At 59.5% G+C, this 56,775-nt stretch carries 54 protein-coding genes and 1 pseudogene (1 of these 55 cut by a window edge); 11 read left to right on the plus strand and 44 right to left on the minus strand.

Features of this window, described 5'->3' with window-relative positions; all coding sequences use genetic code 11:
- Positions 1–8: 8 nt before the first annotated feature.
- The 5 genes from QMK51_RS23065 to treP all read right to left on the minus strand — a co-directional run bounded on the left by QMK51_RS23065 (position 9) and on the right by treP (position 7,515).
- The gene (locus QMK51_RS23065) at positions 9–299 is read right to left on the minus strand and encodes a PTS transporter subunit EIIB (protein WP_320392085.1); all 291 of its coding nucleotides are present in this window, start codon (positions 297–299) and stop codon (positions 9–11) included.
- 2 nt (positions 300–301) lie between these two features.
- Positions 302–2,836, minus strand: a complete 2,535-nt coding sequence (ptsP, locus tag QMK51_RS23070; RefSeq protein WP_320392087.1) for a phosphoenolpyruvate--protein phosphotransferase — start codon at positions 2,834–2,836, stop codon at positions 302–304.
- Positions 2,837–2,989: 153 nt separating this feature from the next.
- Positions 2,990–4,213, minus strand: a complete 1,224-nt coding sequence (locus QMK51_RS23075) for a carbohydrate porin (protein ID WP_320392089.1) — start codon at positions 4,211–4,213, stop codon at positions 2,990–2,992.
- Positions 4,214–4,307: 94 nt separating this feature from the next.
- On the minus strand, positions 4,308–5,957 hold the full coding sequence (treC, locus tag QMK51_RS23080) for an alpha,alpha-phosphotrehalase (RefSeq protein ID WP_320392091.1): 1,650 nt from the start codon (positions 5,955–5,957) through the stop codon (positions 4,308–4,310).
- A gap of 115 nt (positions 5,958–6,072) precedes the next feature.
- Positions 6,073–7,515 carry a PTS system trehalose-specific EIIBC component gene (treP, locus tag QMK51_RS23085; RefSeq protein ID WP_320392093.1) on the minus strand — a complete coding sequence of 481 codons (1,443 nt, stop codon included), beginning with the start codon at positions 7,513–7,515 and terminating at the stop codon, positions 6,073–6,075.
- A 236-nt stretch (positions 7,516–7,751) separates the two neighbouring features.
- On the opposite strand from treP, the gene treR reads away from it, so the two are divergent.
- Positions 7,752–8,456: a trehalose operon repressor gene (gene treR / locus QMK51_RS23090; RefSeq protein ID WP_320392094.1), complete on the plus strand. Its 705-nt coding sequence runs from the start codon at positions 7,752–7,754 to the stop codon at positions 8,454–8,456.
- 72 nt (positions 8,457–8,528) lie between these two features.
- Here the strand turns inward: treR and guaA are convergent, their stop codons facing one another.
- From guaA to QMK51_RS23110, 4 genes are all read right to left on the minus strand, one after another.
- A complete protein-coding gene (gene guaA / locus QMK51_RS23095) occupies positions 8,529–10,106 on the minus strand; it encodes a glutamine-hydrolyzing GMP synthase (RefSeq protein WP_320392096.1) in 1,578 nt (525 codons plus the stop codon).
- Positions 10,107–10,205: 99 nt separating this feature from the next.
- Positions 10,206–11,675, minus strand: a complete 1,470-nt coding sequence (guaB, locus tag QMK51_RS23100; RefSeq protein ID WP_008070940.1) for an IMP dehydrogenase — start codon at positions 11,673–11,675, stop codon at positions 10,206–10,208.
- Positions 11,676–11,888: 213 nt separating this feature from the next.
- Positions 11,889–12,437: a sugar ABC transporter ATPase gene (locus QMK51_RS23105; protein WP_258697398.1), complete on the minus strand. Its 549-nt coding sequence runs from the start codon at positions 12,435–12,437 to the stop codon at positions 11,889–11,891.
- 200 nt (positions 12,438–12,637) lie between these two features.
- The gene (locus QMK51_RS23110; protein ID WP_320392102.1) at positions 12,638–13,405 is read right to left on the minus strand and encodes a sulfite exporter TauE/SafE family protein; all 768 of its coding nucleotides are present in this window, start codon (positions 13,403–13,405) and stop codon (positions 12,638–12,640) included.
- A gap of 100 nt (positions 13,406–13,505) precedes the next feature.
- Here QMK51_RS23110 and QMK51_RS23115 point away from each other — a divergent pair, with 100 nt between their 5' ends.
- The 3 genes from QMK51_RS23115 to QMK51_RS23125 all read left to right on the plus strand — a co-directional run bounded on the left by QMK51_RS23115 (position 13,506) and on the right by QMK51_RS23125 (position 16,747).
- Positions 13,506–14,453 (plus strand): LysR family transcriptional regulator, encoded by a 948-nt coding sequence (locus QMK51_RS23115; RefSeq protein ID WP_320392104.1) that lies wholly within the window; start codon positions 13,506–13,508, stop codon positions 14,451–14,453.
- Positions 14,454–14,542: 89 nt separating this feature from the next.
- Positions 14,543–15,922: an exodeoxyribonuclease VII large subunit gene (xseA, locus tag QMK51_RS23120; protein WP_320392106.1), complete on the plus strand. Its 1,380-nt coding sequence runs from the start codon at positions 14,543–14,545 to the stop codon at positions 15,920–15,922.
- A 3-nt stretch (positions 15,923–15,925) separates the two neighbouring features.
- Entirely contained in the window at positions 15,926–16,747 is an 822-nt protein-coding gene (locus tag QMK51_RS23125; RefSeq protein ID WP_320392108.1) for a peptidoglycan DD-metalloendopeptidase family protein, read from the plus strand.
- Between the two features lie 136 nt (positions 16,748–16,883).
- Here QMK51_RS23125 and QMK51_RS23130 read toward each other — a convergent pair whose 3' ends face one another.
- The gene (locus tag QMK51_RS23130) at positions 16,884–17,240 is read right to left on the minus strand and encodes a hypothetical protein (RefSeq protein ID WP_320392110.1); all 357 of its coding nucleotides are present in this window, start codon (positions 17,238–17,240) and stop codon (positions 16,884–16,886) included.
- 396 nt (positions 17,241–17,636) lie between these two features.
- Between QMK51_RS23130 and leuA the strand changes: the two genes are divergently transcribed.
- Positions 17,637–19,316 carry a 2-isopropylmalate synthase gene (gene leuA / locus QMK51_RS23135; protein WP_258697403.1) on the plus strand — a complete coding sequence of 560 codons (1,680 nt, stop codon included), beginning with the start codon at positions 17,637–17,639 and terminating at the stop codon, positions 19,314–19,316.
- Between the two features lie 162 nt (positions 19,317–19,478).
- Here leuA and QMK51_RS23140 read toward each other — a convergent pair whose 3' ends face one another.
- The 21 genes from QMK51_RS23140 to trmJ form a co-directional block, all read right to left on the minus strand.
- Entirely contained in the window at positions 19,479–20,270 is a 792-nt protein-coding gene (locus QMK51_RS23140; RefSeq protein WP_320392112.1) for an amidohydrolase, read from the minus strand.
- Entirely contained in the window at positions 20,258–21,406 is a 1,149-nt protein-coding gene (locus QMK51_RS23145; protein WP_320392114.1) for a pyridoxal phosphate-dependent aminotransferase, read from the minus strand. The genes QMK51_RS23140 and QMK51_RS23145 overlap by 13 nt, the downstream gene beginning before the upstream one ends.
- A gap of 293 nt (positions 21,407–21,699) precedes the next feature.
- Positions 21,700–23,169, minus strand: coding sequence for a ribosome biogenesis GTPase Der (gene der / locus QMK51_RS23150; RefSeq protein ID WP_258697406.1), 1,470 nt, complete (start codon positions 23,167–23,169; stop codon positions 21,700–21,702).
- 135 nt (positions 23,170–23,304) lie between these two features.
- Positions 23,305–24,456 (minus strand): outer membrane protein assembly factor BamB, encoded by a 1,152-nt coding sequence (bamB, locus tag QMK51_RS23155; RefSeq protein ID WP_320392115.1) that lies wholly within the window; start codon positions 24,454–24,456, stop codon positions 23,305–23,307.
- Positions 24,449–25,093 carry a tetratricopeptide repeat protein gene (locus QMK51_RS23160; protein WP_320392116.1) on the minus strand — a complete coding sequence of 215 codons (645 nt, stop codon included), beginning with the start codon at positions 25,091–25,093 and terminating at the stop codon, positions 24,449–24,451. Before QMK51_RS23160 ends, bamB begins: the two co-directional genes overlap by 8 nt.
- Positions 25,094–25,133: 40 nt before the next feature.
- Positions 25,134–26,423, minus strand: coding sequence for a histidine--tRNA ligase (gene hisS / locus QMK51_RS23165; protein ID WP_258697409.1), 1,290 nt, complete (start codon positions 26,421–26,423; stop codon positions 25,134–25,136).
- 37 nt (positions 26,424–26,460) lie between these two features.
- The gene (gene ispG, locus QMK51_RS23170; protein WP_010457850.1) at positions 26,461–27,570 is read right to left on the minus strand and encodes a flavodoxin-dependent (E)-4-hydroxy-3-methylbut-2-enyl-diphosphate synthase; all 1,110 of its coding nucleotides are present in this window, start codon (positions 27,568–27,570) and stop codon (positions 26,461–26,463) included.
- Positions 27,571–27,573: 3 nt separating this feature from the next.
- On the minus strand, positions 27,574–28,623 hold the full coding sequence (locus QMK51_RS23175; protein ID WP_320392119.1) for a RodZ domain-containing protein: 1,050 nt from the start codon (positions 28,621–28,623) through the stop codon (positions 27,574–27,576).
- The gene (pilW, locus tag QMK51_RS23180; protein WP_258697411.1) at positions 28,623–29,381 is read right to left on the minus strand and encodes a type IV pilus biogenesis/stability protein PilW; all 759 of its coding nucleotides are present in this window, start codon (positions 29,379–29,381) and stop codon (positions 28,623–28,625) included. Before pilW ends, QMK51_RS23175 begins: the two co-directional genes overlap by 1 nt.
- 12 nt (positions 29,382–29,393) lie before the next feature.
- Positions 29,394–30,542 (minus strand): 23S rRNA (adenine(2503)-C(2))-methyltransferase RlmN, encoded by a 1,149-nt coding sequence (gene rlmN / locus QMK51_RS23185; RefSeq protein ID WP_258697412.1) that lies wholly within the window; start codon positions 30,540–30,542, stop codon positions 29,394–29,396.
- A gap of 28 nt (positions 30,543–30,570) precedes the next feature.
- Positions 30,571–30,996 carry a nucleoside-diphosphate kinase gene (ndk, locus tag QMK51_RS23190; RefSeq protein WP_007916882.1) on the minus strand — a complete coding sequence of 142 codons (426 nt, stop codon included), beginning with the start codon at positions 30,994–30,996 and terminating at the stop codon, positions 30,571–30,573.
- A 92-nt stretch (positions 30,997–31,088) separates the two neighbouring features.
- A complete protein-coding gene (iscX, locus tag QMK51_RS23195) occupies positions 31,089–31,289 on the minus strand; it encodes a Fe-S cluster assembly protein IscX (RefSeq protein ID WP_007941386.1) in 201 nt (66 codons plus the stop codon).
- A 14-nt stretch (positions 31,290–31,303) separates the two neighbouring features.
- Complete coding sequence (fdx, locus tag QMK51_RS23200; RefSeq protein ID WP_008070976.1) at positions 31,304–31,645, minus strand: ISC system 2Fe-2S type ferredoxin; 342 nt, start codon at positions 31,643–31,645, stop codon at positions 31,304–31,306.
- 3 nt (positions 31,646–31,648) lie between these two features.
- Positions 31,649–33,511: a Fe-S protein assembly chaperone HscA gene (gene hscA, locus QMK51_RS23205; protein ID WP_320392127.1), complete on the minus strand. Its 1,863-nt coding sequence runs from the start codon at positions 33,509–33,511 to the stop codon at positions 31,649–31,651.
- A gap of 51 nt (positions 33,512–33,562) precedes the next feature.
- Positions 33,563–34,084: a co-chaperone HscB gene (hscB, locus tag QMK51_RS23210; RefSeq protein WP_320394556.1), complete on the minus strand. Its 522-nt coding sequence runs from the start codon at positions 34,082–34,084 to the stop codon at positions 33,563–33,565.
- Positions 34,085–34,092: 8 nt separating this feature from the next.
- Positions 34,093–34,416: an iron-sulfur cluster assembly protein IscA gene (gene iscA / locus QMK51_RS23215; RefSeq protein WP_123425091.1), complete on the minus strand. Its 324-nt coding sequence runs from the start codon at positions 34,414–34,416 to the stop codon at positions 34,093–34,095.
- A gap of 34 nt (positions 34,417–34,450) precedes the next feature.
- The gene (gene iscU, locus QMK51_RS23220; RefSeq protein ID WP_003443374.1) at positions 34,451–34,837 is read right to left on the minus strand and encodes a Fe-S cluster assembly scaffold IscU; all 387 of its coding nucleotides are present in this window, start codon (positions 34,835–34,837) and stop codon (positions 34,451–34,453) included.
- An 84-nt stretch (positions 34,838–34,921) separates the two neighbouring features.
- Entirely contained in the window at positions 34,922–36,136 is a 1,215-nt protein-coding gene (locus QMK51_RS23225) for an IscS subfamily cysteine desulfurase (protein ID WP_258697415.1), read from the minus strand.
- A 49-nt stretch (positions 36,137–36,185) separates the two neighbouring features.
- Positions 36,186–36,677 (minus strand): Fe-S cluster assembly transcriptional regulator IscR, encoded by a 492-nt coding sequence (iscR, locus tag QMK51_RS23230; protein ID WP_003227911.1) that lies wholly within the window; start codon positions 36,675–36,677, stop codon positions 36,186–36,188.
- A gap of 262 nt (positions 36,678–36,939) precedes the next feature.
- The gene (gene cysE, locus QMK51_RS23235) at positions 36,940–37,716 is read right to left on the minus strand and encodes a serine O-acetyltransferase (RefSeq protein ID WP_320392134.1); all 777 of its coding nucleotides are present in this window, start codon (positions 37,714–37,716) and stop codon (positions 36,940–36,942) included.
- A gap of 2 nt (positions 37,717–37,718) precedes the next feature.
- A complete protein-coding gene (gene trmJ / locus QMK51_RS23240) occupies positions 37,719–38,489 on the minus strand; it encodes a tRNA (cytosine(32)/uridine(32)-2'-O)-methyltransferase TrmJ (protein ID WP_258697416.1) in 771 nt (256 codons plus the stop codon).
- Positions 38,490–38,635: 146 nt separating this feature from the next.
- Here trmJ and suhB point away from each other — a divergent pair, with 146 nt between their 5' ends.
- Complete coding sequence (gene suhB, locus QMK51_RS23245) at positions 38,636–39,454, plus strand: inositol-phosphate phosphatase (protein WP_085709393.1); 819 nt, start codon at positions 38,636–38,638, stop codon at positions 39,452–39,454.
- Positions 39,455–39,746: 292 nt separating this feature from the next.
- Here the strand turns inward: suhB and rplS are convergent, their stop codons facing one another.
- From rplS to ffh, 5 genes are all read right to left on the minus strand, one after another.
- Positions 39,747–40,097 carry a 50S ribosomal protein L19 gene (rplS, locus tag QMK51_RS23250; RefSeq protein WP_003175895.1) on the minus strand — a complete coding sequence of 117 codons (351 nt, stop codon included), beginning with the start codon at positions 40,095–40,097 and terminating at the stop codon, positions 39,747–39,749.
- A gap of 45 nt (positions 40,098–40,142) precedes the next feature.
- A complete protein-coding gene (gene trmD, locus QMK51_RS23255) occupies positions 40,143–40,916 on the minus strand; it encodes a tRNA (guanosine(37)-N1)-methyltransferase TrmD (RefSeq protein ID WP_172901170.1) in 774 nt (257 codons plus the stop codon).
- Entirely contained in the window at positions 40,898–41,434 is a 537-nt protein-coding gene (rimM, locus tag QMK51_RS23260) for a ribosome maturation factor RimM (protein WP_105340217.1), read from the minus strand. The genes trmD and rimM overlap by 19 nt, the downstream gene beginning before the upstream one ends.
- Positions 41,435–41,439: 5 nt before the next feature.
- The gene (gene rpsP / locus QMK51_RS23265; RefSeq protein ID WP_003198088.1) at positions 41,440–41,691 is read right to left on the minus strand and encodes a 30S ribosomal protein S16; all 252 of its coding nucleotides are present in this window, start codon (positions 41,689–41,691) and stop codon (positions 41,440–41,442) included.
- A gap of 249 nt (positions 41,692–41,940) precedes the next feature.
- Positions 41,941–43,317: a signal recognition particle protein gene (gene ffh, locus QMK51_RS23270; RefSeq protein WP_095051275.1), complete on the minus strand. Its 1,377-nt coding sequence runs from the start codon at positions 43,315–43,317 to the stop codon at positions 41,941–41,943.
- A 210-nt stretch (positions 43,318–43,527) separates the two neighbouring features.
- On the opposite strand from ffh, the gene QMK51_RS23275 reads away from it, so the two are divergent.
- From QMK51_RS23275 to QMK51_RS23285, 3 genes are all read left to right on the plus strand, one after another.
- Positions 43,528–44,340, plus strand: coding sequence for an inner membrane protein YpjD (locus tag QMK51_RS23275; protein WP_320392137.1), 813 nt, complete (start codon positions 43,528–43,530; stop codon positions 44,338–44,340).
- 12 nt (positions 44,341–44,352) lie between these two features.
- Positions 44,353–45,588, plus strand: coding sequence for a transporter associated domain-containing protein (locus QMK51_RS23280; RefSeq protein ID WP_258697419.1), 1,236 nt, complete (start codon positions 44,353–44,355; stop codon positions 45,586–45,588).
- A gap of 305 nt (positions 45,589–45,893) precedes the next feature.
- Positions 45,894–47,210, plus strand: coding sequence for an MFS transporter (locus tag QMK51_RS23285; protein ID WP_320392138.1), 1,317 nt, complete (start codon positions 45,894–45,896; stop codon positions 47,208–47,210).
- 106 nt (positions 47,211–47,316) lie between these two features.
- Here QMK51_RS23285 and purT read toward each other — a convergent pair whose 3' ends face one another.
- The 5 genes from purT to QMK51_RS23310 all read right to left on the minus strand — a co-directional run bounded on the left by purT (position 47,317) and on the right by QMK51_RS23310 (position 50,662).
- Positions 47,317–48,498 (minus strand): formate-dependent phosphoribosylglycinamide formyltransferase, encoded by a 1,182-nt coding sequence (purT, locus tag QMK51_RS23290; RefSeq protein ID WP_258697421.1) that lies wholly within the window; start codon positions 48,496–48,498, stop codon positions 47,317–47,319.
- Positions 48,499–48,588: 90 nt separating this feature from the next.
- Positions 48,589–49,056: a VUT family protein gene (locus QMK51_RS23295; protein ID WP_320392139.1), complete on the minus strand. Its 468-nt coding sequence runs from the start codon at positions 49,054–49,056 to the stop codon at positions 48,589–48,591.
- Positions 49,057–49,263: 207 nt separating this feature from the next.
- Positions 49,264–49,473: a DUF1289 domain-containing protein gene (locus QMK51_RS23300; protein WP_258697423.1), complete on the minus strand. Its 210-nt coding sequence runs from the start codon at positions 49,471–49,473 to the stop codon at positions 49,264–49,266.
- Positions 49,470–49,994, minus strand: coding sequence for a gamma carbonic anhydrase family protein (locus tag QMK51_RS23305; RefSeq protein WP_320392140.1), 525 nt, complete (start codon positions 49,992–49,994; stop codon positions 49,470–49,472). The genes QMK51_RS23300 and QMK51_RS23305 overlap by 4 nt, the downstream gene beginning before the upstream one ends.
- Before the next feature lie 68 nt (positions 49,995–50,062).
- Positions 50,063–50,662, minus strand: coding sequence for a CoA pyrophosphatase (locus QMK51_RS23310; protein ID WP_320392141.1), 600 nt, complete (start codon positions 50,660–50,662; stop codon positions 50,063–50,065).
- Between the two features lie 146 nt (positions 50,663–50,808).
- Here QMK51_RS23310 and QMK51_RS23315 point away from each other — a divergent pair, with 146 nt between their 5' ends.
- Both QMK51_RS23315 and QMK51_RS23320 read left to right on the plus strand, forming a co-directional pair.
- The gene (locus QMK51_RS23315) at positions 50,809–51,360 is read left to right on the plus strand and encodes an NUDIX hydrolase (RefSeq protein ID WP_258697425.1); all 552 of its coding nucleotides are present in this window, start codon (positions 50,809–50,811) and stop codon (positions 51,358–51,360) included.
- Positions 51,361–51,468: 108 nt separating this feature from the next.
- Entirely contained in the window at positions 51,469–51,972 is a 504-nt protein-coding gene (locus tag QMK51_RS23320) for a L,D-transpeptidase family protein (protein ID WP_258697426.1), read from the plus strand.
- A 167-nt stretch (positions 51,973–52,139) separates the two neighbouring features.
- Here the strand turns inward: QMK51_RS23320 and QMK51_RS23325 are convergent.
- The 3 genes and pseudogenes from QMK51_RS23325 to purL all read right to left on the minus strand — a co-directional run.
- Positions 52,140–52,538 (minus strand): annotated as a pseudogene (locus tag QMK51_RS23325) (DUF6124 family protein).
- A gap of 457 nt (positions 52,539–52,995) precedes the next feature.
- Positions 52,996–53,307: a YqfO family protein gene (locus tag QMK51_RS23330; protein ID WP_320392142.1), complete on the minus strand. Its 312-nt coding sequence runs from the start codon at positions 53,305–53,307 to the stop codon at positions 52,996–52,998.
- A gap of 20 nt (positions 53,308–53,327) precedes the next feature.
- On the minus strand, positions 53,328–56,775 hold the 3' portion of the coding sequence (purL, locus tag QMK51_RS23335) for a phosphoribosylformylglycinamidine synthase (protein WP_320392143.1). 449 nt of this gene lie beyond the right edge of the window; only the last 3,448 of its 3,897 coding nucleotides appear in the window; its start codon lies off the right edge, out of view; it ends in the stop codon at positions 53,328–53,330.

Consider the following 56,775-nt stretch of genomic DNA (forward strand, 5'->3'; position numbering starts at 1 on the left):
AGGTCCGGTTATGGCTGAAGACCGGTGATCAGATGAACCACTCCATCCTCCTGCATCATCACCCCCGGTACCCCCGCCGCCGTCAATGCCTGCCGATCCATCTGCGCCGCATCTCGCAGTTCAACTCGCATCCGGGTTAGCGCCACGGGCTGATGCGACTTGAGGTTATCCACACCGCCCAGTGCGGCCACGACATTCGGCGCCAGCCCGGAAACGGCTTGAGCCACCGCTTTCGGCTCATCCACCACCAGATCCGGGGTCAACGCCTTCCAGAACGCCCGTTGCATTTTCTCGAACATGCTCAGTTCTCCAGAACCAGTGAAGTATCGACCGTCGCCTCATGGTGCAGCCGCAATGCCTCGCGTACCTGCTCGGCACTTTCCAGCCCCAGTACTTGCTGGGCGATGGCCTCACAATCCAGCAGGTCCACTTCGCGGACCGCCGCTTTGATCGCCGGAATCAACGGCACACTCACCGACAGCTCATCCACGCCAAGCCCCAGCAACAGCGGCACCGCCAGATGTTCCGAAGCCAGGGCGCCACACACTCCGACCCATTTGCCATGGGCATGAGCGGCTTTCACCGTGTTGGCGATCAGGCGCAGCACCGACGGATGAAAACTGTCGGCCTGACTGGCCAGCCGTGGGTGATCGCGGTCCATGGCCAGGGTGTATTGGGTCAGGTCGTTGGTGCCGATGGAGAAAAAATCCACCTCGGGCGCAAACAGGTCAGCCATCAGCGCCGCCGCCGGCACTTCGATCATGATCCCCAGTTTCGGCAGTTCCGTGAGGCCCAATGCCAGCGCCTCTTCTTCAAGCAGCTGACGGGCCAGCCGCAGCTCCGACAGCTGCGTAACCATCGGCAGCATGATGTGCAGGCGAGCCAGCCCGGCGCTGCTCAAAATTGCCTTGAACTGATCGCGCAACAGCTGCGGACGCTCCAGGCACAGACGAATTCCGCGCATGCCCAGGAACGGGTTGGTTTCGCGGTCCATCGGCACGTAGGCCAATGGTTTGTCACCGCCGACATCCAGGGTTCGCACCACCAGATTACGCGCTGGCCCTAATGCTCGGGCGATAGCGCTGTAGGTGGATGCCTGCTCGTCATGGCTTGGCGCGTGATTGCGATCCAGATAAAGAAACTCCGAACGCAGCAGACCGACGCCCTCGCCGCCTAGCGCCATGGCCTGTTTGGCTTCGGCCAGCGAAGCGATGTTGGCGGTGATTTCAACGTGATGCCCATCGCGGGTACAGGCAGCCAGCGCAGCATTTTCCAGCTCGTATTGCTGGCGTTTCTTTTGTCGCTGACGATTGGCTTGCAACTGCTCAATGGCAACCTGCTCGGGATCCAGCTGCAACTCGCCCTTGTCGGCATCGAGCAAAACCCGGGTGCCATTGGCCAGTGCCAGCACCTGAACCGGCAACCCGCAGATCGCCGGCAAGCCGAAGGCCCGCGCGAGGATCGCCACGTGGCTGGTGGCGCCACCGCCGACCGTCGCGAAACCCAGCACCTTGCGCGTGTCCAGGCCAGCCGTCTGGGAGGGTGTCAGTTGCTCGGCAATCAGAATCACCCCTTCCGGCAACTCCATCGCCTGATCCTCTACGCCGAGAATCAGCTTGAGCACCCGTTGACCGACGTCGGCCAAATCCGCTGCCCGTTCGGCCAGCAAGGCATTGCCCAGTTTTTTGAACAAGTCAGCCGTGGACTCCGTGGCTGTGCGCCAGGCAAAACCGGCGCTTTTGCCGGCGTCGATCAGTGCCAGGGCCTGATCCAGCAGGCTTGGGTCTTCGAGCAGTTCCTGATGCGCCTTGAAGATATCTGCCTGGGCGTCACCCGTGGCCTGGTCACGCAACTGCTGCAGACCTAGAACCGCCGCCGCCAACGCCCGTGACAGGCGCTCGCGCTCAACTTGCGCGCCCCGACCGGATTCAATGACTTCAAGGGTCTGCTGCGCAATCTGCACCACCTGGCCAAACGCCGACCCCGCCGATGCACAGACGCCGCGCAGCACCTTCAGCGATGAGGCCTCAGCGGCAACCGGTTCAACCTCTGCCATCACCGTCACGGCTTCCCCGCAACCGGCAGCCAGCAACTCGGCCAGGGTCTTGATCGCCACTTCAGCATCTGCGCCCGCCGCGCTGACTTGCACAATGTCGCCATGAGCGGTCTGCAACGCCATGATCGCCACCAGGGATTTGGCGTTCGCGCTGTCCTGCTGTTTATGCAGACAAATACTCGCCGAAAAACCTTTCGCCGCCTGGGCAAACACCGCCGCAGGGCGAGCGTGCAAGCCATTGAGATTGGGCAGCATCAGCGGTTTGGAGAACAGCGCCTCGCCCTCCTCCGGCATCTGCTCATCGGCCGCCACTTCGGATGGATTCAGACTCAGCAGTGGCTGACCGCTTTGCACCACGCCCGTTTCAGGTGTCAGCCAGGTGAACGGCTCACCGCTGACCACCAGCATCAAGGTCAACAAACTACGGGCGTTCAAGGCAATGTAATCGGCATCGAACCCGATCAGCGCCTGCCCCACCTCAACCCGCTGACCTTCCTCCACCAACCGGGTGAAGCCCTTGCCGGCCAGGTTCACGGTGTCTAGGCCGATGTGCATCAACACCTGCACGCCGTTCTCGTCGGTGATGCTGACGGCATGCCCGCTGACCTGCACATTGCTGATCACTCCAGCCAGCGGTGCGCACAAGGTGGATGAGGTCGGGTCGATACACAGACCGTCACCGATCACGCGACTGGAAAACACCTGATCGGGCACCTGGTCCAGCGGCATCAGCACGCCGGACAAAGGTGCCAGCAGTTGCAATTGTTGGGGTGTGGCCATGACGTCACCTGCTGTTTTGTTCTGTATAAAAGACGCTTGCGATCTCGTGGTACCCGGTAGGAGCTGCCGAAGGCTGTGATCTGTTGGCGCCCGCAAGGACGTCAAGATCAAAAGATCGCAGCCTTCGGCAGCTCCTACCGGGTCATGCGGCGTTTATTTCCACCAATACTCGACCTGCAACCCGACGTTCGAACCGTGTCGCGCCGTGCCGAAAGCGCCGGTGTCGGACAATGCCGAGCCCGCCGCCAGTTCATTGGCCGCCCGTTTGGCCGCCTCGTTCCAGCTGGCATAGGTGTAATACAGGCGCACCTCGGGGCGCGCCCAGAACTCCGGGCCCTTGGGCGACCAGGTCGGGGCGAAGGTGAACTTGCTCAGTTTGCGCGTGCCGCCTGTGGCCTCGACCTGATCGTGGCCCAGTTCGGTCACCAGTTTGATTTGCTCGGTGATCGCATAGGCCGGGCGAATCCCGAGGGAAATCCAGTTCTGGTCGGCGCCGTCCAGGCGAATGTCTTTCTGATAGACCGCTTCGACTTGCCCGCCGAAACGCGGCGTCACTTGCCAGTCGAAGAACTCGACCACGCGGTAGCTCTTGTTGCTGTCATCCAGCTTCACGTTACCGGTATAACCCAACCCGGTGCCGGGGCCTTCGCCGTACTGAAAGGCCAGTTTGTTCTTGCCGCCCAGAAAGCCCTTCTGCACATGCTGGGTGGTGATCGCCCAACCGCGATGGGCGTCGCGGCTGTCGGGTTTGTCGATGTAGCTCAGACCGAACTCCAGCTCACCGCCAGGGTTGGTGTTGAAGCCGGCGACGTTGAAATCGTGACGGTTGATGTAGTCCTTCTGGTACAGGTTGTCCTTGCGCGAGAAGGCGTAGCTGTACTTCAGATCGCCGATCAACACATCTTCGATCCCGCCGCCGGTGGCGCTCTGGTTCCAGTAGTAGAAGTCGGAAATATGGATGTCGTTGCGCTTGTAGTAACGTCGACCGGCCCACAGCGAGCCGCCGTTCAAGCCGGGCATGTTCGACCATTGCGCATACAGCTGCGGCATGCGCACCGAGCCGTTGTCGCCCTTGAACGTCAGGCTGCGGTCGTATTGGTTATACAGCGAGGCCATGCCGTCGACACTGAGCACCGAACCATCGTCCAGCGTGAACAGATCCTGACGCAATTCCAGCTCCGCATACTGTTCGCATTCGTTGCCTAGCCGGTATTTCGACTGTGCGCCCGGCAATTGAAAGCACGACTGGGAACTGCTGTTGACCGAGGTGCCGACACCGCTACGCAAATAGCCGGCGAATTCCAGCGCCTGGGCCGACAACGGTAATCCCAGGCACACACCCACGACTGCAAGGCTACGATTTATTGTTGTTTTCAAGAACCACCTCGTTATTTTTATTGTGCGATGCAGCAAAACCGGCGCGCAAAACTCCCCCGCGCAGCGTTCTGCGTGTTTGTTTTGAAACAGTGTTTTAGTCGTTGCTCAAGTGCAGAACGAACGACTCATAAGGCCGTAGAAACACTTGCCGGTTTCGTGGCGGACAGTCCGGGTAGTTACTGATCACCAGACTTTGAACCATCGATTCATTGATCACTTCACACGGCAGCTCGACTTCGCACGGCAAGCCATAGAAGTTGTTCAGCACCAGCAAACGCTCGCCAAGGCCCTCACGCACGTACGCCCAAATTTGTGTGTGCTCAGGCAACAACTGCCGATACACGCCGTCAGACATCAGCGTTTCACTGTGGCGCAGGGCAATCAGCTGACGGTAGTGATGCAGCACCGAATCCGGATCGTCGAGTTGGTGGGCGACGTTGATTTGCGTGGCATTGGCCGGCACCCCGATCCAGGGCTCGACCGCACTGAAACCAGCGTTCGGCTCGGCGTTCCAGTGCATCGGCGTGCGGCCGTTGTCCCGGGACTTCTGCATGATCGCCGCCATGTTGTCGGCGTCGCTGCTACCTGCCTCACGCTTGAGCCGGAAGATGTTCAGGGTCTCGACATCGCGGTACTGATCGATGTGATCGAACCCCGGATTGGTCATGCCCAGCTCTTCGCCTTGATACACAAACGGCGTGCCCTGGAGAAAATGCAGCGCGGTGCCGAGCATCTTCGCCGACACCACCCGGTGCTCGCCATCATCACCAAAGCGCGAAACCACACGCGGCTGATCATGGTTACACCAGAACAACGCGTTCCAGCCCCCGCCAGCCTGCATGCCGGTCTGCCAGTCGGAGAGGATGCGCTTGAGTTCGAGGAAATCGAAATCGGCGCGAATCCACTTTTGCAGGTTCGGGTAATCAACCTTCAAGTGATGAAAGTTGAAAGTCATCGACAGCTCTTTCGACTCCGGTCGTGAGTAGCGAATGCAGTGTTCCAGGCTGGTGGAGGACATCTCGCCGACGTTGATCAGGTCGTGACCTTCGAACACTTCACGGTACATCTGCTGCAAGTACTCGTGGACGTTCGGGCCGTCGGTGTAGAAACGCCGACCGTCGGTGTTGTCCTCAGGGAAGTTCGCCGGTTTGGAAATCAGGTTGATCACGTCCAGACGGAAACCGCCCACGCCCTTGTCGCGCCAGAAACGCATCATCTTGAAGACTTCGGCGCGTACCGTGGGGTTGTCCCAGTTCAGGTCGGCCTGAGTGTGGTCGAACAAGTGCAGGTAATACTGACCGGTCTGGGCTTCGTACTCCCAGGCTGAACCGCCGAACTTGGATTCCCAGTTGTTCGGCTGGTCGCGCCAGATATAAAAATCGCGGTAAGGGTTATCGAGGCTGCTGCGGGCCTGCTGGAACCAGGTGTGTTCGATCGATGTGTGGTTGACCACGATGTCGAGCATCAGTTTGATCCCGCGCTTGGCGGCTTCGGCGATCAGCAGTTCGCAGTCGGCCATGGTCCCGTAGCTCGGGTCGATGGCGTAGTAATCGCTGATGTCGTATCCGTTGTCGCGCTGGGGCGAACGCAGGAACGGCGTAATCCACAGGCAATCGACACCCAGCCAGTGCAGGTAATCGAGCTTGGCCACGACGCCGAGCAAATCCCCCGTGGGGTTGCCGGCGTGGCTGTGAAAACTCTTCGGGTAGATCTGGTAGATCACCGAACGTTGCCAGTCTTGCATGGCGCTATTCCTTCAATAGGTTTGTATCGGCCTGAGGGCCCCTTCGCGAGCAGGCTCGCTTCCACAGTTGATTGCGTTCCAATGTGGGAGCGAGCCTGCTCGCGATAGCAATCTGTCAGGCAACGCGATACCCAGGCCGGACAATCTTCATGCTCAACCCGCAGGTCAGAACAAAAGGCACGACCATGGCAATCACCATCCCGACCACAAACATCGGGATGAACTGCGGAATGATCGAGATGAAACCGGGCAAACCGCCGACGCCGATCGCCGAGGCCTGGACCTTGTTCAGCGACAGGAAAATGCTGCCCAGTGCCGAGCCGATCAGGGCCGCATAGAACGGAAACTTGTAGCGCAGGTTGACCCCGAACATGGCCGGTTCGGTGATGCCGAAGTAGGCAGAAATCGCCGAGGTCGAGGCCATGCTTTTGTCCCGCACGCTGCGGGTCATGTAGAACACCGCCAGTGCCGCGCTGCCCTGAGCGAGGTTGGACATGACGATCATCGGCCAGATGAAAGTGCCACCCTGGGTGGAGATCAATTGCAGGTCGACCGCGAGAAACATGTGGTGCATGCCGGTGATCACCAGCGGTGCGTAGAGCAGCCCGAAAATCGCGCCGCCGACCATGGGCGCCAGGTCGAACAGGGTGACCACGCCTTCGGTGATGAGAATCCCCAGATGGCGGGTTACCGGGCCAATCACCGCCAGCGCCAGCACACCGGTGACGACGATGGTCGTGATCGGCACCACCAGCAATTGCACCGCGTTAGGCACTCGCGCCCGCAGCCACTTTTCGATGACGCTCATCACATAGGCCGCCATCAGGATCGGCAGGATTTGCCCCTGATAACCGACCTTCTCGATCTGAAACAGGCCGAGGATGTCGAAGTACGGCAGGCTCTGCCCCTCCAGCCCCGCCACCGCTTTGCCGTAGTTCCAGGCGTTGAGCAGATCCGGGTGCACCAGCATCAGGCCGAGCACGATGCCAAGGATTTCGCTGCCGCCAAAGCGCTTGGCCGCCGACCAGCCCACCAGTGCCGGGAGAAACACAAACGAGGTATTGGCCATCAGGTTGATCAGGCTCCAGAGGCCATCAAGCGTCGGGTAGGCCTCCAGGAGGGTCTTGCCCTCGATGAACATGCCCTTGGCGCCGATCAGGTTGTTGATGCCCATCAGCAGGCCGGCAATGATCAGCGCCGGGAGGATTGGCATGAACACGTCGGAAAACACCCGCACCAATCGCTGAATCGGGTGGATCTTGTCGACGCTTTTTTGTTTAACGTCGGCGATGGTCGAGGCGGCGAGACCGGTTTGCCGGCGCAGCTCGGCGTAGACCTTTTCCACTTCACCGGGGCCAATCACCACTTGGAACAGGCCGCCAGTAAAGAATGAACCTTTGACCAGATCGATTTGGTTCAGCGTGGCGCTGTTGACCAGGCTCGGGTCCTTGAGGGCCAGGCGCAGACGTGTGACACAGTGCGCGGCCTGCTCGAGGTTGTCGCTGCCACCGAGGCTGTGCAGCAGCTCGGTGACGATGTTCGGATAGTCATGGCTCATGCTTGTTCTTCCGCTGTAGTTTTTTGTTATTGGCAGCACGCCGAAGCGAAAATACTCGTCTGTACGAGTTAAAGCAACAACTCGTACAGACGAGTTAAGTTTTGTTTATCCTGAACCCGACAGGCGGCGATATTTCCTACCTCCTAAGTCAAAGAAACCCAAAGCCGCATGGACAAACCCCTACCCTGCCCTTAAGGTTCAAAACCTTGAGCACAACGCGGCACAGAGCCATCCCCATGAGTAAATACAACCAGATCTACAGCGATCTGCTTGCCAGCATCACCACCGAACGTCTGGAACGCGGCGCCCGATTGCCTTCCGAAACCGAACTGATGGACAGCTATCAGGCCAGTCGCGGCACCGTGCGCAAGGCCATCGAGCAATTGCAGGAGCGCGGTTTCGCCCAGAAAGTCCACGGCAAAGGCACCTTCGTGCTGTCGACCAACCCGATCGAATTTCAGCTCGGCGGTATCGTCAGCTTCCAGGAAACCTACCCACGACTGGGCAACGACGTCAGCACCGAGGTGGTCGAATTCACCCAGATCCCCCTCGAAGGCCCGCTGCTCGAACACATCAAGGCTGAAGCAGGCAGCCTGATCACGCGGATCAAGCGGGTGCGGCGGATCGACGGCAAACGGGTGATTCTGGACATCAACAATTTCGTCAGCGACGTGATTCCCGGCCTGTCCCGCGACATCGCCGAACAATCGATCTACGCCTTTATCGAGCAGACCCTGCAACTGCAAATCGCCTACGCCCAGCGCACCATCGAAGCGGTGCCCCGCAGCAAGGACGACCAGCAACACCTGGATCTCGACGACCAGAGCCATGTGATCGTGGTCAGTAACCAGACGTTTTTGCAGGATGGCAGGCAGTTCGAGTACACCGAGTCACGGCATACGCTGGATAAATTCTACTTTTCGGATGTGGCCCGGCGCTGAAATGCAAAAGGCCCCGTGAACTCGCGTTCACGGGGCCTTTTAAGCGATCAAACCATCAAGGCTTGCGCAGGATCACTCCCACTCAATCGTCGCCGGCGGCTTGCTCGACACGTCGTAAGTAACGCGGGAGATGCCTTCGATTTCATTGATGATACGGCCGCTGACGGTTTCCAGCAGTTCGTAAGGCAGGTGTGCCCAACGCGCGGTCATGAAGTCGATGGTTTCCACGGCACGCAGGGCAACGACCCAGGCGTAACGACGGCCATCGCCAACCACGCCAACCGATTTCACTGGCTGGAATACCACGAACGCCTGGCTGACCTTGTGGTACCAGTCGGCCTTGCGCAGTTCTTCGATGAAGATGTGGTCGGCGCGACGCAGCAGGTCGGCGTATTCCTTCTTCACTTCACCGAGGATCCGCACACCCAGGCCCGGGCCCGGGAACGGGTGACGGTAGACCATGTCGTACGGCAGGCCGAGTTCCAGGCCCAGACGACGGACTTCGTCCTTGAACAGCTCGCGCAGCGGTTCAACCAGCTTGAGGTTCATTTCTTCCGGCAGGCCGCCCACGTTGTGGTGGGACTTGATCACGTGCGCCTTGCCGCTTTTGGCGCCAGCCGACTCGATCACGTCCGGGTAGATGGTGCCCTGGGCCAGGTACTTGATGTTGTCCAGCTTGCAGGATTCGGCATCGAACACGTCGATGAAGGTACGGCCGATGATCTTGCGTTTCTTCTCCGGGTCCGACTCGCCCGCCAGGTTACCGAGGAACTGCTCTTCGGCGTTGGCGCGGATCACTTTGACGCCCATGTTCTCGGCGAACATGGCCATCACTTGCTCGCCTTCGTGCAGACGCAACAGGCCGTTGTCGACGAACACGCAGGTCAACTGGTCACCGATGGCCTTGTGCAGCAACGCGGCAACCACCGAGGAGTCAACGCCGCCGGACAGGCCGAGCAATACGTTGTCGGTGCCAACCTGGGCGCGGACCTGAGCGATGGCGTCTTCCGCAATCTTCGAAGGTGTCCACAGGGCTTCGCAGCCGCAGATGTCGAGGATGAAGCGCGAGAGGATGCGACCGCCCTGCTTGGTGTGGGTCACTTCCGGGTGGAACTGCACGCCGTAGTAGCCGCGAGCATCGTTGAACATGCCGGCAATCGGGCAGCTCGGGGTGCTGGCCAGGATGTGGAAGTCTTCCGGCATCTTGGTGACCTTGTCACCGTGGCTCATCCACACGTCGAGGCCGAACAGGCCATCGGCGTCGATATGGTCTTCGATGCCATCGAGCAGGCGGCTCTTGCCAACCACGTCAACGCGGGCATAACCGAACTCACGCAGCTCGGAACCTTCGACCTTGCCACCCAGCTGTTCAGCCATGGTTTGCATGCCGTAGCAGATACCGAAAACCGGTACGCCCAGGTCAAACACCGCTTGCGGGCAGCGCGGGCTGTCGGCTACATGCACGGACTCGGGGCCGCCGGCGAGAATGACGCCTTTTGGAGCGAATTCGCGAATCGCTTCGTCGTCCATGTCGAACGGATGCAGTTCGCAGTACACGCCGATTTCACGCACGCGGCGGGCGATCAGCTGGGTGTACTGGGAACCGAAATCGAGGATCAGGATGCGGTGAGCGTGAATGTCGAGGGCCATGATTCAGTCTCGTCTAAGTAATTCAGAAACAGTCGTGATTCAGAAACAACTCGGGGCTGAATAGAACAGCCCCGGTTGCTTAACGATTTGCTTGAAGCCTCAACCTACGCGGTAGTTTGGCGCTTCTTTGGTGATCTGCACGTCGTGGACGTGGGACTCGGCCATGCCAGCGCCGGTGATCCGCACGAACTCAGGCTTGGTGCGCATTTCTTCGATATCGGCGCTACCGGTGTAGCCCATGGAAGAGCGCAGGCCGCCCATCAGTTGATGGATGATGGCGCTCAGGGTGCCCTTGTACGGAACACGCCCTTCGATGCCTTCCGGAACCAGTTTCTCGGCGCCTGCCGAGGAGTCCTGGAAGTAACGGTCGGAGGAACCTTGAGCCTGGGACATGGCGCCCAGCGAACCCATGCCGCGGTAAGCCTTGTACGAACGGCCCTGGAACAGTTCGATCTCGCCTGGCGCCTCTTCAGTACCGGCGAACATCGAGCCCATCATCACGCAGGAAGCACCGGCAACGATGGCCTTGGACAGGTCACCGGAGAAACGGATGCCGCCGTCGGCGATCAACGGAACGCCTGTGCCTTCGAGGGCAGCGGCGACGTTGGCGATGGCACTGATTTGCGGGACGCCGACACCGGCGACGATACGCGTGGTGCAGATCGAGCCAGGGCCGATACCGACCTTGACTGCGTCAGCGCCAGCTTCGGCCAGGGCCTTGGCGGCAGCGCCGGTGGCGATGTTGCCGCCGATGACCTGCACTTCAGGGAAGTTCTGCTTGACCCAGCGAACGCGGTCGATCACGCCTTTGGAGTGACCGTGAGCAGTGTCGACCACTACCACGTCAACGCCAGCGTGGACCAGGGCAGCTACGCGGTCACCGGTGTCTTTACCGGTACCGACTGCAGCGCCAACGCGCAGACGACCTTGATCGTCCTTGCTGGCCAGCGGGTAAGCCTTGGCTTTTTCGATGTCGTTGACGGTCATCATGCCTTTGAGGGCGAATTTGTCGTCGACGATCAGAACGCGCTCGATGCGGTGCTTGTGCAGCAGTTCACGCACATCGTTCTTGTTGGCGCCTTCCTTGACCGTGACCAGACGCTCTTTAGGCGTCATCACTTCACGGACGGAGGCGTCCATGCGGTTCTCGAAACGCACGTCACGGGAAGTGACGATGCCGACCAGGTCGCCATCGTGCAGTACCGGAACGCCGGAGATGTTGTGCAGGCGAGTCAGTTCGAACAGTTCACGAACCGTGGCGTCAGCCTCGATGGTGATCGGGTCCTTGACCACGCCGGCTTCGTAACGCTTGACCTTACGCACTTCGGCAGCTTGCTGCTCGATGGTCATGTTCTTGTGGATGATACCGATGCCACCTTCCTGAGCCATGGCAATTGCCAGTCGGGCTTCAGTAACGGTGTCCATGGCAGCAGAAACCAGTGGAATATTCAGCTCGATGCCACGGGTAAGGCGGGTCTTGAGACTGACTTCGTTAGGAAGAACCTCGGAATAACCGGGCACTAAAAGAATGTCGTCGAAGGTCAGAGCTTCTTGGCTGATACGCAGCATCGCGGGGGCTCCCGAGCGGGAAAATGGAAGCGCGCCATTATAGTCAGACACCCCTTCGGGTTCAATGTAAAACTCTGTCTATTATTGGCATTACTGACATACGGAAAAACGACGCCTCTGTAGGAGCTGCCGAAGGCTGCGATCTTTTGACTTTGATTTTCAAAAACAAGATCAAAAGATCGCAGCCTTCGGCAGCTCCAAAGGCGTCGGCGTTCAGAGTTCGACCTTGACCCAACTCACCGGCTGATCCAGCCAATCGGCAAATTCGTCGATAAAGCTCTGCTTGAACCCGGCCTCAAGCCAGTTGTTGAAGATGAAACCCAGGTTGGAAAAGCCGCACTCCTGCAAGAACAGAAACCCGTTGATGTCGTCTTCATGTCCGCATTCAGGACAGGTGAAGTTATCGGTGCGCCCTGGCATCCAGTCTTCCAGGCTTTCGAACAGCGCTTCGCCGATTTCCTTGCGGCATTCAGCGCAGCCGGCTTCTTCGAGGAAGCCCTTGGCCGGTGTATAGATGCAGCGTTTGGTGATGATCTCCAGGCCATTGATCGGCTCGCCGAACGGCAGCGCGTCAGGGTGCAGGACCACGGCGCGGGCGCCGTCGGCGATGGCGTGGGCCATGCGATTGCCGGTGCGGCCACAGGTGGTCAGTTCTTCTTTAATGATGTTCTTGCGCACCAGCCACCGCACGACCGCCCGGGCCCGGGGTTCGTGTACCGGCAGTGTGGAGATTTTCGGGACGATGATGCTTTGCGAATTCATGGTGCAAGCCTACTGCGTCAAATAGATGTTTCTGCGATGTGTCGATTGGCGCCTTCGCGGGCAAGCCCGCTCCCACATTTTATCTTTGGTGGTCACAAACGATGTGGTCACAGGAGATCCATGTGGGAGATCCATGTGGGAGCGGGCTTGCCCGCGAAGGCGTCAGGGCGGCCGGCAGCTTAATCCCTGACGAAATCCGGTCAAGTACTCAAATAACGCCCGATCAAGGCAATCCCGCTGGCCAGCACCAACCAGGTCACCAGCCGCACGAATGCCTCGCGGGACAATTTCATGGTCAATCGCCGACCGATCCACAACCCCAGCGCCATCGCCGGCAACAAACACAGCGCCAATACCAACAAGGGTAGCTCGGCATACACCCCGGCGACGGCAAACAAGCTCAAACGCACCACGGTGCTGCAACTGATCAGCGCACTCTGGGTTGCCCGGGCCGCGTCCTTGGGCAACCGACTGTTCAAATAGATCGCATATAAAAAGCCGCCACTACCAAACAGCGCCCCGAACATCCCGCCCACCGTGCCCATCGGCACCGCCCAGCCAGCGGACAATTGCGCCGGACGGGTTTTAATCCACAGGCTGTAAATCGCATAGGCGCTGATAAACAGCCCCATCAACAGCAGCAATATGTCGGATTTCAGGTTCAGCAGAAAAATCACCCCCAACGTGCAACCCACCGCCATGCACGGCAGCAGTCGCAGCAACTCGGGGCGAGCCACATTCCGTCGCGAGGGCAACAGATTGCCGAACGCCGCGACGAAATCCAGCAAGACCAGCAGCGGTACGATTTTCGACAGCGGCATGAACAGAATCAGAATCGGCCCCGCCACCAGCGCAGTGCCGAAACCGGCGATGCCGAACACGATGTAAGCCAGGGCAACGCCCAGCCCGATCACCAGCCAGTCCACCGCACCCCACGGCCATTGGTTCAACAACTCCAGCACATTCATCGACACGGTTTCCTTTTGTTCCTGCGATGACTTTAGCCAGCGCCAAGCGTTGCGACTAATATCTTCAAAGTCGACCAGCCATCTCGAAAAGGCATGCCTTGTGCTTTCAACCCGTCAATTGCGTTATTTCGTGGAAATCGCCGAGTGCGGCAGCTTCAGCGCTGCGGCCGAACGACTGTTTATTGCTCAATCAGCCTTGAGCCGGCAGATCAAGGACATGGAAACCCGCCTGCAAACACCGCTGTTCGAACGCACCGCACGTCAGCCCCGACTGACGGCGGCGGGTGAAGCCTTCTTGCCTCGGGCCAGAAACCTGCTGAACGAACTGACCAAAGCCAGCGAGATGGCCACTCAGGTGGGCACCGGTCAACTGGGTGTGTTGCGCCTGAGCCATTCCAGCACCGTGCCCATGAGCGGTCGGCTGCTGCGAGGCATCAGCGTCTATCTGGATCAACACGTTGGTGTGTCCATGGACATCGTCAAGCTGTCCTCCGAGGCGCAACTGGAAGAATTGGCCGAAGGTCGCCTCGATGTGGGCCTGTTACGCCTGCCAGTGCTGCGTCAGCGTGAAGGCGTGCAGATTGTTCCACTGTACAGCGAACGTCTGTTACTGGCGGTTCCACCGAATCATCGACTGGCGGTGGATAAGTCCGCGCAAGGCATCGATCTGGCGCAGTTGAAGAACGAAGCGTTCATTTCCATCCCTCATCCCCAGCGTGGTGGCCTGAGCTATCTATCCGCCGAGTTATGCATGCGCCATGGGTTCTTTCCCCGTGCGGCTCGGGTGGTGTCGCGTAAAACCACGCAACTGCAATTGATCCAGGCCGGGTTCGGCATTGCGCTGTTACCGGAATCGATGCAGGACATCGCGCCGCCGGATATCCACTTTCTCCCCTTGGCCGATCCGGATTGCCACAGCACCGTCGCCCTCGCCTGCCGGCAAGATCCCACCGCGCTGGTTCAGCAATTCATCAAAACCTGCACAGATCATTGTGGGAGCGAGCCTGCTCGCGATAGCGGTTCAACATTCAACATCAATGTCGACTGACACACTGCTATCGCGAGCAGGCTCGCTCCCACAGGGGATTTTCGCCGGATCATGGAGATTGATTGCCGAATGCCTTTAAACTGCGCCCCATGATTAAAGATCCCTTTGCAAGACTCGGCCTGGACCGGGAAGTCCTGACTGTCAGCCAGCTCAACGGCCGCGCGCGGGTGTTGCTCGAAGACGTGTTCAGTAACATCTGGGTCGAAGGCGAAATCTCCAACCTCGCCCGCCCGGCGTCCGGCCATGTGTATTTCACCCTCAAGGACAGCGGCGCCCAGGTGCGTTGCGCGCTATTCCGGCAGAACGCCGCACGGGTTCGTCAGGCGCTGAAGGATGGCCTGGCGGTCAAGGTTCGCGGCAAGGTTTCGCTGTTTGAAGGCCGTGGTGACTACCAACTGATTCTCGATACCGTGGAACCGGCCGGTGACGGTGCCCTGCGCCTGGCGTTCGAGGCGTTGAAAGAAAAGCTCAGCGCCGAAGGCCTGTTCAGCGCCGAGCGTAAAGTGCCGCTGCCGGCGCACCCGCAACGCATCGGCATCATCAGCTCGCCCACTGGCGCGGTGATCCGCGACATCATCAGTGTGTTCCGCCGCCGCGCGCCGCAGATCCAACTGACGCTGATCCCCACCGCCGTGCAAGGCCGCGAAGCCACCGCGCAGATTGTCCGTGCACTGAAACTGGCGGATGCCCGCGGTTTCGACGCGTTGATCCTGGCCCGTGGCGGCGGCTCGCTGGAAGACCTCTGGTGTTTCAACGAAGAAGCCGTGGCCCGCGCCGTGGATGCCTGCGTGACGCCGATTGTCAGCGCCGTCGGCCACGAAACCGACGTGTCGATCAGTGACTTCGTCGCCGACGTCCGCGCCCCGACACCGTCCGCCGCCGCCGAACTGCTCGCGCCGGATTCCAGCGATCTGGTGCGGCGGGTCGAAAGCCTGCACCGACGACTGGTGATGCGCATGCGTGACCGCTTGATGCGCGATCGTCTGCGTCTGGAAGGCATCTCTCGCCGCCTGCGCCATCCCGGTGAACGTCTGCGTCAGCAAGCACAACGTCTGGATGATCTGGACATGCGCATGCGCCGCGCTTTCGAACGCAATCTCAATACCCGCCGCGAACGTTTGATCCGCCTGGAAACCCGCCTCGCCGGGCAACATCCCGGGCGGCAACTGGCGATGCTTCGCCAGCGCCTCGACAGCCTTGCCGAACGCCTGCCCCGGGCCATGCGTGAAGGGCTTAAATCCCGCCGCCTGCAACTGCAAAGTCAGATGCAGACGCTGCACGTGGTCAGCCCGTTGGCGACCCTCGCTCGTGGTTACAGCATTCTGCTGGACGAGCGCGGCAACGCGATCCGCAGCGCCGCGCAAACCCACACCGGCCAGCGCCTGAAAGCCAAACTCGGCGACGGCGAACTGCAAGTGCGGGTCGAAGACAATCACCTGACGCCTGTCACCCTTTCTTTACTGGATTGATCCATGCCGCGTTTTTTCGCTCCGCTGCTGTTGCTGTGCCTGACCTTCAACGCCCACGCCGACAGTTACATCACCCGCCTGTTGAACAAACCGGTGCCGGGCGGCGTGGCGGTGGTGGATCTGGGCAGCTCCGCCCAGGCGCCGAAAGCCAGTTATCAAGGCAAACCGGTGTTGGTGGTCAAGGAACAGAACAACTGGCTGGCCATCGTCGGTGTGCCGCTGACCGTCAAACCGGGCAATCAGTCGCTGAGCAGCGGTGGTCGCAACCTGAGCTTCACCGTCGGCAGCAAGAAATACCCGGAACAGCACATCACCCTGAAGAATACGCAGCAGGTCAATCCGAACCCGGAAAATCTCAAGCGTATCGAAGGCGAGTTGGCCGAGCAGATCCAGGCCTACCGCAGCTTCAGCCCGAACACCCCGAGCAACCTGCTGCTGGACAAACCGGTCAACGGGCCGCTGTCGAGCAAGTTCGGCGTGCGCCGCTTCTTTAATGGCGAAGAACGCAACCCCCATGCCGGCCTCGACTTCGCGGTGCCCGCCGGGACGCCGATCAAGACCCCGGCCGCCGGCAAGGTGATCCTGATCGGGAATTACTTCTTCAACGGCAATACGGTGTTCGTCGATCACGGACAGGGCTTTATCAGCATGTTCTGTCACATGTCGAAGATCGACGTGACGGTGGGGCAACAGCTGGCTCGCGGCGGTGTGGTCGGGAAAGTTGGCGCCACCGGACGTGCGACCGGGCCGCATATGCACTGGAACGTCAGCCTGAACGATGCGCGGGTGGATCCGGCGATTTTTATTGGGGCGTTTCAGCCTTAAATAGTTGTTGGGGCTGATGGCCTTATCGCGAGCAGGCTCGCTCCCACAGTGGATTTCGTCGTACACAATATCTGTGTCTCATGAAGATCAAATGTGGGAGCGAGCCTGCTCGCGAAAGCGGCCTCATTGGCACCGCTTATTCCGCTTCAAGGTCCTCAATCCCGTGGACCTCCCTGTGCGCCAGACGTTCCTTGATCCAGGCCTGGGTTTCCTCCGAGAAACCAGCCAATTCTTCAGATGTGATCAGCTCATGAGTACACAGGCCCAGCAAGTGAGCAGGCGCCTCATTGCGTGAGTGACTGAAAACGCCAAACGCCCAATACAGTTCCTGCTGGCCGGCCTTCAGCCTTTCTTCACTGGCTTCAATACGCTCATAAGGCGCCAGGCTTTTATCCAGCACCGTACGCTCGACCGCCCCCATGATCCGGATACACATCCGCTCATGGGCTATCGGACGCAGTGCGCTATAGAGCTTCCAATCCGATTCGTTCATTGCCGACTCCTGCTTCCCAGTCGTCTGGTTGAGGCTTTAAGAATAGCTGCACCGGCCGAGACGACGTCGACAAGTTTCAATTGCGCATCGCTCAAACCTCGAGCAAGCATCAATACAATCGCCGTCATTCACCGCAATAAAATCTCAATAAACTCGGCTTTTCGAGTATTCCTCTCAATTTTTTTCGACTGCTTGCCATCCTTCCCCCCCGCGGTTAGGGTTGAAGGCATGAAAACCTCTCACACCCTCATTCAGCTCCGCCAGCACCGCAGCCTGTGCCTCGTCAGCGCACGACTGCCAGGCTGAATCGCGGTGCCTCGTCTTACGCTTTATCCCCAAAACATTTGATCCACCGGCAGGCCGCCTTTTTTCGGCCCACACAATAAGGATTTTCCGATGAGCATGCTCAAAGACCCGTCTTCGAAATACCGCGCGTTCCCGACCATCAACCTGCCGGACCGCACCTGGCCATCGAAGACCATCGACGTCGCGCCGATCTGGTGCAGCTCGGACCTTCGTGACGGCAACCAGTCGCTGATCGAGCCAATGGACGCGGTCAAGAAGCTGCGTTTCTGGAAAACCCTGGTGCAGGTCGGCGTGAAAGAAATCGAAGCCTCGTTCCCGGCCGCTTCGCAAACCGACTTCGACTTCGTGCGTACCCTGATCGAAGACGGCCACATCCCGGACGACACCACCATTCAGGTGCTGACCCAGGGCCGTGAAGATTTGATCGAGCGCACCTTCGAATCCCTGCGCGGGGCGAAGAAAGCCATCGTTCACCTGTACAACGCGACCTCCCCCTCTTTCCGCCGCATTGTCTTCAACCAGGACAAGGAAGGGGTCAAGGCCATCGCCGTGAACGCCGCCAAGCTGTTCGTCAAATATGCCGCCCAGCAGCCAAACACCGAGTGGACCTTCGAGTACTCGCCAGAAACCTTCAGCGCCACCGAGCTGGAGTTCGCCAAGGAAGTCTGCGACGCGGTGATCGACGTGTGGAACCCGACACCTGAGCACAAGGTGATCCTCAACCTGCCTGCCACCGTCGAATGCGCCACCCCGAACATCTATGCCGACCAGATCGAATGGTTCGGCCGTCACATCAACCGCCGTGACAGCGTGATCATCAGCCTGCACACCCACAACGACCGTGGCACTGGCGTGGCCGCCACCGAACTGGGCCTGATGGCCGGCGCCGACCGTGTCGAAGGCTGCCTGTTCGGCAACGGCGAGCGTACCGGTAACGTCGATCTGGTCACCGTGGCATTGAACCTCTACACCCAGGGCGTCGACCCTGAGCTGGACTTCTCCGACATCGACGGCGTGCGCAAAGTCGTCGAAGAGTGCAACCAGATTGCGGTGCATCCACGTCACCCGTACGTCGGTGACCTGGTTCACACCGCGTTCTCCGGCTCCCACCAGGATGCGATCCGCAAGGGCTTCGCCCAGCAGCAACCGGACGCCCTGTGGGAAGTGCCGTACCTGCCGATCGACCCGGCCGACATCGGCCGCAGCTACGAGGCAGTGATTCGCGTCAACAGCCAGTCGGGCAAGGGCGGTATCGCTTACCTGTTGGAACAGGAATACGGCATCAGCTTGCCGCGCCGCATGCAGATCGAGTTCAGCCAGGTCGTGCAGCGTGAAACCGATCGCCTGGGCCTGGAGATGACAGCCCAGCAGATCCACGCGCTGCTGCACAGCGAGTACTTGCAGGCCAACACCCCGTACGCGCTGGTCAGCCATCGCTTGCAGGAAGAAAACGGTCACAGCGCCGTGGAAGTCGAAGTTTCCAGCAAAGGCCAGGGCGAAACCAACCTGCACTGGCGTGGCAAGGGCAACGGTGCTCTGGAAGCACTGGTGGCCGGTCTGCCGATCCCGGTGGAAATCATGGACTACAACGAACACGCCATCGGCGCGGGCACCAATGCCAAGGCTGCGGCCTACATTGAACTGCGCGTGAACGGTGAGCGTGCGGTGCATGGTGTGGGCATCGATGAGAACTTCACCACCGCCAGCTTCAAGGCCCTGTTCAGCGCGCTGAACCGCTCCCTGAGCCAGCCGGAAGCAAAAGCGGCGTAAAGAGCCCTGCGCTGCAATGCAAAAGGCCCCGGGGTGTGAACCTCGGGGCCTTTTTGTTGATCGTTCCTACGCTCCGCGTGGGAATGCCTCAAGGGACGCTCCGCGTCCAGTGACGCGGAGCGTCACGGGCTGCATTCCCACGCAGAGCGTGGGAACGATCGGTTACGTGAACTCGAAGGTATCCGCATCCAGGTTCGCCGGGAATCGCGTGCGATAAGCCGCCAGATCCGCAGCACTCAGAACGACCTGAAACACGCCATCCGCTTCGCCCGCACTGAGTAGCGTCTCCCCCTGAAAATCCAGGACCTGACTGTCACCGGTATACGCAAAACCTTTGCCATCAGTACCGATGCGATTTACCGCCGCCACATAGCAGAGGTTTTCGATCCCCCGAGCGGGCAGCAAACGGTTCCAGTGCTGACGCCGTGCACCCGGCCAGTTGGCCGTGTACAACAACAAATCGGTGTCTTGAGGGTCGCGACTCCAGACCGGGAAGCGCAGGTCGTAGCAAATCAGCGGCCGCACTCGCCAGCCCTTCAATTCGAACTGCACCTGACGCTCGCCCGGGGTGTAGTGGTTGTTCTCGCCCGCCATGCGGAACAGGTGACGCTTGTCGTAATGCCACACCTCCCCGTCCGGCCGCGCCCACAACAGACGGTTGCGATGGCTGCCGTCAACCGCCTGGACGATGATGCTGCCGGTCACCACCGCGCCCAGCTTCGCGGCCTGAGTCCGCAACCATTTACTGGTGGGGCCATTTTCCGGCTCGGCGAGGGTTTCCGACTCCATGGAGAAACCGGTGGTGAACATCTCCGGCAGGATAATCAGATCAGCACCGCGCGCCTGTTCCAGCAATGGCTCGAAATGCTCCAGATTGGCCTGACGATCATGCCAGGCCAAGGTGGTCTGGATCAGCGCGATATTCAGATTGGGCAGATTACTCAGATCACGCATAGCTTTGCCGCTGCTTCGCGCAGGGTCTCCTCGCGTTTGGCAAAGCACAGACGCACCAGGCGCTGGCCTTCGGGTGGAGTCTGGTAGAACACCGAGATCGGGATGCTCGCCACGCCATGTTCGCGGGTCATCCACAGCGCCATCTCGACGTCATTGAGGTCAGGGCGGATCTGCGAATAATCGACCAATTGGAAGTAAGTACCGGCCACGCGAGTGAAACTGAAACGCGACGGCGTCAGCAGATCGCAGAACAGATCGCGCTTGGCCTGATAGAAGCCCGGTAACTCTTCGACGTGTTCCGGGTGCTCGGCCATGTAATCGGCCAACGCATACTGCAACGGCGTCACGCCACAGAAACTGACGTACTGGTGCACCTTGCGCAGTTCCGCGGTAAGGGCTGGCGGCGCCACGACATAACCGGTTTTCCAACCGGTGACGTGGTACGTCTTGCCGAACGAACTGACCACGAAAGCGCGCTGATACAGCTCTTCATGGGCCAATACGCTGGCGTGAGGCACGCCGTCGAACACCAGGTGTTCGTAGACCTCGTCGCTGATCACATAGATGTCGCGGTCGCGGATCAACGCCGCCAACTGATCCAGTTCGGCACGGCTGATCAGCGCACCGCTTGGGTTGTGTGGGGTATTGAGGATAATCATCCGCGTGCGTGGGCTCAGGGCTTCGGCGAGCTTCTGGAAGTCGATGGCGAAGTCGTTCAGGCCGAGTTGCACATGCACACAGCGACCACCGGCCAGCTCAACCGAGGGCTCGTAGCTGTCGTAGCACGGATCGAAAACGATCACTTCATCGCCGCTGTGGATCACCGCCTGAATGGCGCAGAAGATCGCCTGGGTCGCGCCAGGGGTGACCGTCACTTCGCTGTCGGCATCGACATGGGCGCCGTAGCTGCGAGCGATCTTCGCCGCAATCTGCTGACGCAACGCGGGCAGGCCGGTCATCGGCGAATACTGGTTGTGGCCACTGGCGATATGCCGCCCCACCGCATCGCGCAGAGCCTGCGGGCCGTCGAAATCGGGAAACCCCTGGGACAGATTGATCGCCCCGGTTTGCGCCGCGAGCTGAGACATCTGCGTGAAGATAGTGATGCCGACATTCGGCAGCTTACTGGTGATCATCGGTGATTCCCTGCTCTACACCCGGCTCTACGGCGGCACGGGGGAGTTCGAGGATAGCCCATCCGGCGCCCATAAAAAAAGGGCGCCAACCGGCGCCCTTCTTCTAATACATTCACCGTATAACCTGTGACGAGGGGGCTTGCCTCCGTTGGGTGGCATAGCCGCCCCAAAACCCTGCACTGCGGTCTGTCAGATAAACCGCTGTGCGGGTTTTACGACTGCTTCGCAGCCGAACGGGGGCAAGCCCCCTCGCCACAAATGCGCCCACGCCAGCGGCGTGGGCAAGTCGTGAATCAACGCTTATCGCGGCGCTTCTTGTCGGCTTTCTTGTGGTGACTCATCAAACGACGCTTCTTGTTGACCTGGCGGTCCGTCAGCGAGTTCTTGTTGCCTTCGTACGGGTTCTCGCCGCCCTTGAACTCGATGCGAATCGGCGTACCGACCAGCTTCAGCACACGGCGGTAAGTGTTTTCCAGGTAACGGACGTAAGACTTCGGCACCTTCTCAATCTGGTTACCGTGAATCACGATGATCGGCGGGTTCGCGCCACCCAAGTGGGCGTAACGCAGCTTGATCCGGCGGTTGTTGACCATCGGTGGCGCGTGCTCACCGACCGCATCTTCCAGAATCTGGGTCAGGCGGTTGGTCGGCCAGCGGGTGACCGCGGACTTGAACGAGTTCTGTACGGAAGCGTAGAGGTTGCCCACGCCAGTGCCGTGCAGGGCCGAGATGAAGTGGATATCGGCGAAGTCGACGAAGAACAGTCGACGTTGCAGCTCGACTTTCACGAAGTCGCGCTCGCTCGGCGTCATGCCATCCCACTTGTTGATCGCGATAACCAGCGCACGACCGGCTTCAAGGGCAAAACCCAGCAGGTTGAGGTCGTGATCCACCACGCCTTCGCGGGCGTCCATCACGAAGATCACCACGTTGGCGTCTTTGATCGCTTGCAGGGTTTTGACCACGGAGAACTTTTCGACTTCTTCGTGGATCTTGCCGCGCTTGCGCACACCGGCGGTGTCGATCAGCGTGTACTTCTCGTCGTTACGCTCGAACGGGATGTAGATACTGTCGCGGGTGGTGCCAGGCTGGTCATACACGATGACCCGGTCTTCACCGAGCATGCGGTTGACCAGGGTCGACTTGCCGACGTTCGGACGACCGATGATGGCGATCTTGATACCGTCTTTTTCGCTTGGGCCAGGAATGCGCTTGGCTTCCTCACCTTCGGCAACGATTTCTTCTTCGCCTTCTTCCGGTTCTTCGTCGTCTTTCGGGAAGTCGCTCAGGGCGATTTCCAGCATCTGGGTGATACCACGACCGTGGGCACCGGCGATCGGGATCGCGTGGCCCATGCCCAGCGGGGCGAATTCGGCGCGGGCCATTTCAGGGTCGATGTTGTCGACCTTGTTGGCGACCACATAGGAACGCTTGTTACGCTTGCGCAAGTGCTCGGCGATCATCTGGTCGGCCGCGGTGAAACCGGCCTTGGCATCTACCAGGAACAGAACGACATCCGCTTCTTCAATGGCCAGCAGCGACTGCTCGGCCATTTTTTCGTCCATACCGTGCTCGTCACCGGAGATACCGCCGGTGTCGACCAGAATGTAGGAACGCCCTTGCCACTTGGCCTCACCGTATTGGCGATCACGGGTCAGACCGGACAAGTCGCCGACGATAGCGTCGCGAGTCCTGGTCAGGCGGTTGAACAAGGTGGACTTGCCGACGTTCGGTCGGCCCACCAGGGCGATTACGGGAACCATGCGGCTCTCCACTTCGTTATTTCAGAAAATACAAAAGCCGCTGCGAGGCAGCGGCTGGTGCTCGGGGCAGCGCTTGGAAGCGCTGCGAGCCTTGCAGAACAAGGCCGCTTGGGGGTTAAACCCCAAGCATAGTCTTTACTTGATGGTCAGGGCTTCCAGTTTGCCGCTGTTGCCATACACATAAATCGTGTCACCCATCACCAGCGGACGGGCACGCAGGCCATCGCTGTCGATGCGCTCGCGGCCGACGAAACGACCGTCCACCTGACTCAGCAGGTGCAGGTAACCTTCCAGGTCACCGACTGCAACGTAGCTGGAGAACACTTCCGGAGCCGACAGTTGACGGCGGGCCAGCGAATCGTTGCTCCACAACGCAGTGGTGGAACGTTCGTCGACGCCTTCAACAGTGCCCGAAGACAGGCTCACGTAGACGCTGCCAAAACCCTGAGCGACGCCGGCATAGCTGGACGCATCACGCTGCCAGAGCTGACGACCGCTTTCCAGGTCCAGTGCCGCAACGCGACCCTGGTAGCTGGCGACATACAGCGTACCGCCGGACAGCAGCAAGCCACCGTCGATATCGACCACACGCTCCAATTCCGAACGACCTTGTGGAATCGCTACGCGCTGTTCCCACACCGGCACGCCGTTGGACACATCCAGAGCAACCACTTTACCGGTCGACAGACCAGCCACCGCGAGGCGGTTGGTGACGATCGGTGCGCTGGTGCCGCGCAGGGTCAGGACCGCTGGCGTGCTGTCATACAACCAGCGCTGGTTGCCGGTAGCGGCGTCCAGGCCGATCAGACGGTCATCCTGGGTCTGAACCACAACAACATCACCGTTGGTGGCCGGCGGCGCGAGAACTTCGCTGGTCACGCGAGCGCGCCATTTCTCTTCACCGCTACTGGCGTCCAGGGCAACGATTTCACCCTTGATCGTGCCGATCATGACCAGGCCATAACCCACGCCAACGGCGCCGGAGACAGGCAGTTCGAGATCTTTCTTCCATTTGACGTCGCCATTGCTGCGATCCATCGCCATCACCACACCGGTGACGTCGGCGGCATAGATGGTATCGCCATCGATCGCCGGAACCAGCATGTTGTAGGTTTCGCCCTGACCGTCACCGATCGAACGACTCCACTGCTTTTGCAGAACCACTTCTTCTTTGAAGTCGGTCAGCTCGGCCGGTGGCAGTTCTTTTTTGCTGTTGCTGCTGCAACCCGCGGCCAGAATGGCCAGAGCCAGCAATGCTGCATGTTTCCAACGGATCACGTCACGCATCCCCTTTGGCCAGGTCGTCCAGCTTGATTTGTAGGCCACCGACCGCCGCTTCATCCGACAGTGCCGCCTTGGCTTTTTGATACGCCGCGTTCGCTTCGTCGGTACGACCCAACTGCACCAGCAGGTCGCCTTTGAGCTCTTCGCGAGTGGCCAGGAAGGCCTTGTCGGCGGCATCGCCTTCGAGCAGTTTCAGGGCTTCATCGACCTTGTTCTGCGCGGCCAGCACCTGCGCCAGGCGCTGACGGGCGATTTCGCCCAACGCCGGGTTGGCCGGTTTGGCGACAATGGCTTTCAGCTCGCTGGCTGCGTCGTCCAGCTTGCCGCTGTCGACCGCGACTTTCGCCACGAACAGGCTGCCATATTGCGCGTATGCGGTGCCGCCGAATTCGCTATTGAGCTTGCCGGCCAGTTCCGAAACACGTGCAGCATCAGGCTTGCCGTCAGGCGTCAGCGTGGTTTCGAGCAATTGCTGATAGAGAATCGAGGCGCCTTGCGACTGATTGCTCTGATACTTCTGAAAGGCCTGCCAGCCGAACACGATGACCAGCGCCAACAGGCCGCCAGTGACCAGGGGCTTGCCGTTGCGTGTCCACCAGTCCTTCAACTCCGCCAGATGTTCGTCTTCGGTACTCGACACCCCAATACTCCTTAATCGCTAAATCGGCTGTTTGACAGCTTCAACCCTGCACGACGCAGGTGGCCAGGTGTGCAGCAAGCGCATCCCAGGCAATGCTTTGTTGTTCGCCCTGGCCACGCAGGGGTTTGAAACCTACCACTTGCTGGGCCATTTCGTCGTCACCGAGGATCAGCGCGTACAGCGCGCCGCTCTTGTCAGCTTTCTTGAACTGGCTTTTGAAGCTGCCGGCGCCGGCATTGACCTGCAGGCGCAGGTTGGGCAATTGATCACGAACACGCTCGCTCAGGGCCAGACCGGCCAGCTCGGCGGCTTCACCGAAGGCGCAGAGGTAGACATCGACCTGACGGGAGATCTCTTCGGGGATCTGCTCCAGGGTTTCAAGCAGCAGCACCAGACGCTCGATGCCCATGGCGAAGCCGACGCCCGTGGTCGGCTTGCCGCCCATCTGCTCCACCAGACCATCGTAACGACCACCGGCACACACGGTGCCCTGGGCGCCCAACTTGTCGGTGACCCATTCGAAAACGGTCTTGCTGTAGTAATCCAGCCCGCGAACCAGCTTCGGGTTGATCACATAAGGAATGCCCGCGGCGTCCAGACGAGCCTTGAGGCCCTCGAAGTGAACGCGAGACTCTTCGTCGAGGTAGTCGGCCATTTTCGGCGCGTCGACCAGCGCCGCTTGAGTGTCGGCGTTCTTGGTGTCCAGAACTCGCAGCGGGTTGGTCTTCAGTCGGCGCTGGCTGTCTTCGTCCAGTTGATCCAGGCGAGCGGACAGGTATTCGACCAGCGCTTCGCGATAACGAGCGCGAGATTCGGCAGTGCCCAGGCTGTTGAGCTCGAGCTTGACCGCATCGCGGATACCCAGCTCGCCCCACAGGCGCCAGGTCAGCACGATCAGCTCGGCGTCGATGTCCGGACCGTCAAGGTTGAAGACTTCGCAGCCGATCTGGTGGAACTGGCGATAACGACCTTTCTGCGGACGTTCGTGACGGAACATCGGGCCGATGTACCAGAGTTTCTGCACCTGACCGCCGCCGGTGATGCCGTGCTCGAGCACCGCACGCACGCACGCCGCCGTACCTTCTGGGCGCAGGGTCAGGGAATCGCCGTTGCGGTCGTCGAAGGTGTACATCTCTTTTTCGACGATGTCGGTCACTTCACCGATGGAGCGTTTGAACAGCTCGGTGAACTCGACGATCGGCATGCGAATCTGCTTGTAACCGTAGTTATCCAGCAGACGCGAGACGGTGCCCTCGAAATGACGCCAAAGGGGAGTCTGTTCGGGCAGGATGTCGTTCATGCCACGAATGGCTTGCAGAGACTTGCTCACTTTAAATCCTTAAATTCATTCGGCTCTTTAGTCAGAGTCAGCCGCGAGCGATTACAGCTGCGTCAGCTTCGACCTTTTCGGCCGCTTTCTGGCGGATCAAGCGTTCGAGCTCATCCACCAGATTGTCATTCGTCAGTTTCTGCGACGGCTTGCCGTCGATGTAAATCAGGTTTGGCGTGCCGCCAGTCAAGCCGATATGGGCTTCCTTGGCTTCGCCCGGCCCGTTGACCACGCAACCGATCACCGCAACATCCAGCGGCACCAGCAGGTCTTCGAGGCGCCCTTCCAGCTCATTCATGGTTTTGACCACATCGAAGTTCTGCCGCGAGCAGCTCGGGCAGGCGATGAAGTTGATGCCACGGGAACGCAGGTGCAGGGATTTGAGAATGTCGTAGCCGACTTTCACTTCCTCGACCGGGTCGGCCGCCAACGAGATGCGAATAGTATCGCCAATCCCTTCGGCGAGCAGCATACCGAGGCCCACGGCGGATTTCACTGTACCTGAACGCAAACCACCGGCTTCGGTGATACCCAGGTGCAACGGCTGGACGATTTCTTTGGCCAGCAAGCGGTAAGCGGCGACGGCCATGAACACGTCGGAGGCTTTCACGCTGACCTTGAAGTCCTGGAAGTTCAGACGCTCAAGGTGTTCGACGTGACGCAGGGCGGACTCGACCAGCGCAGCGGGGGTCGGCTCGCCGTATTTCTTTTGCAGGTCTTTTTCCAGGGAACCGGCGTTGACGCCGATGCGGATCGGAATCCCGCGATCACGGGCGGCATCGACCACCGCACGCACGCGGTCTTCACGACCGATGTTGCCCGGGTTGATCCGCAGGCAGTCAACGCCCAGTTCGGCTACCCGCAAAGCGATCTTGTAGTCGAAGTGGATGTCGGCCACCAACGGCACTTTGACCAGTTGCTTGATTTTGCCGAAGGCTTCGGCGGCGTCCATGTCCGGCACGGAAATGCGCACGATATCGACGCCAGCGGCTTCCAGACGATTGATCTGGGCCACGGTGGCGGCCACGTCATTGGTGTCGCTGTTGGTCATGCTCTGCACAGCGATAGGCGCATCGCCGCCCACGGGCACGTTACCCACCCAGATCTTGCGGGATTCGCGACGTTTGATTGGAGATTCGCCGTGCATGACTTATTGACCCAACTTCAGGCGAGCAGTCTCGCCACTGGTGAACGGAGCGACATCAACCACCTGTCCGTTGTAGCTGACCTGCGCGCCACGGGCGAAGCCCAGACGCACGGCAAAGGGCGGTTTGCCGCTGACGGAAACATTTTCGCCTTTACGCTTGAGACCACTCAACAACACCTTGCCGGTGCCGTCGGTCACTTGCGTCCAGCAATCGGCGGTGAATTGCAGTTGAACCTGGCCTTGACCCGCAACCGGAGCTGCTGGAGCTGCTGGAGCTGCTGGAGCAGAAGCTGGAACGGTCGGCGCAACCGGAGCAGTCGCAACCGCTGCCGGTACAGCAGGAACAGCCGGGGCTGGCGCTGCTGGTGTCGCGACAACCGGAGCAGTGTTGTGGGCCGGAGCCGCAGGTGTTGCTACCGGGGCTGCCGGAGCTGGAGCCGGTGCGCTCGCTACGGCGCTGGCTGGTTCCTCTGCCGATGTCTCGGCCTGCGGCAATGCTAGAGGCGTTTCACCTTCAGCCTCACCTTGCGCGACGGCCTGATCTTCCGGCTCGTCCAGCGGATGGATCTGAGTGGTGCCGTCGGCGCCTTCGACTTCAACGTGTTCCGGAGCCAGGCTGACCAGGTCCTTGGTACGCAATGAGGTTTGATCCTGCCACCAGACGAAACCACCGCCAATCACCGCGATCAGCAACAGCAGGCTGACAACTCGCAAAATGGTGTGGGAAACCCGAACCGGTTCTTCGATACGTCCCAGGCTGTGGACGTTGCTGCCCTGGGAGTCGGTGCCGGTGGATTGATCGAACTGTTGGACCAGAACGGTCTGGTCCATGCCCAGCAATTTGGCGTACGCGCGAATATAGCCACGAGCAAAGGTGTGCCCAGGCAGCTTGTCGAAAGCGCCGGCTTCCAGATTGCTCAGGGAATTGACGGTGAGGTTGAGCTTGAGGGCCACTTCGGCCAGCGACCAGCCATTGCTTTCGCGGGCCTGGCGCAAGGTCTCACCGGGGTTAACGCGATTCGCTGCTACAACTTCGGGATGCGCCGCTTTCATCATTGCTCCGACAGGTATTGCTGATATTCCGGCGTACCGGGATAGAGTCGTTTTAATTGCAGGCCAAAACTGGCGGCCTTGTCACGATCTTCGAACACTTTTGCCAGCCGAACGCCGAGCAATAGACTACGTGCATTTTGCTCGGTGAGCAGGCTAAAACGGTCGTAATAGTCACGCGCGGGCACATAATGCCTGTCTTCGTAAGACAACTCAGCCATTTCCAGCAATGCACGTGGCTGCTGGCGATTCAAACGCAGGGCTTTTTCCAGTTGCTGGCGAGCCAGGTCCCGCTGGCCAAGCTTTGACGCGGTCATGCCCAGGTTTTCGAAAACCCGTGAACGCTCAGGATACAGGGTATCGGCGGCGGCCTGTTCGAAGCGTTCGTACGCCTCTTTGTAACGTTTCTCTTCGAACAGAAAGCTGCCGTAGTTATTCAGGATTCGCGCATCGGCGGGACGGGAAGACAGCGCCTTGCGAAAATGCTGATCGGCCAGTTCCGGCTCCATCTCGGCCTGGAACACCAATCCCAGGGCCGCGTTGGCGTCAGGATCCGAGTCATCCAGCTCCAGAGCCTTCTTCAACGGGACTTTGGCGCGCTCGGTCATGCCCTGCTGCAAATACCCCAATCCCAGCTGCACGTAGGCGGCACGCGCTTCATCACGGCCCTTGCTGGTCTTCATCGGGTTGAAATCGCCCGACAGGACACAACCAGCACAAAGGCTGGCCAACAGCACAAGCAGCGCGAAGCGCAGGGACATAGAGATCCTCTCTTAATTATTGTTCACAGCGTTTTGCGGCATATCGTTCTCGGCGCTCAACTCACGCACGGCGATATAACGTTCGCTGCGACGGGTGCGATCCAGCACCTGCCCTACCAATTGGCCACACGCGGCATCGATGTCTTCACCGCGGGTGGTGCGAACAGTGACGTTGAAGCCTGCATGGTGAAGCTGATCCTGGAAACGGCGAATCGCGTTGTTGCTCGGACGCTCGTAACCGGAGTGCGGGAACGGGTTGAACGGAATCAGGTTGATCTTGCACGGAATGTTCTTGAGCAACTCGATCATTTCGACCGCGTGTTCGACCTTGTCGTTGATGTCCTTGAGCAAGGTGTACTCAATGGTCAATACGCGCTTTTCGCCCAGGGACGACATGTAGCGCTGGCACGACTCCAGAAGCATCTTAAGCGGATACTTCTTGTTGATCGGCACCAATTGGTTACGCAATGCGTCATTCGGCGCGTGCAGGGACAACGCCAAGGAGACGTCGATGTGCTTGGACAGCTCATCGATCATCGGCACCACACCCGAAGTAGACAAGGTTACGCGGCGCTTGGAGATGCCATAGCCCAGGTCATCCATCATCAGATGCATGGCGGCCACGACGTTGTCGAAGTTCAGCAGCGGCTCACCCATGCCCATCATCACCACGTTGGTGATGGCACGGTCGACGGTTGCCGGGACGCTGCCAAAGGATTTGTTGGCAATCCACACCTGGCCGATGACTTCGGCGGCAGTGAGGTTGCTATTGAAACCTTGCTTGCCGGTGGAGCAGAAACTGCAATCCAGGGCACAGCCTGCCTGGGACGAAACGCACAAGGTGCCGCGTTTGCCCTGGGGAATGTAAACGGTCTCGACGCAGCTGCCGGACGCCACGCGCACCACCCATTTACGGGTGCCGTCGCTGGAGATGTCCTCGCTGACCACTTCCGGACCACGAATTTCAGCAACAACCTTGAGCTTTTCGCGCAAGGCCTTGCTGACGTTCGTCATGGCGTCGAAATCATCGACGCCAAAGTGGTGAATCCATTTCATTACCTGACCGGCACGGAAACGCTTCTCCCCGATTGAGTCGAAGAATTTTTCCATTTCCAGCTGGGTCAGACCCAGCAGGTTGGTTTTTACAGTCGATGTAGTCATGGATTCACCTTCACTCTTAAGCCAATGCTTAGCGAGTGGTTACTTCAGTAGCTGCGAAGAAGTACGAGATTTCGCGAGCAGCAGCGGCTTCGGAGTCCGAACCGTGTACGGCGTTGGCGTCGATGGAATCAGCGAAGTCAGCGCGGATGGTGCCGGCAGCAGCTTCTTTAGGGTTGGTAGCGCCCATCAGCTCACGGTTCAGAGCGATAGCGTTTTCGCCTTCCAGAACCTGAACGACAACCGGACCGGAAATCATGAAAGCAACCAGGTCGCCGAAGAAACCACGAGCGCTGTGCTCAGCGTAGAAGCCTTCAGCTTCAGCTTTGGACAGTTGCTTCAGTTTCGAAGCTACAACGCGCAGGCCAGCTTTTTCGAAACGAGTGGTGATCTCGCCGATAACGTTTTTTGCAACAGCGTCAGGCTTGATGATGGAGAAAGTACGTTGAACAGCCATGGTGTAACTCCAGAAACGGTAATTTGTGAAAAATTAAACCCGCGAATTATACGCGGGTTCTTTGGTATTGCCTAACTGCGTACGGTGCAGACTCAGTCTGCTTCTTCGATCCAGGCGGCCTGAATGGCTTCAAGCACCTTCTCGCCACCGCGGGTTGGATCATCACTGAACTCCGGCAATGCCAGCACCCATTGGTGCAGATCGACGAAGTTCACGTAACGCGGGTCCACATCCGGCTTTGACTCAGCCAGCTGGATCGCGATTTCCAGCACATCAACCCATTTCAGGCTCATGAAAGCTCCTTGAATCAGTGCGGCGCTTCGGCTGCATGGTTGAGCGAGTATTTCGGAATTTCGATGGTCAGGTCTTCAGTCCCGACTTTTGCCTGACAGGCCAGGCGTGACTGAGCTTCCAGCCCCCAAGCCTTATCAAGATAGTCCTCCTCCAGCTCATCAGCCTCTTCCAGCGAATCGAAACCTTCGCGAACGATGCAGTGACAAGTGGTGCACGCACAGACGCCGCCACAGGCGCTTTCCATCTCGATATGGTGTTCATGGGCCAATTCGAGGATGGAGATGCCTGGCTCAGCCTCCACAACCATGCCTTCCGGGCAAAACTTCTCGTGTGGCAGAAAAATGACCTGCGGCATCAATTATTCCTCGATTTCATTCAGATTGCGCCCCGCCAGAGCGGCTTTCACCGTCGAGTCCAGGCGGCGGGCAGCAAAGGCATCGGTCACTTGCGACAGACGCTTGGTCTGCTGCTCGATGGCGTAACCATCGGTACCTTTCATCAATTCGGTCAGTTCCTGCATCTGCAATTCGATGACCATGCGCTCTTCGGCGTCGAGCAGGCGTTCGCCGTCGACATCCAGAGCGCCCTGCACTGCTTCGATCAGGCGCTGGGCATCGACCTGCTGCTCACGCAATACGCGGGCGACCTTGTCGTCATTGGCGTGCTGGAACGAATCCTTGAGCATTTTGGCGATTTCGCCGTCGGTCAGGCCGTAGGACGGTTTGACCTGGATGCTGGCTTCGACGCCCGAACCCAATTCCCGGGCCGAGACACTGAGCAGACCGTCGGCGTCGACCTGGAAGGTCACGCGAATTTTCGCCGCACCGGCCACCATCGCCGGAATACCGCGCAATTCGAAGCGCGCCAGGGAACGGCAGTCGCTGATCAACTCACGCTCGCCCTGCAATACGTGAATCGCCATGGCCGATTGGCCATCTTTATAAGTGGTGAAGTCCTGAGCCCGGGCGACAGGGATGGTGGTGTTGCGCGGAATCACCTTCTCCATCAAGCCGCCCATGGTTTCCAGCCCCAGGGACAACGGAATCACGTCGAGCAACAGCAGTTCGCCGCCGTCACGCTTGTTGCCGGCCAGGGTATCGGCCTGGATCGCGGCACCGATGGCCACCACTTGATCCGGATCGATTTCGGTCAGCGGTTCGCGACCGAAGGCTTGCGCAACGGCTTCGCGAACGCGCGGTACGCGAGTCGAGCCGCCGACCATGACCACCGCGTGAACGTCCTCCAGCTCAATACCGGAATCACGCACCGCGCGGCGACAGGCTTTCAGGCTGCGAGCAACCATCGGCTCGATCAGCGCATTGAACGCTTCACGGGTCAGCCCGGCCTTCCAGTCGCCATACGCGACTTCAACGGACGAGGAGTTGGTCAGGGCTTCTTTGGCTGCACACGCGATTTGCAACAGATTGCGTTGCGCACCCGGATCGAGGTCGGCCGACAGACCGGCACTCTCGATGATCCAGCCAGCAATGGCGTGATCGAAGTCATCGCCACCCAAAGCGCTGTCGCCGCCGGTAGCCAGCACTTCGAATACACCACCGGTCAGACGCAGAATCGAAATATCGAAGGTGCCACCGCCCAGGTCATAAATGGCAACCAGGCCTTCAGCCTGTTGATCCAGACCGTAAGCCACCGCAGCAGCGGTCGGCTCATTGAGCAAGCGCAGCACGTTCAGGCCGGCCAGTTTGGCCGCATCTTTGGTGGCTTGACGCTGAGCATCATCGAAATAGGCCGGAACGGTGATCACCGCGCCGACCAATTCGCCACCCAAGGTCGCCTCAGCACGCTGACGCAGCACCTTGAGGATATCGGCGGAGACTTCGACCGGGCTTTTCGGGCCTTGCACCGTATCGATGAACGGCATATGCGACTCGCCATCGACAAAACGATACGGCAGCTGATCGCCCAATTGCTTGACGTCGGACAAACCACGCCCCATCAAGCGCTTGACCGACAGCACAGTGTTCAAAGGATCGGTAGCGGCAGCCAGCTTGGCCGACTCGCCGACTTCGACGCGATCGGCGTGATAGCGCACGGCAGACGGCAGGATAACCCGCCCTTGCGCATCAGCCAGAGGCTCGGAAAGACCACTGCGCAATGCAGCGACCAGCGAATTGGTAGTGCCCAAGTCGATCCCCACAGCCAGACGACGCTGGTGCGGTTGAGGACTTTGGCCGGGTTCGGCGATCTGCAGTAGGGCCATCGTGATCAGGACTTATCTGTATATCAGGCGTGCGACCGGAGCGGCACTGGGTTAATCGTCGAGGCGCTCTTCTAACTGGCGCACTTCGTGGGTGAGCTTGTCGAGGAACTGCATGCGCCGCATCAGGCGTTCGGCCCGCTCACGTTGCGCTGCATCATCCCAACAGGCTGCGAAGCTTTCGTTCAGTTCATCCTGGGCTGTTTTCAGGCGGCGCTTGAACGCTGCAATACCGGCCATGTCGGCGCTGTCTTGCAGGTCTTCGAGCTCTTCACGCAGCTCCATTTGCTGCAGAAGAAACTCCGGATCATGCACCGTGACCTCCAGCGGCAGCTCGCGACCACCCAGGGCGAGCAGGTAACGCGCGCGCTTGGGGGGACTTTTGAGCGTCTGGTAGGCCTCGTTGAGGCTTGCGGATTGCTCTAGCGCCAGCCGCTGCTCACGCTCGGAAGCGTCTGCAAAGCGGTCCGGATGAACACCGCGCGCCAACTCACGATAGCGCGTGGCCAACTGATCGAGATCCAGACGGAAGCTCGGCTTCAGTTCAAATAAAGCGAAATGACAAGGAGTACCCACAAGCAGCCTCAGATGTTGAAGCTTTCGCCGCAGCCACATTCACCGCGTACGTTGGGATTGTTGAACTTGAAACCTTCGTTCAACCCTTCCTTGACGAAATCGAGCTCGGTGCCGTCCAGGTATGCCAGGCTTTTCGGATCGATGATCACTTTCTCGCCGTGACTTTCGAACACTTGATCGTCCGCGCCCACCTCATCGACAAACTCCAGCACATAGGCAAGGCCGGAACAGCCCGTGGTGCGAACACCCAGACGAATCCCATCACCCTTGCCGCGCCCGTCGAGGGAGCGTCGCACGTGTTGAGCAGCCGCTTCTGTCATGCTGATAGCCATCGGTGACTCCTTACTCGTCGCCAAACCTTGAAAGTCAGATCAAGCCTTTCTTCTGCTTGTAGTCGCGAACGGCCGCCTTGATAGCGTCTTCAGCGAGTACGGAACAGTGAATTTTCACTGGCGGCAGGGCCAGTTCTTCGGCCAACTGAGTGTTCTTGATGGTCTCTGCTTCATCCAGAGTCTTGCCTTTCATCCACTCGGTCGCCAGGGAGCTGGAGGCGATCGCCGAACCGCAACCGTAAGTCTTGAACTTGGCGTCTTCGATGATGCCTTGCTCGTTGACCTTGATCTGCAGACGCATCACGTCACCGCACGCCGGTGCGCCGACCATGCCGGTGCCGACATCAGGATCTTCCGCGTCCATCTTGCCGACGTTGCGCGGGTTCTCGTAGTGGTCGATGACCTTTTCGCTGTAAGCCATGATTCTTAATCCTCACTCATCAGGAGTCGCTCTTGAAACCCTGCAAATCGCCGATTCGCAGGGCCGGTTGCGGCGACTTGAATATCAGTGTGCCGCCCACTCGATTTTCGAAATGTCGACGCCATCTTTGTACATGTCCCACAGCGGCGACAAGGTGCGCAGCTTGGTAACGGCCTCGCAGACTTTCTGCGCGGCGTAGTCGATTTCTTCTTCGGTGGTGAAACGGCCGAAGGTGAAGCGAATCGAGCTGTGCGCCAGTTCGTCGTTGCGGCCCAGGGCGCGCAGGACGTACGAAGGCTCAAGCGATGCCGAGGTGCAGGCCGAACCGGACGAAACCGCCAGATCCTTGAGCGCCATGATCAGCGACTCGCCTTCAACGTAGTTGAAGCTCAAGTTCAGATTGTGCGGCACGCGAGCGGTCATGCTGCCGTTGACGTACAGCTCTTCCAGGCCTTCGACCTGCTTGAAGAAACGGTCGCTCAGGGCTTTGATGCGTGCATTCTCGGCAGCCATGTCTTCCTTGGCCACACGGAACGCTTCGCCCATGCCGACGATCTGGTGAGTCGCCAGGGTGCCGGAACGCATGCCACGTTCGTGACCGCCGCCATGCATGGTCGCTTCGATGCGAACACGCGGCTTGCGGCTGACGTACAGTGCGCCGATGCCTTTAGGGCCGTAGGTTTTGTGGGCGGAGAACGACATCATGTCGACTTTCAGTTTCGACAGGTCGATCTCGACCTTGCCGGTGGACTGAGCGGCGTCGACGTGGAACAGGATCCCCTTGGAGCGGGTCAGTTCGCCGATGGCTGCGATGTCGTTGATGGTGCCGATTTCGTTGTTCACGTGCATGATCGACACCAGGATCGTGTCATCGCGCAGGGCAGCTTCGACCATCTCTGGAGTTACCAGACCATCTTCGCGAGGATCGAGGTAAGTCACTTCGAAACCTTCACGCTCCAGTTGGCGCATGGTGTCGAGGACAGCCTTGTGCTCAATCTTGGTGGTGATCAGGTGTTTGCCTTTGGTGGAGTAGAAATGCGCCGCACCCTTGATTGCCAGGTTGTCGGATTCGGTGGCACCGGAGGTCCAGACGATTTCACGCGGGTCGGCGTTAACCAGGTCAGCGACCTGACGGCGAGCGTTCTCGACGGACTCTTCAGCTTTCCAGCCGAACACGTGGGAACGGGACGCCGGGTTACCGAAGTTTCCGTCGACCAGCAGGCATTCACTCATCTTTTGCGCGACACGCGGATCAACCGGGGTGGTCGCAGAGTAATCAAGGTAAATCGGCAATTTCATGGACTATCTCCTAATCAGGCTGGCTGGCGTGCCGCTAGCTCTTTGGCTGTCATTCGACGGCGGACGCTTCAATCTTGTCCAGGCGTGGCGCCTTGCTGTTGCAACGGCGCTGGTCCTGACGCTGGGCTACTTCTTGCACCTCACGGCGAGTTACAAGGTCAGCCAAGCTGATACCGCTCAGAAATTCGTGAATCTGCAGGCTCAGATCGCACCACAAGTGGTGGGTCAGACAGGTGTCGCCGGAATGGCAATCACCCTGGCCCTGGCATTTGGTTGCATCGACCGATTCGTTGACCGCATCGATCACTTGGGCGACCTGGATGCCCTGCATGTCGCGGGACAGTTGGTAGCCACCGCCCGGACCGCGAACACTGGACACCAGATTGCTACGGCGCAATTTGGCGAAAAGCTGCTCGAGGTAGGACAGGGAGATGCCTTGGCGCTCGGAGATATCGGCCAGGGACACCGGCCCGTGCTGCGCGTGTAACGCCAGGTCAAGCATGGCGGTCACGGCGTATCGGCCTTTTGTAGTCAGTCGCATGGACAATTACCACGGAGTTCGGAATGGGGCGAGTATGCAATTCCCGAGTATTTAAGTCAACTATAAGACCTAGCGCTTTACTCAGGTTTACCCGCAAAAGAGCGCGCGCATCATAGCAAAGGCTGGCCGCGAACAGCCAGCAATTGCGCGCTATCGCTCTTCGCGAGCAAGCCCCACACATTGGATCGTCTGTGGGTACAGATTTGTGCACGGCAGAAATCAAGTGTGGGAGCGGGCTTGCTCGCGAAGGGGCCAGCTCGATTTAACTGGCCTGACTCTGATCCTTGTCTTTCACACAGGCAAAATCTTCTTCGCGCAGCTCAGGCAGATCCTTCGCACAATAGTTGCTACCCAGATCCTTCAGCGCGCCGCACATCCCCTCCAGACGACCATCGACCGCCTGCAAGTGATCGAGCAGCTGACCGATCGCCCGCGCCACCGGGTCCGGCATGTCCTCGCCGACGCCGTACGCATCGAAGCCGATCTTCTCGGCCATGGCCTTGCGCTTGGCATCCTGCTCATCATCGGACTTGACGATGATCCGCCCCGGAATCCCCACCACTGTCGCCCCAGGCGGAACCGCCTTGGTGACCACGGCATTGGAACCGACCTTGGCCCCGGCACCGACCGTGAACGGGCCGAGCACCTTGGCACCCGCGCCGACCACCACGCCATCCTCCAGAGTCGGGTGACGCTTGCCCTTGTTCCAACTAGTGCCGCCGAGGGTCACGCCCTGGTAAAGGGTGACGTCGTTGCCGATCTCGGCGGTCTCACCAATAACGATGCCCATGCCATGGTCGATAAAGAAACGACGACCGACTTTGGCCCCCGGATGAATCTCGATCCCGGTCAACCAGCGACCGAAGTTCGACACCAGGCGCGCGAGCCATTTCCAACCCATGCCCCACAACGCCGACGACAGACGATGGATCCAGATGGCGTGCATGCCCGGGTAGCATGTCAGGACCTCGAAAGCATTACGCGCCGCCGGATCACGATGGAAAACACTCTGGATATCTTCACGCAAACGCTCGAACATCATTAATCCTTCCGCTGTAGAAGCTCGCCACGGGCCGCTTTCTGGGTTTCCGTGAGGATGCCACGCAATATATTCATTTCCGCTCGGCTGACCGAGCTGCGTCCGTACAACCGGCGCAGGCGCGCCATCAAGTGCCGTGGTTTTTCCGGATCAAGGAATTCGATGGCCACCAGGGTTTGCTCCAGGTGCTCATAGAATCGCTCCAGCTCATCCATGGTCGCCAGCTCACCACTTTTGGTGGAAGCCACTTCATCCTTCTCGACCTTGCTCGGCTGACCCAGGGCCGCGAGCCAGGACATACGCACTTCATAGCTCAACACCTGCACCGCCGCCCCAAGGTTCAACGAACTGAACTCGGGGTCTGATGGGATGTGCACGTGATAATGACATCGCTGCAGCTCTTCATTGGTCAAGCCGGAGTCTTCACGACCGAACACCAGCGCGATCTCGGCACCCTGCCCCGCCTCTTCGACCACCCTCACACCGCATTCGCGGGGATCGAGCAACGGCCAGGGAATGCGACGGTCACGAGCGCTGGTACCGAGCACCAGATTGCAGCCAACCAAGGCATCTTCCAGGGTGGCGACGACTTGCGCGTTTTCAAGGATGTCGCCAGCACCGGACGCACGCGCATCGGCCTCGTGGTGCGGGAACAACCGCGGTTCGACCAGCACCAGCCGCGACAGGCCCATGTTCTTCATGGCACGCGCAGCACCGCCGATATTTCCGGGGTGGCTGGTATTGACCAGGACGACACGAATGTTTTGCAGCAAGGGAGGCGCTCTCGAACACTTTAATAGGGAGCAGAATCTTACAGCGCCTCCTACCGTTAAGCTATGAAAGCGAACACCGACCTTCACCTGTAGAAACTTTCTGATAGAATGCCCGGCTTTCTTTAACAACCTTAGGTGACACATCCATGCAGCCCATGCTGAATATCGCGCTGCGCGCCGCCCGCAGCGCCAGTGAATTGATCTTCCGCTCCATCGAGCGCCTGGATACCATCAAGGTCGACGAAAAAGACGCCAAGGATTACGTATCCGAGGTGGATCGCGCCGCCGAACAGAAAATCATTGATGCGCTGCGCAAGGCCTACCCGAATCACTCGATCATGGGTGAAGAAACCGGCATGCACGCCGGCAGCGGTATCGAAGGCGAAGAATACCTTTGGATTATCGACCCACTGGACGGCACCACCAACTTCCTGCGTGGCATTCCTCACTTCGCGGTCAGCATCGCCTGCAAATACCGTGGCCGCCTGGAACACGCCGTTGTTCTGGACCCGGTTCGCCAGGAAGAATTCACCGCCAGCCGTGGTCGCGGCGCCCAGCTGAACGGTCGTCGCCTGCGCGTCAGCGGCCGCACCAGCCTGGACGGCGCCCTGCTGGGCACCGGCTTCCCGTTCCGCGATGACCAGATGGACAACCTCGACAACTACCTGGGCATGTTCCGCGCCCTGGTTGGCCAGACCGCTGGCATCCGCCGTGCCGGCTCGGCGAGCCTGGACCTGGCCTACGTGGCTGCCGGCCGTTTCGACGCTTTCTGGGAGTCGGGCCTGTCCGAATGGGACATGGCCGCAGGCGCCCTGCTGATTCAGGAAGCTGGCGGCCTGGTGAGCGACTTCACCGGTGGTCACGACTTCCTCGAGAAAGGCCACGTCGTCGCCGGCAACACCAAGTGCTTCAAGGCAGTACTGACGGCGATCCAGCCGCATCTGCCAGCTTCGCTGAAGCGCTAAGCGCTCAAGCACACCCCAAGAAAACGCCCCGACTTGTTCGGGGCGTTTTTTTTGCGCAAAAAAATCCCCATCCATATGGGAGCGGGCTTGCTCGCGAAGGCAGCGTGTCATTCAACACATGTATCGACTGGCAACCCGCCTTCGCGAGCAAGCCCGCCCCCACAGCTTCCGCGCTTTAAATGACCAGCATTAAATGCAGCCATAACGAAAAATGCCCCGTATCTTTCGATACGAGGCATTTTCTTGAAGAGCCAGCCTGAACAGGCTGACTCTTCTGCATCGGAAGCTGGACTTAAGCCAGTTTTTCCTTGATGCGAGCTGCTTTACCGGACAGGTCACGCAGGTAGTACAGCTTGGCTTTACGTACGTCACCGCGACGCTTAACGGCCATGCTGTCGATTTGCGGGCTGTAGGTCTGGAAAGTACGCTCTACGCCAACACCGTTGGAGATTTTACGAACGGTGAAAGCACTGTTTACGCCGCGGTTACGCTTGGCGATAACTACGCCTTCGAACGCTTGCAGACGCGAACGATCGCCTTCCTTCACTTTCACCTGAACGACAATGGTGTCGCCCGGGGCAAAGGTAGGGATCTCTTTGGTCATCTGCTCTGCTTCGAGTGCAAGGATGATTTTGTTAGTCATGCTGTGCTCCTAAGGTAAATCGTCGGATCTACCATCGATACGTTGTTAACTATCGTCCCGCTCGCGGATGTATTCCTCGAGCAGCTTCTTCTCTTCTCCAGAAAGCGAGCGGCTTTCCAGAAGATCGGCGCGTCGTTCATAGGTCCGACCAAGGGACTGCTGTAAACGCCAACGCCGGATGTGCGCGTGATTGCCACTTAGCAATACGTCGGGAACACGCTGATCCGCATACACCTCCGGTCGGGTGTAGTGCGGGCAATCCAGCAAACCATCCGTAAAGGAATCTTCCTCGGCGGAGTCCGCATGCCCTAAAGCTCCAGGCAGCAGTCGTGTAACCGCATCGATCAGGACCATCGCCGGCAGCTCGCCGCCAGACAGTACATAGTCGCCAATCGACCACTCTTCATCGACATGAGCATCAATAAAACGCTCGTCAATGCCTTCATAGCGGCCGGCAATCAGGATCAATGCATCCAGATTCGCCAACTCGCGCACCGCCGACTGAGTCAGTTGACGGCCTTGGGGGGACAGGTAAATTACCTTCGCCGCCTCCCCGGCTGCTGCCTTGGCCTGAACCAGAGCATCTTCCAGGGGCTTGATCTTCATCACCATGCCCGGACCACCGCCAAATGGGCGATCATCCACAGTGTGATGTCGATCCGTCGTGTAGTCTCGCGGATTCCAACAGGTGAGCTGCAACAGCCCCTGCTTCACCGCCCGACTGGTGATGCCGTACTCGCTGATGGCGGAGAACATCTCGGGAAACAAACTGATCACTTCTACGCGCAGGTTAGCCACGTTTAGAAGTCCGCATCCCATTCCACCTTCATCTCGCCCGCGGCAAGGTCGACAGCCAACACGCATTGCTCCGTATAGGGCAACAAGCGTTCGCGATCATCCAGGCTGCCAGCGCAAGGCTTGACCACCATTACATCATTGGCGCCGGTTTCCAGAAGATGATCGATTTTCCCGAACAATTGCCCGTGAGTATCGATGACCTTCAGACCTTCCAGCTGGTACCAGTAGTACTCGCCGTCGGTCAATTCAGGGAACAGGTTGCGCGGCACGCAGATCTCATAACCAGCCAGAAGACGCGCTTCTTCACGATCATCAAGACCCTTGAGCTTTGCGACCAGGAACTTGTCGTTCCCACGTCCGCTGACCAGCTCGACCTGTTTTACGTTGCCTTCGCGCTTGAGCGTCCAGGTTTTGTAGTCCAACAGGTTTTTAATCGGATCAGTAAAGGAATACACCTTCACTTCGCCGCGAACGCCATGAACAGAATAAATTTTGCCAATAACGATCAAATCATCGGCAACAGCCGGCGTCGCGTTCATATTGCTCAGGCCGCAGCCTTAGCAGATTCCTTCAACAACTGAGCAACGCGCTCAGAAGGTTGTGCACCAACGCTCAGCCAGTAGGCTACGCGCTCTTGGTTCACGGACAGACGAACTTCTTGACCACGAGCAACAGGGTTGAAGAAACCAACCTGTTCCTTGTGCGAACCGTCGCGCGGGTTGCGGCTGTCGGTTACGGTCAAGTGGTAAAACGGGCGCTTTTTGGAGCCGCCAAGGGCAAGACGGATTGTTAGCATGTGAACATCGTTCCTGTAGTCGGTGCTGCAAATCTAAAGGCACAGCGGGCATAGGTGCCCGAAAGGCCGCATATTCTAAGGAATATCCGGACTTTTGCAAATGTCTTTTTCCGGCGACCTATCGGTCGCCATCCAGATTTGCTATAGAGCCGTCGGTTAAAACGGCAAGTCAGCTCCCGCCAATGGCGGGTTTGCTGGAAAATCCACGTTGCCGTGGATAGCGCCGACATCACTGCCGGCGCGAATCTTTTACATCTTGGGCATGCCGCCGCCGGGCAACATACCGCCCATGCCGCGCATCATTTTGGCCATTCCGCCTTTCGCGGAGAACTTCTTCATCATCTTCTGCATCTGCTTGTGCTGCTTGATCAAGCGACCGATGTCCTGCACCTGAGTGCCGGAACCCATGGCGATCCGGCGCTTGCGCGAACCGCTGATCAGCTCAGGGTCGCGGCGCTCGGCCGGGGTCATGGAATTGATGATGGCTTCCATCTGCTTGAACTGCTTCTCTGCCGCGCCCTGGGCGTTGCCCATCTGCGCCAGATTCACGCCGCCGATGTTCGGCAGTTTGTCCATGAGGCCGCCGAGGCCGCCCATGTTTTTCATCTGTTGCAGCTGATCACGGAAGTCTTCGAGGTCGAAACCCTTGCCCTTCTTCAGCTTCTTGGCCAGTTTATCGGCCTTGTCTTTATCGAGGGTCTGTTCGGCCTGCTCGATCAGGCTGAGTACGTCGCCCATGCCGAGGATGCGCGAAGCAATACGCTCAGGATGGAACGGTTCGAGCGCTTCGGTCTTCTCGCCCATACCGATGAACTTGATCGGCTTGCCGGTGATGGCTCGCACCGACAGCGCGGCACCGCCACGGGCATCGCCGTCGACCTTGGTCAGGATCACACCGGTCAGCGGCAGCGCATCGCCAAAGGCCTTGGCCGTGTTGGCGGCGTCCTGGCCGGTCATGGCGTCGACCACGAACAGGGTTTCGACCGGGTTGATCGCGGCGTGCAACGCCTTGATCTCGCCCATCATCTCTTCGTCGATGTGCAGGCGACCAGCGGTATCGACGATGACCACGTCGATGAATTTCAGTTTGGCTTCTTTAATAGCCGCTTGTGCGATGTCGACCGGTTTCTGGCTAAGGTCAGACGGGAAGAACGTCACGCCGATGTCGTTGGCCAGGGTTTCCAGCTGCTTGATCGCCGCCGGACGGTAAACGTCCGCGGACACGACCATGACCGACTTCTTCTTGCGCTCTTTAAGGAAGCGCGCCAGTTTGCCGGCGGTGGTGGTTTTACCCGCGCCCTGCAAACCTGCCATCAATACGACAGCAGGAGGAACGGCGCTGAGGTTCAAGTCTTCGTTGGCCGCACCCATCAGGCTTTCGAGTTCGGCCTGGACGATTTTCACGAAGGCCTGGCCCGGCGTCAGGCTGCGCGACACCTCGGTGCCGACAGCGCGCTCCTTGACCGAATTGACGAAGTCTTTGACCACCGGCAAGGCGACGTCGGCTTCGAGCAACGCCATGCGCACTTCACGCAGGGTGTCTTTGATGTTGTCTTCGGTCAGCTTGGCCTTGCCGGTGACATGGCGCAGCGTCTGCGAGAGACGGTCGGTTAAGTTTTCAAACATTGCGCGATCCTTTCAGGCCCTGTGTAGACCGGGATAATGGCGGCCCAGACCGGAATCAACATGTGCTCGGCGAGCCTGCGGCGTGGGCAGGTCGCGGATTATAGCGAAGACTGCGTCTGGCGGACACCTCGCCGTCAGCTTGCATGGTCTTTCGTGCCATGTGGGTTCTATGCCAAACTCAACGCCTTTCGGGCTTGCCTAACAGGATTTATGCTCCCCTTGTCACCCAGTTTGCTTACTACCCTCGCCGCCGCCTGCTTATATGCCGCTGCGACCCTCTATCAAGGCACTCGCCTGGCCACCGGCGCCAAGGCGAACAAACGCCTGCTGATCACGCTCGGCGTGCTCGCCATGCTGGCCCACAGCGCCAGCCTGATTACCTATCTGCTGACACCGGTCGGCCTGGCCCTGGACTTTTTCAGCGCCGCCAGCCTGATTGCCGCAGCGGTCATTGCCCTGACCCTGCTCGCCTGTTCGCGGATTCCAGTGGAAAACCTGCTTGTGTTGCTGTTCCCGCTGGGCGCCGTCACGGTGCTGCTGGCTCAGTTCGCACCTGCCGGTACGGTGCAGATCATTGACGAAGAGCCGGGCATTCTTGCCCACATCCTCTTGTCGATCCTCGCTTACGGCATGTTCACCATCGCGGTGTTCCAGGCCTTGCTGCTGCTGGTTCAGGACCATCAACTCAAACACAAACATCCGTCCGGGCTGATCAAGAACTTCCCGCCGTTACAAACCATGGAAAGCCTGCTGTTCGGTTTCCTCTGGGCCGGCTGGAGCCTGCTGTCGCTGTCGCTGATCTCCGGCTGGCTGTTCGTCGAGAACCTGTTCGCCCAGCACCTGGTGCATAAAACCCTGTTGGCGTGCCTGGCCTGGATCGTGTTCAGCGTACTGCTATGGGGGCGCAACCGCCTCGGCTGGCGCGGACACAAAGCCATCCGCTGGACCCTTGCCGGTTTCTGCCTGCTGATGCTGGCGTATTTCGGCAGCAAGCTGGTCCGCGAATACATTCTGCATATCTGACGGGCGGCATTAATGGACGACTTGCCCATAGGGCCGATGCTCGCGGTGCTGGCCCTGCTGACTTTATGGTCGGGACTGTTTACCGCCATCGAAGTTGCACAGCAGCAGTTGCTGGCCCAGCGCATGGCCTCGCGCTCCAGCGACAAACCGGTGGCCAAACTGAGCTTCCCGCTCAACAGTCTGATCCTCTGCAACACCCTGTGCCGTGCGCTGGTGGTGGTCATCAGCACCTTGCTGGCGATTTTCACCTGGGCACAAAACGGCCCATGGATTGCCTGCCTCGGTGCCGGCGCGGTGTTGCTGGTGTTCGCCGACTACCTGCCGCGAACCCTTGCCGTCCGCTATCCGGATGTTGTCCTGGCCTTGGGCAACACTCTGCTCGGCATACCGTTGAAAATCGTCTACCCGGCCGCCTGGCTGCTCAATGGCATCAGCCAACTGCTGATGCGGCCGTTCGCCCGCAAAGTCAGCGTGGTACAGCAAAGCGAAGACGAGGCTCCGGCAGATCGCCACGACGATCACGAACATGCGGCCTATCGCCCACTGTCAGGTATCCACGCGCTGGATAACATCACGGTCAACGACATTCTGGTACCACGCAGCGACGTCGACGGGATCAACCTGGACGACTCCCTCGAAGAAATCATCGAACAACTGCGTCACAACAAGCGCACCCGCCTGCCGGTATTCCACAGTGACATCAACCAGGTAGAAGCAGTGCTCAACACCCGGCAGATCCGTCATCTGCTGCCGGATTCAAGCCTCACACTGGAAGCACTGCTGGCGGCCAGTCACGAACCGTACTTCGTGCCGGAAAGCACCCCGTTGCAGCTGCAATTGCTGAATTTCCACAAGCAGCAACGGCGTTTGGGCATGGTGGTCGACGAGTACGGCGAAGTGCTGGGCATCGTCACCCTGGAAGACATTCTTGAAGAAATCGTCGGTGAGTTCGAAAACCAACACAGCCTGGATAACCCGCACATCCACCCGCAGGCCGACGGCCGACTGGTGATTGACGGTGCAGCGTCCATCCGCGAGCTGAACAAGAGCCTCGGCTGGCACCTGCCCAGCGACGGCCCGAAAACCCTCAACGGGTTGGTGACCGAGGCGCTGGAGACGATTCCGGACAGTGCGGTTTGCCTGAAGATCGGCCGATATCGGCTGGAGATTCTGGAGACGGAAGAGAATCGTGTCACGCGCGTGCTGATCTGGCATACCAGCTCAGTGCCTGCCCTTTCTAAAATCTGACACGATCCCTTGCTCCCGCTGGACTTTGAAGCAGGCCTGATCACAGATAGCGCGATTACCCTGAAAGAATGTATTCAGCCGTTTGCGGCCGCTACCCGCCCGAGCGGGAGCAAGCTCCCTCGCCACAAAAGTCATCGCATCCTCCAAGCCGCTTGTTGAATCATTAGCCGCCTTCCTATAATCGAGCGGCTTACCAAGCCCCGCCATACCCCGTGCTACCCGCACTCTGCGTTAAACCCACATCCCTGGGTATTCGACCATAATAATTCGCTCTACTGGGCCACATGACTGTCAGGGATAACCGCATGACGACCAGCACAACGTTCAGCGACACCACGCCTGCCCAACCGACGAACTCCGCCACCCGCGTGGCCACTGCGAGTTTCATCGGCACTGCCATCGAGTTCTACGACTTCTACGTTTATGCCACTGCCGCGGCGCTGGTGATCGGGCCGGTGTTCTTTCCGCAGTCCTCCGGCACCGCCCAAATGCTGTCGGCGTTCCTCACCTTCGGTATCGCCTTCCTTGCACGGCCACTGGGGTCGGCGCTGTTCGGCCACTTCGGTGACCGCATCGGGCGTAAATCGACACTGGTCGCGTCCCTGCTGCTGATGGGCGTATGTACCACACTGATCGGCGTGTTGCCGGGTTACGACAGCATTGGCGCCTGGGCGCCGATCCTGCTCTGCGTGCTGCGCTTCGGCCAAGGCCTGGGGTTGGGCGGTGAATGGGGCGGCGCCGCATTGCTGGCCACGGAGAACGCGCCCAAAGGCAAGCGCGCCTGGTTCGGCATGTTCCCGCAACTCGGCCCGTCGATCGGGTTTCTGGCGGCCAACGGCCTGTTCCTGACCTTGGCCATGAGTCTGAACGACGAGCAGTTCCGTTCGTGGGGCTGGCGGATTCCGTTCCTGCTCAGTGCCGCGCTGGTGATGGTGGGCTTGTACGTACGCCTCAAGCTCCACGAAACCCCGGTGTTCGCCAACGCCATGGCTCGCCAGGAGCGAGTGAAGGTCCCGCTGGTCGAGCTGTTCAGTCAGTACTGGGCGCCAATGCTGCTGGGGGCCGGCTCGATGGTGGTGTGCTACGCACTGTTCTACATCTCAACGGTGTTTTCGCTGAGTTACGGCGTATCGACACTCGGTTACACCCGCGAAACCTTCCTCGCCCTGCTGTGCTTCGCCGTGCTGTTCATGGCAGCCGCAACACCGCTGTCGGCCTGGGCCAGTGATCGTTTCGGGCGTAAACCGGTGCTGATCATCGGTGGCGTGCTGGCGATTCTGTCCGGATTCTTGATGGAACCGCTGCTGACCCAAGGCTCGACCTGGGGCGTGGCGCTGTTCCTGTGCATCGAACTGTTCCTGATGGGCGTGACGTTTGCGCCGATGGGCGCGCTGCTGCCGGAGCTGTTTCCGACCCACGTGCGCTATACCGGCGCATCGGCGGCCTACAACCTGGGCGGCATTGTCGGAGCCTCGGCGGCGCCGTTCTTTGCGCAGAAACTGGTGGCAATGGGCGGTTTGAGTTATGTCGGCGGGTATGTGTCGGGGGCGGCGGTGCTGAGCTTGATAGCGGTGCTGTGCCTGAAGGAGACGCGTAACAACGATTTGAATCGGGCGGCCTGACAGGCCGCCATCACGAGTAGGCTCGCTCCCACAGGGGACCACGTTCTGTCAGAAAGAATGCGGTTCAATGTGGGAGCGAGCCTGCTCGCGAATGGCGCGACGCGGTTTAGAGCTCTACAACAACAGCCTGAGAAGCGCGGGTCGCTTTCGCACGAGCCGCTTCAATCGACACATCACGCGCCAACGCCACCCCCATCCGGCGCTGGCCATTGACCTCAGGCTTGCCGAACAGACGCAACGCGGTATCCGGCTCGCTCAACGCAGCACCCAGGTTGGCGAATGCAGTCTGAGTCGACTGCCCTTCCACCAGAATCACGGCCGAAGCCGATGGGCCAAACTGACGGATCAATGGAATCGGCAGGCCCAGGATCGCCCGTGCGTGCAGCGCAAACTGCGACAGGTCCTGGGAAATCAGGGTCACCAGACCGGTGTCATGCGGGCGCGGCGAGACTTCGCTGAACCAGACTTGATCACCCTTGATGAACAACTCGACGCCAAACAGACCACGGCCACCCAAGGCTTCGGTCACGGCTTTGGCAACGCGCTCGGATTCCGCCAGAGCAACCGGGCTCATGGCTTGTGGCTGCCAGGATTCCTGATAGTCACCCTTCTCCTGACGGTGACCCACAGGCGCACAGAACGTCGTGCCGCCAACGTGACGCACGGTCAGCAGGGTGATTTCGTAGTCGAAGTCGATGAAACCTTCGATGATCACGCGACCTTTACCGGCGCGGCCACCCTCTTGAGCGTAATCCCAGGCCTTCTGCACGTCATCGACGCTGCGCAGCAGGCTCTGGCCTTTGCCCGAGGAACTCATGACCGGTTTGACCACGCACGGGAAACCCAGGTCTTCGACTGCCTTGCGGTAATCCTCGAAGGTGTCGGCGAAGTGGTACGGCGACGTTGGCAGGTCCAGCTCTTCTGCGGCCAGACGACGAATGCCTTCGCGGTTCATGGTCAGCTGTGCGGCGCGAGCGGTCGGGATCACGGTGAAGCCTTCGGACTCCAGCTCCACCAGGGTCGCGGTGGCGATGGCTTCGATTTCCGGCACGATGAAGTGCGGCTTCTCGGCTTCGATCACCGCACGCAGGGCAGCCCCGTCGAGCATGTTGATCACATGGCTGCGATGGGCGACTTGCATGGCCGGCGCGTTGGCGTAGCGATCCACGGCAATCACTTCAACGCCCAAGCGTTGCAGCTCGATCACCACTTCCTTGCCCAACTCACCACAGCCACACAGCAATACGCGGGTCGCGGTTGGCGACAATGGAGTTCCGATACGGGTCATCTCAGGTCCTCAAAGAAGCGGATCATCGAGGGAAGCACGCTTCCCGTGGGGAGAAAGCGCGGCATTTTACATGAACCTGAGGGTTTGGCTTCAGCTGACGACGGCCTGATTACGCAAGCGCCAGGCCATGATCAGCCAAACGACGGTCACACCGGCGAACTTTGAGCCCAGCGCGGTGAGGATCACGCCCGGCGTGAGCGCATCGATCATGCCGAAGAAGATGAAAGTGTCCAGCGGGATGCTCAGGACCGAACTTATCCACAGGCGGTCGTGCAACGGACGCCGGGTGATGCTGAACACCAGCCAGTCGATACACTCGGACACCGCAAACCCCGTGGCGCTGGCGAGTGCAATGGACGGGTCGGAGGTGACGTAGGACAGCACCAGCGCCACCAGCATCGCCGCGATCGCACCGTGGCCGAAGCGGGTTTGCACCATGTCGCGCAGCACGAACACCAGACCACCCCAGGCCGACCAGATAATGTCCAGGTGCGGGGCGGTGGAAAAGGCGTAATTGATCAGCACGACGCTGCCGATGTAGGCGATCAGGAAGAGCATGGGGCGTGGGGTACCTGTCAATTTTGTGCACAGGGTACTCCATCTTCAGCGCACAGATAACCTGTGGCGAGGGAGCTTGCTCCCGCTGGGTTGCGAAGCGGCCCTGAAATCAGCGGACGCGGTGTGTCAGCTAGAACGTCGTCGGTTTAGGGGCTGCTTCGCAGCCCGGCGGGAGCAAGCTCCCTCGCCACAAAAGCACCAAATGACTCAGGATTTGGAGGGCAACATCCAGATCAACCCACTCGATTTGGCCCGCTCATGACACAACCCCAACACCTTGCGCCGCTCTGCGTTGTCCATCCGGCTCCAGCGGGTGATTTCTTCCACCGTGCGCTGACACCCGGTGCAAATGTCATCCTCATCCAGCGCACAAATGCTCACACATGGCGACGGGACCGGTCGTTCAGTGGTGCTCATTCTTCCTGCTCGACCAGATCGCGGGCATAACGCTGCGAGTTGTGCACATAGTGGGCGGCGCTGGCTTCGAGCATCTTCTTTTGCGGCTCGGTCAACTCGCGCACCACCTTGCCCGGCGAACCCATGACCAGTGAACCATCCGGAATTTCCTTGCCCTCGCCGATCAGCGAATTGGCGCCAATGATGCAGTTCTTGCCGATTTTCGCGCCGTTGAGGATCACCGCGTTGATACCGATCAGGCTGTGATCACCCACCGTACAGCCGTGGAGCATGGCGTTGTGGCCGATGGTCACGCCGGTGCCGATGGTCAGCGGGTAGCCCATGTCGGTGTGCATCACGGTGCCGTCCTGCACGTTGCTGTTCTTGCCTATCAGGATCAGTTCGTTGTCGCCCCGCAACACGGCGTTGAACCAGACGTTGGCGCCCTCTTCCAGTTTGACCTTGCCCACCAGCACAGCATTGGGTGCGACCCAGCTCTGCGGATGGGTGTCGACGCGGGCGTCGCCCAGGCGATATTTCATCTTGTTGTCCTCAGGGCCAGGCAGGCTCACTAGCGAAAAGCAGGATTCAAACCATACGAGCGATGGCTTCAGGTGTTGATAAAACTCTTGGGCGGTTGATGCAGGCTGATTTTCGCGTCATAGAGCAAGTTGATCAACTCGACGATCATGATCGCCGTCAGCCCCCAGATCTTGTACTCGCCATAACGGTAGCTCGGCACATACCAACTGTGGCCCTGGTAGTCGATGCGGTGGGTGTGCTCACGTGGGTCCTTGCGGAAGAACTCCAGAGGCACGCTGAACACCGCGGCGATCTCGGCGTCGTTGGCCTGATATTCGACGAAATCCGGAATCACGCCGACATAGGGCGTGACCTTGATGCCGTGCAAGGAGATCAGCGGGCTCAGCGGGCCGATCACTTCGACCAACCCCGGCGGCAGACCGATTTCTTCTTCGGCTTCGCGCAAGGCAGTAAAAATCAGGTCCGGGTCTCCGGGGTCGCGTCGACCGCCAGGGAAGGCTACTTCGCCGCCATGGGTCGAGAGCCCGCTGGCGCGAAGGGTCAGGACCAGTTCCGGTTCGTCACTGCGCGTGACAGGCACCAATACCGCGGCTTCGGGGAAACGTCGGTCGGTTTCCAGCGTACGCGGCGTGTGATTGCTTACCCGGTGCAGTAGCTCGTCCAGCATGAGTCTTCTCGATCTGTGCCTTACCCTGCATCATGCACCAATCGCACCGGCCGCCCAACCCCCGAACAGCCTCATGTCGCGAAACGACAACTTGCCGACCGACACCGCTGCACGCCAAGATAGGCGCAGCATTCAGGAACCCAAGCATGAAATTTTGCAGTCAATGCGGCAACCCGGTGACCCAGCGCATTCCCGAAGGCGATTCGCGCCTGCGTTTTGTCTGCGACAGCTGTCATACCATTCATTACCAGAACCCCAATATCGTGGCCGGTTGTGTGCCGACCTGGGGCTCGAAGGTGTTGCTGTGCCGTCGCGCCATCGAGCCACGGCTCGGTTACTGGACCCTGCCCGCCGGTTTCATGGAAAACGGTGAGACCATCGAACAGGCCGCCATTCGCGAGACCGCCGAAGAAGCTTGTGCCCGGGTACGTAACCTGAGCATCTATACGCTGATCGACGTGCCACACATCAGCCAGGTGCATGTATTCTTTCGCGCCGAGCTGATAGACCTGGATTTTGCCGCCGGCCCCGAGAGCCTGGAAGTGCAGCTTTTCGAAGAAGCCGACATTCCTTGGGGCGAACTGGCTTTCCGCACGGTGGGCCGTACTTTAGAATGCTTCTTCGCTGACCGGCGGGCCGAGGTCTACCCCGTGCGGTCCGAATCGATCCCGCCGCTTGTTCAGGCTGTCATCACTTGATTTCAATGTCGGCCTCTTTGCAGGCGCTAAAAGATTGCAGCCTTCGGCAGCTCCTGCAAAAACATCTATAACTAAAATAGTCGCGACACTTCTAGGGATATCGTTTCAATGCGCTGGTTGCTTGCCCTGTTTTGCTTGTCGTTCGTCGCCATCTCCCAGGCTTCCGTTGCGGAAACCCTGGACGGCAAAGTCATCGAAAAAGTTCTGGTTCTCAAGTCCGCCCACCAATTGCAATTGATCAACGACGGCAAGCCGATCAAGACCTATCGCATTTCCCTGGGCAAACGCCCCATCGGCCCAAAACTGATGGAAGGTGATAAACGAACCCCCGAAGGCTTTTACTGGGTGGACTGGCGCAAGATCAGCGACCGTTTCAACCTGGCGATGCACATTTCCTACCCGAATATCAGCGACTCTGCCCGCGCCCGGCGCGACGGTGTCGAGCCTGGCGGCATGATCATGATCCACGGCACTCCGGACACCGAAGAGAACCCTGAAGACCTGTTCCACACGCTGGACTGGACCGACGGCTGCATCGCCATGCGTAACATGGACATGCGCGAAGTCTGGGGCCTGGTGTCTGACGGCACGATGATCGAAATCCGCCCGTAACCCCAAAATTCACAGCATCGTGAAGAGCTTTTGTGGCTAGTGGGCTTGCCTGTGGCAGCTCCTATATAGGTACACAAAACTCTGTAGAAGCTGCGATCTTTTCGAGGCAACACACTGCAAAAAGCCCGCTGAAAATCATATCTTCAGCGGGCTTTTTTAATGCCCGGTTATCCCTGCGGACACAGCTGATCCAGCACCCGATTCACCGACAACTCCGCCAGGGAAATCATCTACTGAATTCCTAATGCCAGATTGCATGTCGGCCCGGTGAGATCGAACGCCAACTCACTGGCCATGACATCCGCCGAGGCCAGGGTTTCACAGGCATGGGCCAGCAGGGTTTCGGAATTGACGTTGGGGGCGATGACGAAAATCGTGCTTGGACGCTGGTTGGCTTTGGCCTTCTTCTCGGAAGGTGGCGCGAGATAGTGATCGAGGGCACGGATTGCGGCGTCGTGGAGTTTTTTGGAATTGAGGCAGGTGTAGGGGGAAACGGAGTCGGTTTCCATGTTTGTTTCCACATCTTCTACGTCTGTTTCCGGGAGATTGGGATTGTCTTTGATCATGGTGGAGCTCCTGAAAAATTGGAGCGACCGACATCACTTATTGATGCGGCGCCTGTAAGCGCCTAACAATTCTTCGGCCTTGCAGTCCCGGTCGCTGAATTGGCAGCGACAGCCAAAGGTTAGAGAGGCCACTTCCGACGGACAACCTGAAGGTTTTGTGGGAAGGTTCTGCTGTTTTGTCTTGGCAATAAACATCACTGACTAACAGACCGTCATCGCGAGCAGGCTCGCTCCCACAATGGGGCGGTGTGCATCTGCAAGAGATTGGTCGACTGTCAGGCCGTCTTCGCGAGCAAGCCCGCTCCCACAGTGGAACGGAGCAAGTCTGCAATAAATTGGTCGGCTAGAAGGCCGCCAAGATCAAAAGATCGAAGATCAGGCACAGCAGTCAAATCCCGGACAACAAAAAACCCGCTGAAATCACTTCAGCGGGTTTCTCATTCAGCAGTCAGAAGAATCAGAAGTCTTCCAACCGCCACACCTCGTATGCCGGTGCTTCGTAGGGATGGCTCTCTTTCAGAGCCACCACCACCGCCCGAATCAACTCATCGCTGACCACCAGCTCAACCTTCCATTCCTCAACCTGCTCGACCTGACCAGCCTCGCCAATGAACGGCTGACTGCCATCCAATGGACGAAACTGACCCAAGCCAAACACCTGCCAGGCGCAATGATCATAAGCCCCGATCCGCCCGCCACCGGCGGCGAACACAGCGCTTTTGACCACCTCGACATGACTGGCCGGAACAAAAAAGCATAGCTTGTACATGGCGCTTGGCTCACCTGCTCTTAGTTAACCCAGACGCGAGCGTTACGGAACATACGCATCCAAGGTGCGTCTTCGTTCCAGTCTTCCGAACGCCACGAGTTCTGCACCGCGCGGAACACACGTTCCGGATGCGGCATCATGATGGTCACGCGACCGTCGCGGCTGGTCAAACCGGTGATCCCGCGCGGCGAGCCGTTCGGGTTGGCCGGGTACTTCTCGGTGACCTTGCCGTGGTTGTCGACGAAACGCATTGCCACGCAACCCGACAGATCGGCTTGCAGCAACGCTTCTTCGCTGGCGAATTCGGCATGGCCTTCACCGTGGGCGATGGCGATCGGCATGCGCGAACCGGCCATGCCCTGCAGGAAGATCGAGTTCGACTCCTGGATCTGTACCATGGCCACGCGGGCTTCGAACTGCTCGGAACGGTTACGCACGAAGTGCGGCCAGAACTCGCTGCCCGGGATCAGCTCGTGCAGGTTGGACATCATCTGGCAACCATTGCACACGCCGAGGGTAAAGCTGTCGGTGCGTTCGAAGAAGCCCTGGAAGGCATCGCGAGCGCGGCTATTGAACAGCGCGGATTTGGCCCAGCCTTCACCGGCACCCAGTACGTCGCCGTAGGAGAAACCGCCGCAAGCCACCAGACCTTTGAACTCGTTCAGGTCGACGCGGCCGGCCAGAATGTCGCTCATGTGCACGTCGATCGCGTTGAAACCGGCGCGGTCGAACGCGGCCGCCATTTCCACCTGACCGTTGACGCCCTGCTCACGCAGCACGGCAACCTGTGGGCGGATGCCTTTCTTGATGTAAGGCGCCGCAACGTCCTGGTTGACGTCGTAGCTGAGCTTGACGCTCAGGCCCGGGTTGTCTTCTTCCAGCAGCACGTCGAATTCTTGTTCGGCGCAGTCGGCGTTATCACGCAGACGCTGGATCTGGTAGCTGGTTTCAGCCCACTGACGTTGCAGCAGACGGCGTTGACCTTCGAATACGGTATCGCCGTTGAAAGTGATGCTGATCTCGCCGTTGTTCATCGGCTGACCGATCACCGACACACAGTCGCCCAGACCAGCGGCGCTGAACTGCGCGAGGATGTCCGCGGTGGCGTCCTGGCGAACCTGGATCACAGCGCCCAGCTCTTCGTTGAACAGGATCGCGGCGATGTCGGCGGAGGTTTCTGCCAGACCGTCGAGGTTCAGGCTCAGACCGCAGTGGCCGGCAAACGCCATTTCCACCACGCTGGTCAGCAGACCACCGTCGGAACGGTCGTGGTAAGCCAGCAGGTGACCGTCGGCGTTGAGGCCCTGGATCACGGCGAAGAAGGCTTTCAGGTCTTCGGCGTCATCGACGTCCGGTGCCTGTTTGCCGAGCTTGCCGTGAACCTGAGCGAGGATCGAGGCGCCCATGCGGTTCTGACCACGACCGAGGTCGATCAGGATCAGGTCGGTGGTGCCCTTGTCCATGCGCAGTTGCGGGGTCAGGGTCTGACGGATGTCAGTCACTGGCGCGAAACCGGTCACGATCAGCGACATCGGCGAAGTTACCGCCTTATCGACGCCTTCGTCGTTCCAGCGGGTGGCCATGGACATGGAATCCTTGCCCACCGGAATGGTAATGCCCAGCTCAGGGCACAGTTCCATGCCGACCGCTTTCACGGTGTCGTACAGACGCGCGTCTTCACCCGGGTGACCGGCGGCAGACATCCAGTTCGCCGACAGTTTGATGTCGGAGATCTTGGCGATGCGCGAGGCGGCGATGTTGGTCAGGGTTTCGCCGATGGCCATGCGGCCCGACGCCGGAGCGTCCAGCAGGGCCAGCGGAGTGCGCTCGCCCATCGCCATGGCTTCACCGGTGTAGACGTCGAAGCTGGTGGCAGTGACGGCAACGTCGGCCACCGGAACCTGCCAAGGGCCGACCATCTGATCACGGGCCACGAGGCCGGTGATGGTACGGTCGCCGATGGTGATCAGGAAGCTCTTGCTGGCCACGGCCGGGTGATGCAGGACGCGCTCGACGCAGTTGGCGATGTCGAGGGTCGACGGATCGAAATCGTCGCCCAGCTCGTTTTCACGAACCACCGAACGGTGCATGCGCGGGGCTTTACCCAGCAGCACTTCCAGCGGCATGTCCACCGGGCTGTTGCCGAAGTGGCTGTCGGTCACGGTCAGTTGCGGCTCGGCAGTGGCTTCGCCGACCACGGCAAACGGGCAACGCTCACGTTCGCAGATCGCCTGGAAGCGTTCGAAGTCCGCAGGCCCCACCGCCAGAACGTAGCGCTCCTGGGATTCGTTACTCCAGATTTCGTGCGGGGCCATGCCCGGCTCGTCGTTTGGAATGTTGCGCAGTTCGAAACGGCCACCACGGTCGCCATCGTTGACCAGTTCCGGGAAGGCGTTGGACAGACCGCCCGCGCCGACGTCGTGGATGAAGCTGATCGGGTTGTGCTCACCCAACTGCCAGCAACGGTCGATGACTTCCTGGCAGCGGCGTTCCATTTCCGGGTTTTCACGTTGTACGGAAGCGAAGTCCAGGTCCGCCGAGCTGGTGCCGGTGGCCATGGAGGAAGCCGCGCCGCCGCCCAGACCGATCAGCATCGCCGGGCCGCCGAGCACGATCAGCTTGGAGCCCACGACGATTTCGCCTTTCTGGACGTGTTCTTCACGGATGTTGCCCATACCGCCGGCCAGCATGATCGGCTTGTGGTAACCGCGAACTTCGTCGCCATGAGGCGTGGTGATCGACTGTTCGAACGTACGGAAGTAGCCGGTCAGCGCCGGACGACCGAATTCATTGTTGAATGCAGCGCCGCCCAACGGACCTTCGATCATGATGTCCAGCGCGGTAACGATGCGCTCGGGTTTGCCGTACGGCACTTCCCACGGCTGTTCGAAGCCCGGGATCTGCAGGTTCGACACGGTGAAACCGGTCAGGCCAGCCTTTGGCTTGGCGCCGCGTCCGGTGGCGCCTTCGTCGCGAATTTCGCCACCGGAACCGGTGGATGCGCCCGGGAACGGGGCAATCGCGGTCGGGTGGTTGTGAGTTTCAACTTTCATCAGGATGTGCACCGGCTCCTGCACCGCGCCGTACTGGCGGGTTTCAGGGTCCGGGAAGAAACGGCCGGCGACGGAGCCGACGATGACCGAGGCGTTGTCCTTATAAGCCGACAAAACACCTTCGCTGTGCATCTGGTAGGTGTTCTTGATCATCCCAAACAGGCTTTTTTCCTGGCTCTGACCGTCGATGTCCCAACTGGCGTTGAAGATCTTGTGACGGCAATGCTCGGAGTTGGCCTGGGCGAACATCATCAGTTCGATGTCGTGCGGGTTGCGCTTCAAACCAACGAAGGCGTTGACCAGGTAGTCGATTTCGTCTTCGGCCAGGGCCAGGCCCAGCTCGGTGTTGGCTTTTTCCAGCGCGGCGCGGCCGCCGCCCAGCACGTCGATCGCGGTCAGCGGTTTTGGCTCGGCG

It is taken from the genome of Pseudomonas sp. P9_31 (genome assembly GCF_034008235.1).
Classification (GTDB): domain Bacteria; phylum Pseudomonadota; class Gammaproteobacteria; order Pseudomonadales; family Pseudomonadaceae; genus Aquipseudomonas.

What these genes read in the sequence shown, in the direction of transcription:
- fdx (WP_008070976.1), bottom strand. Translation starts at nt 31,645, where the DNA reads ATGCCGCAGGTCATTTTTCTGCCACACGAGAAGTTTTGCCCGGAAGGC.
- pilW (WP_258697411.1), bottom strand. Translation starts at nt 29,381, where the DNA reads ATGTCCCTGCGCTTCGCGCTGCTTGTGCTGTTGGCCAGCCTTTGTGCT.
- trmD (WP_172901170.1), bottom strand. Translation starts at nt 40,916, where the DNA reads ATGGGATGCGGACTTCTAAACGTGGCTAACCTGCGCGTAGAAGTGATC.
- ndk (WP_007916882.1), bottom strand. Translation starts at nt 30,996, where the DNA reads ATGGCTGTTCAACGTACTTTCTCCATCATCAAGCCTGACGCTGTTGCA.
- guaB (WP_008070940.1), bottom strand. Translation starts at nt 11,675, where the DNA reads ATGCTGCGTATCAGCCAAGAAGCTCTGACCTTCGACGACATTCTTTTA.
- treR (WP_320392094.1), top strand. Translation starts at nt 7,752, where the DNA reads ATGAGTAAATACAACCAGATCTACAGCGATCTGCTTGCCAGCATCACC.
- QMK51_RS23110 (WP_320392102.1), bottom strand. Translation starts at nt 13,405, where the DNA reads ATGAATGTGCTGGAGTTGTTGAACCAATGGCCGTGGGGTGCGGTGGAC.
- rlmN (WP_258697412.1), bottom strand. Translation starts at nt 30,542, where the DNA reads ATGACTACATCGACTGTAAAAACCAACCTGCTGGGTCTGACCCAGCTG.
- treP (WP_320392093.1), bottom strand. Translation starts at nt 7,515, where the DNA reads ATGAGCCATGACTATCCGAACATCGTCACCGAGCTGCTGCACAGCCTC.
- QMK51_RS23225 (WP_258697415.1), bottom strand. Translation starts at nt 36,136, where the DNA reads ATGAAATTGCCGATTTACCTTGATTACTCTGCGACCACCCCGGTTGAT.
- ffh (WP_095051275.1), bottom strand. Translation starts at nt 43,317, where the DNA reads ATGTTTGAAAACTTAACCGACCGTCTCTCGCAGACGCTGCGCCATGTC.
- QMK51_RS23275 (WP_320392137.1), top strand. Translation starts at nt 43,528, where the DNA reads ATGCTCCCCTTGTCACCCAGTTTGCTTACTACCCTCGCCGCCGCCTGC.
- QMK51_RS23300 (WP_258697423.1), bottom strand. Translation starts at nt 49,473, where the DNA reads ATGAGCACCACTGAACGACCGGTCCCGTCGCCATGTGTGAGCATTTGT.
- QMK51_RS23175 (WP_320392119.1), bottom strand. Translation starts at nt 28,623, where the DNA reads ATGAAAGCGGCGCATCCCGAAGTTGTAGCAGCGAATCGCGTTAACCCC.
- ptsP (WP_320392087.1), bottom strand. Translation starts at nt 2,836, where the DNA reads ATGGCCACACCCCAACAATTGCAACTGCTGGCACCTTTGTCCGGCGTG.
- iscA (WP_123425091.1), bottom strand. Translation starts at nt 34,416, where the DNA reads ATGGCTATCAGCATGACAGAAGCGGCTGCTCAACACGTGCGACGCTCC.
- QMK51_RS23315 (WP_258697425.1), top strand. Translation starts at nt 50,809, where the DNA reads ATGAAATTTTGCAGTCAATGCGGCAACCCGGTGACCCAGCGCATTCCC.
- QMK51_RS23280 (WP_258697419.1), top strand. Translation starts at nt 44,353, where the DNA reads ATGGACGACTTGCCCATAGGGCCGATGCTCGCGGTGCTGGCCCTGCTG.
- treC (WP_320392091.1), bottom strand. Translation starts at nt 5,957, where the DNA reads ATGCAAGACTGGCAACGTTCGGTGATCTACCAGATCTACCCGAAGAGT.
- QMK51_RS23105 (WP_258697398.1), bottom strand. Translation starts at nt 12,437, where the DNA reads ATGAATTCGCAAAGCATCATCGTCCCGAAAATCTCCACACTGCCGGTA.
- QMK51_RS23310 (WP_320392141.1), bottom strand. Translation starts at nt 50,662, where the DNA reads ATGCTGGACGAGCTACTGCACCGGGTAAGCAATCACACGCCGCGTACG.
- suhB (WP_085709393.1), top strand. Translation starts at nt 38,636, where the DNA reads ATGCAGCCCATGCTGAATATCGCGCTGCGCGCCGCCCGCAGCGCCAGT.
- iscU (WP_003443374.1), bottom strand. Translation starts at nt 34,837, where the DNA reads ATGGCTTACAGCGAAAAGGTCATCGACCACTACGAGAACCCGCGCAAC.
- QMK51_RS23295 (WP_320392139.1), bottom strand. Translation starts at nt 49,056, where the DNA reads ATGCTCTTCCTGATCGCCTACATCGGCAGCGTCGTGCTGATCAATTAC.
- QMK51_RS23320 (WP_258697426.1), top strand. Translation starts at nt 51,469, where the DNA reads ATGCGCTGGTTGCTTGCCCTGTTTTGCTTGTCGTTCGTCGCCATCTCC.
- QMK51_RS23330 (WP_320392142.1), bottom strand. Translation starts at nt 53,307, where the DNA reads ATGTACAAGCTATGCTTTTTTGTTCCGGCCAGTCATGTCGAGGTGGTC.
- QMK51_RS23285 (WP_320392138.1), top strand. Translation starts at nt 45,894, where the DNA reads ATGACGACCAGCACAACGTTCAGCGACACCACGCCTGCCCAACCGACG.
- QMK51_RS23305 (WP_320392140.1), bottom strand. Translation starts at nt 49,994, where the DNA reads ATGAAATATCGCCTGGGCGACGCCCGCGTCGACACCCATCCGCAGAGC.
- bamB (WP_320392115.1), bottom strand. Translation starts at nt 24,456, where the DNA reads ATGCGTGACGTGATCCGTTGGAAACATGCAGCATTGCTGGCTCTGGCC.
- QMK51_RS23065 (WP_320392085.1), bottom strand. Translation starts at nt 299, where the DNA reads ATGTTCGAGAAAATGCAACGGGCGTTCTGGAAGGCGTTGACCCCGGAT.
- rpsP (WP_003198088.1), bottom strand. Translation starts at nt 41,691, where the DNA reads ATGCTAACAATCCGTCTTGCCCTTGGCGGCTCCAAAAAGCGCCCGTTT.
- leuA (WP_258697403.1), top strand. Translation starts at nt 17,637, where the DNA reads ATGAGCATGCTCAAAGACCCGTCTTCGAAATACCGCGCGTTCCCGACC.
- rimM (WP_105340217.1), bottom strand. Translation starts at nt 41,434, where the DNA reads ATGAACGCGACGCCGGCTGTTGCCGATGATTTGATCGTTATTGGCAAA.
- der (WP_258697406.1), bottom strand. Translation starts at nt 23,169, where the DNA reads ATGGTTCCCGTAATCGCCCTGGTGGGCCGACCGAACGTCGGCAAGTCC.
- guaA (WP_320392096.1), bottom strand. Translation starts at nt 10,106, where the DNA reads ATGGCCCTCGACATTCACGCTCACCGCATCCTGATCCTCGATTTCGGT.
- QMK51_RS23145 (WP_320392114.1), bottom strand. Translation starts at nt 21,406, where the DNA reads ATGATCACCAGTAAGCTGCCGAATGTCGGCATCACTATCTTCACGCAG.
- ispG (WP_010457850.1), bottom strand. Translation starts at nt 27,570, where the DNA reads ATGCACGGCGAATCTCCAATCAAACGTCGCGAATCCCGCAAGATCTGG.
- rplS (WP_003175895.1), bottom strand. Translation starts at nt 40,097, where the DNA reads ATGACTAACAAAATCATCCTTGCACTCGAAGCAGAGCAGATGACCAAA.
- iscR (WP_003227911.1), bottom strand. Translation starts at nt 36,677, where the DNA reads ATGCGACTGACTACAAAAGGCCGATACGCCGTGACCGCCATGCTTGAC.
- iscX (WP_007941386.1), bottom strand. Translation starts at nt 31,289, where the DNA reads ATGAGCCTGAAATGGGTTGATGTGCTGGAAATCGCGATCCAGCTGGCT.
- xseA (WP_320392106.1), top strand. Translation starts at nt 14,543, where the DNA reads ATGATTAAAGATCCCTTTGCAAGACTCGGCCTGGACCGGGAAGTCCTG.
- hscA (WP_320392127.1), bottom strand. Translation starts at nt 33,511, where the DNA reads ATGGCCCTACTGCAGATCGCCGAACCCGGCCAAAGTCCTCAACCGCAC.
- purT (WP_258697421.1), bottom strand. Translation starts at nt 48,498, where the DNA reads ATGACCCGTATCGGAACTCCATTGTCGCCAACCGCGACCCGCGTATTG.
- cysE (WP_320392134.1), bottom strand. Translation starts at nt 37,716, where the DNA reads ATGTTCGAGCGTTTGCGTGAAGATATCCAGAGTGTTTTCCATCGTGAT.
- QMK51_RS23125 (WP_320392108.1), top strand. Translation starts at nt 15,926, where the DNA reads ATGCCGCGTTTTTTCGCTCCGCTGCTGTTGCTGTGCCTGACCTTCAAC.
- QMK51_RS23130 (WP_320392110.1), bottom strand. Translation starts at nt 17,240, where the DNA reads ATGAACGAATCGGATTGGAAGCTCTATAGCGCACTGCGTCCGATAGCC.
- QMK51_RS23140 (WP_320392112.1), bottom strand. Translation starts at nt 20,270, where the DNA reads ATGCGTGATCTGAGTAATCTGCCCAATCTGAATATCGCGCTGATCCAG.